53 protein-coding genes, 2 rRNA genes, 2 pseudogenes, 1 riboswitch and 1 other annotated feature are annotated in these 57,671 nt (G+C 41.4%); of the genes and pseudogenes, 7 read left to right on the top strand and 50 right to left on the bottom strand.

The window, feature by feature from the left end; translation table 11 throughout:
* Positions 1 to 81: 81 nt before the first annotated feature.
* The 4 genes and pseudogenes from NON16_RS17790 to NON16_RS17775 all read right to left on the bottom strand — a co-directional run bounded on the left by NON16_RS17790 (position 82) and on the right by NON16_RS17775 (position 1,761).
* A complete protein-coding gene (locus tag NON16_RS17790; protein ID WP_257350772.1) occupies positions 82 to 699 on the bottom strand; it encodes an FMN-binding negative transcriptional regulator in 618 nt (205 codons plus the stop codon).
* Between the two features lie 21 nt (positions 700 to 720).
* Positions 721 to 1,011: pseudogene (locus NON16_RS17785) on the bottom strand (GNAT family N-acetyltransferase); the annotation flags it as partial.
* Positions 1,012 to 1,124: 113 nt separating this feature from the next.
* Positions 1,125 to 1,250 (bottom strand): hypothetical protein, encoded by a 126-nt coding sequence (locus tag NON16_RS17780; protein ID WP_257350770.1) that lies wholly within the window; start codon positions 1,248 to 1,250, stop codon positions 1,125 to 1,127.
* A 31-nt stretch (positions 1,251 to 1,281) separates the two neighbouring features.
* Entirely contained in the window at positions 1,282 to 1,761 is a 480-nt protein-coding gene (locus NON16_RS17775) for a GNAT family N-acetyltransferase (RefSeq protein WP_257350769.1), read from the bottom strand.
* A 221-nt stretch (positions 1,762 to 1,982) separates the two neighbouring features.
* Between NON16_RS17775 and NON16_RS17770 the strand changes: the two genes are divergently transcribed.
* The 3 genes from NON16_RS17770 to NON16_RS17760 are packed head-to-tail and all read left to right on the top strand — an operon-like array spanning position 1,983 to position 2,719.
* Complete coding sequence (locus NON16_RS17770) at positions 1,983 to 2,219, top strand: hypothetical protein (RefSeq protein ID WP_257350768.1); 237 nt, start codon at positions 1,983 to 1,985, stop codon at positions 2,217 to 2,219.
* A gap of 12 nt (positions 2,220 to 2,231) precedes the next feature.
* Positions 2,232 to 2,498 carry a hypothetical protein gene (locus NON16_RS17765; RefSeq protein WP_257350767.1) on the top strand — a complete coding sequence of 89 codons (267 nt, stop codon included), beginning with the start codon at positions 2,232 to 2,234 and terminating at the stop codon, positions 2,496 to 2,498.
* Positions 2,499 to 2,551: 53 nt separating this feature from the next.
* Positions 2,552 to 2,719: a hypothetical protein gene (locus NON16_RS17760; RefSeq protein ID WP_257350766.1), complete on the top strand. Its 168-nt coding sequence runs from the start codon at positions 2,552 to 2,554 to the stop codon at positions 2,717 to 2,719.
* 636 nt (positions 2,720 to 3,355) lie between these two features.
* Here the strand turns inward: NON16_RS17760 and NON16_RS17755 are convergent.
* From NON16_RS17755 to pcrB, 27 genes and pseudogenes are all read right to left on the bottom strand, one after another.
* Entirely contained in the window at positions 3,356 to 4,165 is an 810-nt protein-coding gene (locus NON16_RS17755) for a hypothetical protein (protein WP_257350765.1), read from the bottom strand.
* A gap of 49 nt (positions 4,166 to 4,214) precedes the next feature.
* Entirely contained in the window at positions 4,215 to 4,592 is a 378-nt protein-coding gene (locus NON16_RS17750) for a hypothetical protein (protein ID WP_257350764.1), read from the bottom strand.
* Positions 4,593 to 4,791: 199 nt separating this feature from the next.
* On the bottom strand, positions 4,792 to 5,124 hold the full coding sequence (locus tag NON16_RS17745; RefSeq protein WP_257350763.1) for a hypothetical protein: 333 nt from the start codon (positions 5,122 to 5,124) through the stop codon (positions 4,792 to 4,794).
* Positions 5,125 to 5,177: 53 nt separating this feature from the next.
* On the bottom strand, positions 5,178 to 6,785 hold the full coding sequence (locus tag NON16_RS17740) for a ribonuclease YeeF family protein (protein ID WP_257350762.1): 1,608 nt from the start codon (positions 6,783 to 6,785) through the stop codon (positions 5,178 to 5,180).
* A gap of 15 nt (positions 6,786 to 6,800) precedes the next feature.
* Complete coding sequence (locus NON16_RS17735) at positions 6,801 to 7,115, bottom strand: YwqI/YxiC family protein (protein WP_257350761.1); 315 nt, start codon at positions 7,113 to 7,115, stop codon at positions 6,801 to 6,803.
* A complete protein-coding gene (locus NON16_RS17730; protein ID WP_257350760.1) occupies positions 7,081 to 7,446 on the bottom strand; it encodes a DUF5082 domain-containing protein in 366 nt (121 codons plus the stop codon). The genes NON16_RS17735 and NON16_RS17730 overlap by 35 nt, the downstream gene beginning before the upstream one ends.
* A gap of 885 nt (positions 7,447 to 8,331) precedes the next feature.
* Positions 8,332 to 8,742: a DUF5367 domain-containing protein gene (locus NON16_RS17725; RefSeq protein WP_257350759.1), complete on the bottom strand. Its 411-nt coding sequence runs from the start codon at positions 8,740 to 8,742 to the stop codon at positions 8,332 to 8,334.
* A gap of 147 nt (positions 8,743 to 8,889) precedes the next feature.
* Positions 8,890 to 10,004 (bottom strand): annotated as a pseudogene (locus NON16_RS17720) (hypothetical protein).
* 48 nt (positions 10,005 to 10,052) lie between these two features.
* Positions 10,053 to 10,721, bottom strand: a complete 669-nt coding sequence (locus tag NON16_RS17715) for a DUF3995 domain-containing protein (RefSeq protein ID WP_257350757.1) — start codon at positions 10,719 to 10,721, stop codon at positions 10,053 to 10,055.
* A gap of 60 nt (positions 10,722 to 10,781) precedes the next feature.
* Complete coding sequence (locus tag NON16_RS17710) at positions 10,782 to 11,291, bottom strand: DUF3995 domain-containing protein (RefSeq protein ID WP_257350756.1); 510 nt, start codon at positions 11,289 to 11,291, stop codon at positions 10,782 to 10,784.
* A gap of 73 nt (positions 11,292 to 11,364) precedes the next feature.
* Positions 11,365 to 12,684 carry a sensor histidine kinase gene (locus NON16_RS17705; protein ID WP_257350755.1) on the bottom strand — a complete coding sequence of 440 codons (1,320 nt, stop codon included), beginning with the start codon at positions 12,682 to 12,684 and terminating at the stop codon, positions 11,365 to 11,367.
* Positions 12,681 to 13,355 (bottom strand): response regulator transcription factor, encoded by a 675-nt coding sequence (locus tag NON16_RS17700; RefSeq protein WP_257350754.1) that lies wholly within the window; start codon positions 13,353 to 13,355, stop codon positions 12,681 to 12,683. The genes NON16_RS17705 and NON16_RS17700 overlap by 4 nt, the downstream gene beginning before the upstream one ends.
* 279 nt (positions 13,356 to 13,634) lie before the next feature.
* On the bottom strand, positions 13,635 to 15,068 hold the full coding sequence (gene proS, locus NON16_RS17695; RefSeq protein ID WP_257350753.1) for a proline--tRNA ligase: 1,434 nt from the start codon (positions 15,066 to 15,068) through the stop codon (positions 13,635 to 13,637).
* 497 nt (positions 15,069 to 15,565) lie between these two features.
* Positions 15,566 to 15,792 (bottom strand) — a binding site (T-box leader).
* 144 nt (positions 15,793 to 15,936) lie between these two features.
* A complete protein-coding gene (locus NON16_RS17690; RefSeq protein WP_257350752.1) occupies positions 15,937 to 16,500 on the bottom strand; it encodes a maltose acetyltransferase domain-containing protein in 564 nt (187 codons plus the stop codon).
* A 172-nt stretch (positions 16,501 to 16,672) separates the two neighbouring features.
* Positions 16,673 to 17,608, bottom strand: coding sequence for a diacylglycerol kinase (locus NON16_RS17685; protein ID WP_257350751.1), 936 nt, complete (start codon positions 17,606 to 17,608; stop codon positions 16,673 to 16,675).
* Positions 17,609 to 17,861: 253 nt separating this feature from the next.
* Entirely contained in the window at positions 17,862 to 19,295 is a 1,434-nt protein-coding gene (gene gatB / locus NON16_RS17680; RefSeq protein ID WP_257350750.1) for an Asp-tRNA(Asn)/Glu-tRNA(Gln) amidotransferase subunit GatB, read from the bottom strand.
* 15 nt (positions 19,296 to 19,310) lie between these two features.
* Positions 19,311 to 20,768, bottom strand: a complete 1,458-nt coding sequence (gene gatA / locus NON16_RS17675; RefSeq protein WP_257350749.1) for an Asp-tRNA(Asn)/Glu-tRNA(Gln) amidotransferase subunit GatA — start codon at positions 20,766 to 20,768, stop codon at positions 19,311 to 19,313.
* Between the two features lie 18 nt (positions 20,769 to 20,786).
* Entirely contained in the window at positions 20,787 to 21,077 is a 291-nt protein-coding gene (gene gatC / locus NON16_RS17670; protein WP_257350748.1) for an Asp-tRNA(Asn)/Glu-tRNA(Gln) amidotransferase subunit GatC, read from the bottom strand.
* A 294-nt stretch (positions 21,078 to 21,371) separates the two neighbouring features.
* Positions 21,372 to 22,850, bottom strand: a complete 1,479-nt coding sequence (putP, locus tag NON16_RS17665; protein ID WP_308216625.1) for a sodium/proline symporter PutP — start codon at positions 22,848 to 22,850, stop codon at positions 21,372 to 21,374.
* Positions 22,851 to 23,577: 727 nt separating this feature from the next.
* A complete protein-coding gene (gene pruA, locus NON16_RS17660) occupies positions 23,578 to 25,125 on the bottom strand; it encodes an L-glutamate gamma-semialdehyde dehydrogenase (RefSeq protein WP_257350747.1) in 1,548 nt (515 codons plus the stop codon).
* A 223-nt stretch (positions 25,126 to 25,348) separates the two neighbouring features.
* A complete protein-coding gene (locus NON16_RS17655; protein ID WP_257350746.1) occupies positions 25,349 to 25,810 on the bottom strand; it encodes a DUF2269 domain-containing protein in 462 nt (153 codons plus the stop codon).
* Between the two features lie 21 nt (positions 25,811 to 25,831).
* A complete protein-coding gene (locus NON16_RS17650; RefSeq protein WP_257350745.1) occupies positions 25,832 to 26,422 on the bottom strand; it encodes a TetR/AcrR family transcriptional regulator in 591 nt (196 codons plus the stop codon).
* A gap of 86 nt (positions 26,423 to 26,508) precedes the next feature.
* A complete protein-coding gene (locus NON16_RS17645) occupies positions 26,509 to 27,582 on the bottom strand; it encodes an NAD(P)H-dependent flavin oxidoreductase (RefSeq protein ID WP_257350744.1) in 1,074 nt (357 codons plus the stop codon).
* 394 nt (positions 27,583 to 27,976) lie between these two features.
* The gene (locus NON16_RS17640) at positions 27,977 to 29,170 is read right to left on the bottom strand and encodes a CamS family sex pheromone protein (RefSeq protein ID WP_257350743.1); all 1,194 of its coding nucleotides are present in this window, start codon (positions 29,168 to 29,170) and stop codon (positions 27,977 to 27,979) included.
* A gap of 19 nt (positions 29,171 to 29,189) precedes the next feature.
* Entirely contained in the window at positions 29,190 to 31,196 is a 2,007-nt protein-coding gene (gene ligA, locus NON16_RS17635; protein ID WP_257350742.1) for an NAD-dependent DNA ligase LigA, read from the bottom strand.
* Positions 31,197 to 31,223: 27 nt separating this feature from the next.
* The gene (gene pcrA, locus NON16_RS17630) at positions 31,224 to 33,455 is read right to left on the bottom strand and encodes a DNA helicase PcrA (protein ID WP_257350741.1); all 2,232 of its coding nucleotides are present in this window, start codon (positions 33,453 to 33,455) and stop codon (positions 31,224 to 31,226) included.
* Positions 33,456 to 33,677: 222 nt separating this feature from the next.
* Positions 33,678 to 34,364: a heptaprenylglyceryl phosphate synthase gene (pcrB, locus tag NON16_RS17625; RefSeq protein WP_257350740.1), complete on the bottom strand. Its 687-nt coding sequence runs from the start codon at positions 34,362 to 34,364 to the stop codon at positions 33,678 to 33,680.
* 619 nt (positions 34,365 to 34,983) lie between these two features.
* Between pcrB and NON16_RS17620 the strand changes: the two genes are divergently transcribed.
* Positions 34,984 to 36,732 (top strand): methyl-accepting chemotaxis protein, encoded by a 1,749-nt coding sequence (locus tag NON16_RS17620; protein WP_257350739.1) that lies wholly within the window; start codon positions 34,984 to 34,986, stop codon positions 36,730 to 36,732.
* Positions 36,733 to 37,092: 360 nt separating this feature from the next.
* On the opposite strand, the gene NON16_RS17615 is transcribed toward NON16_RS17620, so the two are convergent.
* The 3 genes from NON16_RS17615 to NON16_RS17605 all read right to left on the bottom strand — a co-directional run bounded on the left by NON16_RS17615 (position 37,093) and on the right by NON16_RS17605 (position 40,490).
* Positions 37,093 to 37,389 (bottom strand): YerC/YecD family TrpR-related protein, encoded by a 297-nt coding sequence (locus NON16_RS17615; protein ID WP_257350738.1) that lies wholly within the window; start codon positions 37,387 to 37,389, stop codon positions 37,093 to 37,095.
* Between the two features lie 19 nt (positions 37,390 to 37,408).
* A complete protein-coding gene (locus tag NON16_RS17610; RefSeq protein WP_257350737.1) occupies positions 37,409 to 38,476 on the bottom strand; it encodes a DUF3048 domain-containing protein in 1,068 nt (355 codons plus the stop codon).
* Between the two features lie 289 nt (positions 38,477 to 38,765).
* Positions 38,766 to 40,490, bottom strand: coding sequence for an adenine deaminase C-terminal domain-containing protein (locus tag NON16_RS17605; RefSeq protein ID WP_257350736.1), 1,725 nt, complete (start codon positions 40,488 to 40,490; stop codon positions 38,766 to 38,768).
* A 203-nt stretch (positions 40,491 to 40,693) separates the two neighbouring features.
* On the opposite strand from NON16_RS17605, the gene NON16_RS17600 reads away from it, so the two are divergent.
* Together NON16_RS17600 and NON16_RS25715 are read left to right on the top strand one after the other, a co-directional pair.
* Positions 40,694 to 40,954, top strand: coding sequence for a YgaP family membrane protein (locus NON16_RS17600; protein WP_257350735.1), 261 nt, complete (start codon positions 40,694 to 40,696; stop codon positions 40,952 to 40,954).
* A 537-nt stretch (positions 40,955 to 41,491) separates the two neighbouring features.
* A complete protein-coding gene (locus tag NON16_RS25715; RefSeq protein WP_372508837.1) occupies positions 41,492 to 41,602 on the top strand; it encodes an EYxxD motif small membrane protein in 111 nt (36 codons plus the stop codon).
* Here NON16_RS25715 and purD read toward each other — a convergent pair.
* The 14 genes from purD to NON16_RS17530 form a co-directional block, all read right to left on the bottom strand.
* The gene (gene purD, locus NON16_RS17595; RefSeq protein WP_257350734.1) at positions 41,580 to 42,848 is read right to left on the bottom strand and encodes a phosphoribosylamine--glycine ligase; all 1,269 of its coding nucleotides are present in this window, start codon (positions 42,846 to 42,848) and stop codon (positions 41,580 to 41,582) included. The two genes, NON16_RS25715 and purD, sit on opposite strands and share 23 nt — an antisense overlap.
* Positions 42,849 to 42,864: 16 nt before the next feature.
* On the bottom strand, positions 42,865 to 44,400 hold the full coding sequence (purH, locus tag NON16_RS17590; protein WP_257350733.1) for a bifunctional phosphoribosylaminoimidazolecarboxamide formyltransferase/IMP cyclohydrolase: 1,536 nt from the start codon (positions 44,398 to 44,400) through the stop codon (positions 42,865 to 42,867).
* Between the two features lie 18 nt (positions 44,401 to 44,418).
* Positions 44,419 to 45,003, bottom strand: coding sequence for a phosphoribosylglycinamide formyltransferase (gene purN, locus NON16_RS17585; RefSeq protein WP_257350732.1), 585 nt, complete (start codon positions 45,001 to 45,003; stop codon positions 44,419 to 44,421).
* Positions 45,000 to 46,040, bottom strand: a complete 1,041-nt coding sequence (gene purM / locus NON16_RS17580) for a phosphoribosylformylglycinamidine cyclo-ligase (protein ID WP_257350731.1) — start codon at positions 46,038 to 46,040, stop codon at positions 45,000 to 45,002. The genes purN and purM overlap by 4 nt, the downstream gene beginning before the upstream one ends.
* 86 nt (positions 46,041 to 46,126) lie before the next feature.
* Positions 46,127 to 47,551 (bottom strand): amidophosphoribosyltransferase, encoded by a 1,425-nt coding sequence (gene purF, locus NON16_RS17575; RefSeq protein ID WP_257350730.1) that lies wholly within the window; start codon positions 47,549 to 47,551, stop codon positions 46,127 to 46,129.
* Complete coding sequence (gene purL, locus NON16_RS17570; RefSeq protein ID WP_257350729.1) at positions 47,527 to 49,755, bottom strand: phosphoribosylformylglycinamidine synthase subunit PurL; 2,229 nt, start codon at positions 49,753 to 49,755, stop codon at positions 47,527 to 47,529. Before purL ends, purF begins: the two co-directional genes overlap by 25 nt.
* Positions 49,739 to 50,422, bottom strand: coding sequence for a phosphoribosylformylglycinamidine synthase subunit PurQ (purQ, locus tag NON16_RS17565; RefSeq protein ID WP_257350728.1), 684 nt, complete (start codon positions 50,420 to 50,422; stop codon positions 49,739 to 49,741). Before purQ ends, purL begins: the two co-directional genes overlap by 17 nt.
* On the bottom strand, positions 50,419 to 50,673 hold the full coding sequence (purS, locus tag NON16_RS17560) for a phosphoribosylformylglycinamidine synthase subunit PurS (protein ID WP_257350727.1): 255 nt from the start codon (positions 50,671 to 50,673) through the stop codon (positions 50,419 to 50,421). The genes purQ and purS overlap by 4 nt, the downstream gene beginning before the upstream one ends.
* 75 nt (positions 50,674 to 50,748) lie before the next feature.
* Positions 50,749 to 51,462: a phosphoribosylaminoimidazolesuccinocarboxamide synthase gene (purC, locus tag NON16_RS17555; protein ID WP_257350726.1), complete on the bottom strand. Its 714-nt coding sequence runs from the start codon at positions 51,460 to 51,462 to the stop codon at positions 50,749 to 50,751.
* Between the two features lie 30 nt (positions 51,463 to 51,492).
* Positions 51,493 to 52,788, bottom strand: a complete 1,296-nt coding sequence (gene purB / locus NON16_RS17550) for an adenylosuccinate lyase (protein ID WP_257350725.1) — start codon at positions 52,786 to 52,788, stop codon at positions 51,493 to 51,495.
* On the bottom strand, positions 52,785 to 53,936 hold the full coding sequence (purK, locus tag NON16_RS17545; protein ID WP_257350724.1) for a 5-(carboxyamino)imidazole ribonucleotide synthase: 1,152 nt from the start codon (positions 53,934 to 53,936) through the stop codon (positions 52,785 to 52,787). Before purK ends, purB begins: the two co-directional genes overlap by 4 nt.
* A complete protein-coding gene (purE, locus tag NON16_RS17540; protein ID WP_257350723.1) occupies positions 53,933 to 54,421 on the bottom strand; it encodes a 5-(carboxyamino)imidazole ribonucleotide mutase in 489 nt (162 codons plus the stop codon). Before purE ends, purK begins: the two co-directional genes overlap by 4 nt.
* 295 nt (positions 54,422 to 54,716) lie before the next feature.
* Positions 54,717 to 54,819, bottom strand: a riboswitch (purine riboswitch).
* 76 nt (positions 54,820 to 54,895) lie between these two features.
* The gene (locus tag NON16_RS17535; RefSeq protein ID WP_257350722.1) at positions 54,896 to 55,096 is read right to left on the bottom strand and encodes an NETI motif-containing protein; all 201 of its coding nucleotides are present in this window, start codon (positions 55,094 to 55,096) and stop codon (positions 54,896 to 54,898) included.
* A 6-nt stretch (positions 55,097 to 55,102) separates the two neighbouring features.
* Complete coding sequence (locus tag NON16_RS17530; RefSeq protein ID WP_257350801.1) at positions 55,103 to 55,630, bottom strand: DUF2179 domain-containing protein; 528 nt, start codon at positions 55,628 to 55,630, stop codon at positions 55,103 to 55,105.
* 288 nt (positions 55,631 to 55,918) lie between these two features.
* On the opposite strand from NON16_RS17530, the gene NON16_RS17525 reads away from it, so the two are divergent.
* On the top strand, positions 55,919 to 56,392 hold the full coding sequence (locus NON16_RS17525; protein ID WP_257350721.1) for a hypothetical protein: 474 nt from the start codon (positions 55,919 to 55,921) through the stop codon (positions 56,390 to 56,392).
* Positions 56,393 to 57,285: 893 nt separating this feature from the next.
* Here NON16_RS17525 and rrf read toward each other — a convergent pair.
* Both rrf and NON16_RS17515 read right to left on the bottom strand, forming a co-directional pair.
* Positions 57,286 to 57,399 (bottom strand): 5S ribosomal RNA (rrf, locus tag NON16_RS17520).
* A gap of 82 nt (positions 57,400 to 57,481) precedes the next feature.
* Positions 57,482 to 57,671 (bottom strand): 23S ribosomal RNA (locus NON16_RS17515); the annotation flags it as partial.

Here is a 57,671-nt window from a genome sequence, read left to right as displayed (position 1 = left end):
TCATTCTTTAAAGATCAAGGACTTAAACGCCTTATACAAACGTTTGTTTAAATTCCTTATCTCTATGCTCTGTTTAAATGATCATGGCATTTTCCGTACGTTTTCTTTCATCAATTGTGCAATTTGTTTCGTGTTATCACTCTGGATTTGCTCAAGTTGTTGGATCACACGTTCTTGTCTCTCAACTGGATGGTTTTGACTTAGCTTTTGCTTTCCTTCCAACCGGCTAATTTTCATTTTTATACCGACAATTCCTTTGCTCGACCCTTCGATATAAGCAGGATCTACCTCATTTAACTTGTAGGGACTGTCTGGACTTTCGTATTTTTGCACCATGACACGTAACGAGTCCATTAGTTCTTTCTCACTCTGGACAATTTCAACCTGCCCATATACATGAACGGCTGTATAATTCCATGTCGGTACAGCTCTATTGGTTTCATACCAGGACGGAGAGATGTAGCTATGTGGACCTTGAAAGATTGCAAGAACCTCTTGCCCCTCAATATCTTTCCACTGAGTATTGGGTCTAGCAAAATGGCCGCGCAACACACCTTCTCCTCGATCCAATGTCAACGGTAAATGAGTCGCATAAGGACTTCCTTCGTGTTGAGAACAGATTGTAGCAAAACCGTGTTGCTCAATCATGTCATAAATTTCTGCTTTCTCATTCATTTCAAAGTGTTTTGGAATATACATGTTGTCCCTCCTCCAAAAAATCTAAAAACATGCCATAGCACTGCTCCAAACATTAAAACCAACCCCATATACTGAGTAATTGAATGTTAGGTTAGGTCCGATATTTAGTGCAACTGCGTCAGATGGGTAGTTGGCATCTGTGCAATCCCAATAAGGAACTAAACCTCTTCCTTTACACTCTTGCAAGTATGCATGTGCCACTTTGCGAGCTCGGTGTTCGTTCAACGTTCCAATACCGATTTTAGAAATGATGTCCGCCGTGAAACTTGTGTAACAAAGACTTACAATTTCATGATCGCAGACCATACAATACCCGAACCCATTTTAAAAAAAGTCTTCAGGCTCAGACCAAAGTTCCAATAAAGTGGAATGTAAAAAGTCAATATTCGTTATTGTAGTAGAATGATAGAGTTTATCCGTTATTTTTACAAGTTTATATTTTTACACCCTGGATTATTTCCTTCAACGATTGCCATAACTTCAAATTGTCCTGATTTATTCACGATACCCTTACAATTATGAAACTCACTTTTATTTAGTTCAACAATCATTTAAATCTCCACCTGTACTGCGTTATTATACTTAATAACTAGTAAACCCTTGAATGACCGTACTTTCTTCTTTTCGTTCAGTAAATGTGCCTTTAGTATATTCGTTTATCGCTTTTCTCCAAAAGATCTGAGCCGGCTCATTTTTTGCAATTTGGAAAACCTCCCATATCCCTTTATGTAGATCGAACAGTTGATGTGCAACTAATTTTCCGAGACCCGAAAACCTGTACTTTTTCATCACAAAAAATTCGGCAATTGAATAATAGGCTTTTTCTTCCGATTCAATTCGCCTAACCAATGCAAAACCAGCATGCTTCCCATTATATTCAATCAAATAAGGGAATCGGCTTTCTTCATTCCAATAATTTTCTAGATAAGGATAATCTCCAAATCGCCCATCCTCTTCTACATGTGCCTCTACATACTCTGAAAAATCATAAAAATAAAATTGCATTAGATTTTTGAATATGTCTTTATCTTCTAACGTTGCTTTTTTAACTAGAAAATCCATTTGAAAACTCCTTTTAATAAATTTCAATAACAAGCTTAGTTCACCATGTTTGTGATGGATCCCTGTATTCACGCACATGAACCTTGAAATCATTCATTTTTCATGTAAAACCCCCTTTTATCTCTTTTTACTAATTTCACATTTCGACGGAATCTCCTTTAATTCTATCTCGATATTTTTAGAAAAAGGTATATAATGGTAGGAAAGGAGGCGGGAAACCTGTGGGATTTTACTGGGTAGGATGGATCTTTTGGGCATCCGTTTTGATCTCATTTTTCCTTTTGTTCTTCTCAGTAATGGTCCGCTCACCGTTTTGGCTTGCAATAAGCACAGCGGCTTTGGTTCCTTCCGGGCTTTATTTCGCCGGATCTCCTGTTCTCTGGTGGATTACGTTTGTACCTCTTCTTCATTTCGTACTAGCCTACTTGCTAAAGCGATGTATGCAAAAAATTGCTTAGGAGGATTTCGAATTGACCGATGTTGTATTGCTAACGATTTTAAGCTTTACTTGGATTATTTTTGGAACCATCGTCATTTATTATCGTAAACAGATTGGCTGGTATGTAGCACCGTACCTTATCTTTCAATTGGGGATTTCGCTGTTTGTAATCAGTATCGTTTTTATCAGAGTCTGGACCGGGATAGGCTATGGAATAATGGGTACATTTATCGTCGGAATAGCCCTGTTTTTATTCGTAATCGTTGGGGTTTACTACCATTCAAAGTACCGCGTTTAAAGAACTTGACTAGCTCCAAGCCTTAGCAGGCGAGTATAAGGGGATGGGTGAATATGAAACGAATTCTTCTTCTGATTGTACTCTTTGTGGGCGGAGGAATAATCTTCAGCTCTATTCAAAACACATCCCCTCCTGAACCGACTGTTAAAGCTGGGGAACACGAATCCCTCCTTACGAAAGCACCTCATGTTGGAGCGGAGTATGCAAAGACTTCCTTGTAGCGATATCTAAACCAGTTCCTTTTTCGAACACCTTAACACTTTGTCTTTTATTGGTGATACAGCTGCTGCTCCATCTACTAAAAGTAATGATAAAATTAGTTCTTCGGCCGTAAATACATAAGAAGTTTGTTCTAATTCCTTTCAAATCAAAATTTTTATTCTGTTTTTCTGTTCACATTTTATCTGTAATCGTGCTAAATAAGTAAAAGAAAACAATAACCAATATAATTAACAAGATAAAATAACACACTATTAGAACCCTTGAAATCGCCCAATTAAATCTATTATAGATATTAGATGCAACGTATTGAGTAGGTCCAAATAAAGGATAGGTTAGAGTAATTAAAAAACCCAAATCATGAACTGCCCACTTATAAAAACCATTTCCAACTGTATAACCTATAAAATATAAAATACTAAATAATAAGTTTATAGTACTAAAGAAAGCTAGAACAAAAAATAAAACAGCAATAATCTCCATTGCACTAAAACATCCTTTCTGGATTATTCCAAGCTCTCTCACTTTCTCTTTATAAAAAATATGTTGTTTAATAGGTCGTAAATCATGCAGAAAAAGAATCTCACCCTCTCAGGGAAGATTCCTGATTTTAACACTATCCTCCTAAAAAGTTACTATTACTGCACCTGAACTTGATAAGCTGCCAGATCACTTACACCAGTTAGAATTACCTCCCATTCTTCAAGATCAGCCAAGTGAATATGCACAGGTTTATCCTGATCTTCTGTATATTCCGAAATCCATACGCCTCGTTTAGAAGGTAAAAAGAAAAGAATATTCTCCAAGTACATTTCCTCTTCTAAAGTCACAATATTGAAATTAGAAATGTTAAACAGGGTCCAATCAAATGTTTGTAAATCATCCAAAAGCATCGAATAGCTCTCTTCTTCCACGTCGGTAAATTCTGAAATACGACGAACCTTGTCTACTTTTTTCGGGTTACTTAGCATGTCAAATGCCTTATCAGTTAAGGAAAAGCTTTGTTCTCCCCCAAAATCCTCATAAGAAATTCCATAATAGTCTCTGATGATCTCTTTTATTTTAGAAGAAGTGATTATCGCAAACTCATGAATAATATCCCGATCAATCAAGTGAAATAACCATTCATCCCCATCAAAGTGATGAAGCATTAACACTGACTTCTGAGGGACATTTGAACAACGTATCATACGTTTGGAGCTTACATAGTTTTCAATAAACCTAGTTGTCTCAGCATTTAGAGGCGACTCTTCTCTCGCCTCCCTCTCTTGATCCCAAATCCGTTTCATTATTAGCTGGTTAGCAGTGGTTTCCATGATTGCTATCCATTCTTTTTCCGATTTTTCACCAAGTGATGCCTCTGCAATTCCCTTTGCTACACCTTGATGTCCAGTTACACTAACCATTAACGCCAGTTCCTCTGTCGTACAAGTTAATAAATGTTCCATATTATCCCCCCTTAAAAATTGTCCAACATGTATAAAAAATTTACCCCTATCAAGAGATCCCTTTTAAAATACTATCAATGATGGTGAAAATAATAATTGATAAAATACCTTGTAATAATACTAGAATCAAATATAAGAATTTTCTCACAAACCAGTTGTATTTTAAAAGTCTTTTATAGATGTAACAGCCACTACCGACCATACTGAACATGATAATGTTTTGTATTTTTTGTGGTTTGGTACACGGTTTTTCATATATACCCCAGGTGTAATATTCGTATTGTACCCTTCCTAATACTAATAATGGTAAAGCAGTGGCAAACTGAGTACCTAAAAATGCAGCTAACGAGATTCTTATAACTTCAATATAATCTATATATACGATAGGCATTGATCTCCCCGCTAACCCGATTGTAGTTATATTCATTCTAGAAGTCCTTTCGAAATCCCAAAAGTGATACTGTAAACAAACATTCCCATGATGCATTCAAATAACAAAAATCAAAAGTAATTTACGAAGTATTATTGATAAACGGCCTTTACCGCTAATGCTAATAGAAGCAAAAACTTTCTTACCAACAAATTGTACTTCATAAGCCTTAAGTTTATATAATACACAGAACCATCTAACCTAAAAGTCCATTTAAAAATCTATAAAACAAATAAACTGTTATTGATAATATTCCTTGCAGTAAAAGTGCTATTAACATAAAAAATTTTCTAGTAATCCAATTATACTTTTGAAATCTATTATAAAAATAATATCCAGAACCAAGGAACATGTTCATTATAAAGTTCATAACCTTTTGAAACTTAGTTTCTGGATTTTCATAAACTCCCCATTTATAGTAATCAACTATTACCCATTCAGCAGCAAAGAACAACAATACTGAACTCCACTGGAAACATATAAAGCAAATAATTATTATTTTTATAATGTAAATAATCTCATCTACCATACCGAAGCTCCTTCATTATCAAAAGACTTTGGGAACCATTGTTAGAGTTATATTCAATTAAACCAACCACTGATAGATTCTTTAAGGTCATTTGTTAAATCTTCAGCTTTTTCCCCTACATCACTAGTAAAATCTTTCACCTTATTACCAACATCTTCTGCTACTTCTCCAATTTCATTTAATGTTTCCCCAAATTCTTCTCCAACTTTTTCTCCTAAGTCTTTTATTCCATCTCCGTATGTAGAACTTAGTAGACCTCCAGCCAGACCCCCTACGGCCCCCCCAATAATCATTCCTGGTGGACCTGCAAAACTTCCTAAAAGTATACCAACTCTTGTTCCGGTACCGATTGCAAACATATCAGTTGCAAATCCAGCGCTGGCTCTACCCGCTTTCTCCCAACCTGATTTTCCTCTATTTTCAGCAGACGTAAATTCACCGGCATTTGCCAACCCTGTTACAACTAACCCCAATACAGGAACACTTTTCCCAATTGCACTAAATCCACGTACACTTGTAGCTTTTCCTAATACATCTTTCGTTCCTGTTGTCATTCTCGAATAAACATGTTTAGAAAATTCCCTACCAGACATACGGCTGATGTCCTTCGGATAACCTGCTACATTTTTGTATAGATGCGCCGGACTTTCATAAGACCTTACAATGTGTTGAGTCCCTCTCATAATCGGGTTTTTTGGAGTCTTTGATCTAGAAAAGTCTAATAACCTTTTGGCCATCTTGGAATTGTGTTTACCTTTACTCGTCCAAGAAGGATGTGTTTTTACAGAAAATTCGTAGTTTCCCTTTAACAAATTCCAAAGGGTGGGTTTACCTCCAAAATAGTGTACTTTTAGCTTTCTTGCCATAAGTAAAGCTGAACCAGTTGTCATTGTTTGGTATGCAAGTAACAAGTTGTCTCCCCAACTCATCTTTTTGTTAATATAATCAAATGGTGTGAGAAACATATTAGCAAACCAGCTATTTTCTTTAGTGGTTAGATCTTTTTCTAACTTAGAATAACTCGGCTTATCCTGAAGTTGTTCAATACTATAATTCTCTATACTCAGCTTTCCACTTTCAAACATCCCCTGTACCTCATTAATATAGCTTTTCATGAGGTTTATGTCATGTTCCACAGTGTCTAGTTCTTTGGTCTGGTTTGTGTCGTATTTAACTAGTTCTTCTATTGAGTTGTCTATTTCTCTGTTTGCCTGCTGAACATGTGTGTGGAACTGGTTATCATTTAGCCTTGGCACATAAACGATATCATTAACCGAAGCCATAGAGGAGTTAGCTTCATCAACTAGACCAGCTGTAGTTGTATTAATTTTATTCAGCCCATCCGAAAGTTCACCCTCAAGAAAACTCTGTCGGATAAAGCCATTCGAATCTGATTCCAATTCTGTGGTCGCTTTTTTAATGTTGTTTAATACTCGTTCATAGTTTTGTAGAGCAAAGAAACGATAGGATAATAGAGGTACGTGCCAATCCTGATAAAAGTTTCGTACCGCAGTACCGCCTTTACCCTTAAATGAATCGTTAAGTCCTGTAAAATCTTCAATCGTATGTTCGAGCTCTTTTAGCTCAGTCATTTGTGATTTAAGCTTATTAAGTAAATCATCAATTCCATTATGTAAAGTCTGAACATCAAGTGTTTTCATAAAAGCTAATCCCCCCTAACGTGCTTTGATTGAAGATGATAGGTTTTCATCTGTCTCTTTTAGTGTTTGAAGTGTCGTTCTTACTATTTCATTATTCATTTTCAGAATGCTTTTATATTCTTCACCTTGTTCCTCCAGTAATTGATTAAGCTGATTTAATTTTTCAACGACATTTAAAACATTTCCGCTCGCCATATTTTTTGGTAATGAATGTTCAAGAGCCTGAGACGTATTCTCCATTTTAGCTATTGTACTTTCAACATCTCCATATCGAACTTTCATTTCTTCATGCAAATCAATCAGCCCTTTCTTCTCTCTCTTCTCTTTCAATACGTGCTTTTTCTGAGGCGATACTTCTATGTAAGGATTCAATTTGTCCTCTAATCTCTTGGATCTTATTCTCAATCGTATTTAGTGCTGTATCTAGCTGTACTTGTGAAATATCTTTGTACGCATAAGTAACGTCTTCACGAACTTGAAGGAATTTATTTGCCAAGTTACCTTTCCAGGTTGTTGAAGTAAGCTCCGGATCTTTAGTTAGGCTTCGTTTTTGGATAAATTCACTTTGTAGGTTTTCTAATTCTGCTTCACAGTTGTTTAACCGTTCCAGCTGTTCTCTTTTTTCTCTAACTTCTGACTGTAAATAGGTTAAGTAGGACATTCTAGTCAGCCCCTTTATATTTTCTAACTTTTGAATGATGATAAAAGTCATGCCTAATTTCCATGGTATCAAATGGAAATAGACAGAAAAATAGGTTAAAAGTCACGTTTCCAATTTGTAGTAAGAAAGTCGAGTGAATGAAAAAACAGCAATGAATTCAATTCACCGCTGTTAGTGTTTGGATTTTTGAAAGTTGGATAGCCGTCATTTTATACTATATAACCCAATTGAAGATCTCATATATTAACACCGATATAATTATTTGAGCAATTAAAGCTAAAACCATCAATAACTTACGGAGGAACCAATTGTATTTTTCTAGCCTGCTATAAATGTATGGACCTGAACCAATCATAAAATACATTATAAAGTTTACAACCTTCTGATAAGTTGTATCTGGTTTTTCATATACTGCCCACTCAAAATAATCCATCATTAATCTCCCGGTGAGTAAAATCAGGAAACCATATGTGGCCTGTAATGTGAAAAACCACAACAAAAATAATAAGGTGTTTTCTCCCCAAATATAATTCATAAAATCCCCTTAACTTATTTGTACTTCAGTAAGCTTGGATCTTTTTTAATATACGCGTCTCGAAGATTAAAGTAACGTTTACTTTGCATTGCTTTTACAAGCATCATCATTGGCACAGTTATAATACATACAGCTAATGAGTACCAAACTAATAAATGAAAGTAAAATATATGAAACAGATAATAGTAATAGCACAGAAAATATTAACATCACCATTACATTAAAATACATCAATTGATTGATTCTGTACTTTTCCTTTTTGGACTCTGTTTCCTTTTTTATTTGGGTTAAATACTTTAATTCCGATATTGACACTGTATAAAGATCTAAAATCCAATTCTTTATTCGATTCATTTGTTTTTCCCCTGCTTTAAGATTACTAAAATGTTTTTATATGTGTTTCTTTCTTGAAAAAGGCCTGTGAATATGATTAGTGAATAGGTCCAGAGCAGCCAGGAGCCGAAATATCGGTCTGTTTCAGGATCCAGATTGACGAAGAGGTCTAAGAAGTAAATCAACACAATTGCATCGATCAGCATGCCTGGCAAGGCTATCAATACAGCTACCTTTAACCGTTCATGACCTTCTATCCTTTTATACCGGTAGATTGGTAAGGTCAAAACTAGTATTAATGGGATTACTAAAATGTAGGAAGCTAGCATCATCAATTGGTTTTCTGGTAAAAAGAAAAAATGTCCGGCAAACCTAAAAATAGCTGAAGCGCCTAACCAAATTAAAAATCCCCATAATAGAAAGAACATTCCCATCACCTCTTCGCTTATATGAGTTCCTCTGATAAAATGGTAAACTACTTTATCCCTTACACCCGCCTCCAATTACTACCAAATACTGTTTCCACAATAGTACGATAATCCCTTGTTACAATCCTGTGTCTATTAAGAAATAAACTAGCTCTGACCACAATGTTTACAAACCCCACGTCTCCGATAGTAATACGCCAGTGTGGCACCAAATAACGCAGCACCACAGAGTGGCCATATAAATTCAGGAGCAGATAGTCCCCAATGTTCCATACCCTGATCGCCTGATCGAATCCTCCACTCAAATATATTCGGATGTACATAACTCCAGCGGATGTCACCATGATAGAAACGAGAGTAGCAGGGACCATCGCGACTGCCAGAGGCACCTGTTTACCAGCAACGAACGGAATCCATCGAGGGAAAACCTCTCCCCATTTCTGAACAAGCCCAAGAGTGAGAATTGCACCTCCAACTGCTACAGTACCTAGAGATGCTCCAAGTAACCAAAATCCAGGGTTTTCGCGTTCAAAGGAATCAAGTAATTCCTTCGTGGTTCCCAGTGGGATACCTAAAGCAAATGCCCATCTCGTTATGGAGTAACAAATCGGAACAATCACGGCGGTGTACGTAACCCATTTCCCCCAACGTTTCGCTGAAGCCTGGGTAGTCCAGCTAGAAGGACTGTCGTTTCGCCCACAATATCCACATGCATGCTTAACTCGACGTTGGTAAACTAATGCTGTTGTAACCCATAAAAATACCCCGACCAAACTGAAATACTGGTTCACGATCGTTCCATACATGAGGTCCTCGAAAAAGCTAGCTCCTTGCGGAAAGTCAAATGGCACACCAACAAGAAAGACAAGCGCGTATGCCGCAGTACCAAGCACGCGGTAGTCAATGACCCCAAATAAGAGAACTATAACTAAGATACAAACGAAAGCTTGTAATAGGCTTCGGATCACACCCTTACCCCAACCCCGCATCATGAAATAGGCTACAATTACTCCGAATAGTCCAAATCCGGCTAAGATCGGTGCACCCATTTCTTGCTGTAAACCGCCTAGGCTAGAGTACTCGGGATGTGGATCCCCTTCGCCAATCGGAAAGCCTTTACCCCCAAGCGTCCAATACAGTCCGAGTAGCATGTACATCAACGACCAGATACCAGCCCCGTAACCAACCCACTTTGGCCATATAGACAACCACGAAAACGTTTTTTTGGAGATTTGCTTATTTTCCAGATGCTCTAAATTCATGACAGTACAACTCCTTCAAAAAAGTTTAAGAATAATGAAGCTGATTTATCATATTTTCCCGAAGTCGAATATAATCGCGAGAACAAAAAGCGTAGTCAGTAGTAAAACGGAAATCATATATAGAATGGTCCCTCTTCTGGAAGTAGAATGGGAAACACTAGCGGATTGCGCATAATGAGCAGCTGTTAATCCTGCCAAAATACCCATTATGATAAACCATGGCTCATAAATGAAAAGATCCCATAAAGCTAGACTTTGAACATCGAGTACATGCCAGCCAGGAAATTTGATTGTAATGATCCCTGCCAATAAAAAGGCCTTTGTAATCATACCGCTGACACCGTGTGCAATTAAAAAAGCAGTACAGATAAGAGTGGGGATTAGTATAATTAGCCTGTGGATCTTTCTACCTCCCATTATCGGCACCCATTCCGGAACAACCCTACTCCATGGCTTGACGAGCGTAATCAAAATGGTTCCACAAATCATGATGATGACCCCAGAGATGTAACTTGCAGTGTAAAACCCTGAAGGATCTTTAAATTCGCCTGCCAGACCAATTTGTCCACCTGCAGCTTGATAAAATCGAGCGAAAACCGCATACACGAACGCCCAGATACAACCTACGTATGCAGGCCATACCGATGTCTTTGTAAAACGTTCAAAGGAACTAAATTTTGTCTTAGTAGTAGCTACCTCAATGTTAAGATCATTCACTTTTACATACCTCCTGTTTTATTATGCTCAAAACTTCACAATCCCGCCGCTAGTAAATCATCACACTTTCAAACTATCCCTTGAAGTAACATAAGTTTGCTGCTGAAGCTTTCTTGCATGATGTGCGGCAATACCTAGTGAAATGCCCCATACAAGAAAGAGTCCATACCAAACGTAACCCCATGCAGCCATTGGACTTGAATCTTGGACAACAAATGCTGGAGCGGCGACGACACGCCCGATCGCGAGTTGAAATTGAAGGACAAAATAGCTAAAGCCCCATACTGAAAGTCCGATGGAACCGATCCAAGCGGGAACAATCAACAACCATCTTGGAATTCGGTTACCCCAAGACTTTGAAAAAGCAAGCGCAAACATCGCTGCGAAAACAGAGAGACCTCCCATTCCCCAAAAACCGATCGCACGAGACCAGAAGTCATTTGGAGCTGTATCGAAGTCTCCTGGAAAAGCGAGCGGCACTCCAAGACCCCACCAAAAGTGCGGAAGGGCATACAATAATGCTGTTACGCAGGCTGTATATCCAGCCCATTTCATTCGTTTAATTTCCATAATAAATCACCTCGATACCATTGTACTCAGCAAATGGAAAATCGAGGTGACCTGAAGTTTAAATCTAGTTTAATTATTGGCTTAAATAATGGAGTGTCCCGTTTGAAGAACTGGATACGTCCCATTCTATGTCCATTTCTTTCGTCATGAGAGATACGATTGACAGTCCGATGCCTGCCCCTTTCGCTTCTGAACTGTACTCCATCCCTCGTCCTTTATCTTTTATTAAAAGGTACAGCATTCCATCTCGTTCAGCGGTTTCAATGCCTACATATTGACCAGATTTGGCATGTCTGATCACGTTTTGAAATAGGTTTTCGAATATACAACGTAGCCATAACGGATCGACCTTCCAGTTTAACGTTTGATCCCGCAATTCTACTTCCACATGAAAGCCTTCCTTTTCAAAAACAGGGTACCATTCGGCTACAGCATTACGTAATTCCTCAATAACATCGACGGTTTTCGTCTCAAACGGGTACTTTCCAGCTGAAAGTAATGTATAGGTAAGTAGGTTTTCGAGTAATTTTCCGACATTATTGAGTTTATTGATGATGATTTGCATTGATGATGCTGCTCTTGGTGATGAAGGGTTACTCTGAACCGTATAAGCATGCTGCTGAATGACGGTTAATGGTGTACGTAAATCGTGGGATATATTGGCGATCAATTGTTTTCGAAGGCGCTCTTCCTCCTGCTCCCTTTCTTTACTGTCTCTCAATTGAGTAACCATCCTGTTAAAGGCCTTTTCCAGTTGTCCGATTTCATCGCTGTTATTAATGTCAACCTCGTCAGGAATACCATTTGCCCCAGTTTCAGACATCGCGGTTTGAAGCTGAATAAGTCTTTTACGAATACTTAAAAAGAACAACAAAGAAACCACCACCAACGACACTCCAACAACGACAATAATGATTATAAGAGATTGACTATAAGGCTCAATCGCTAGCGATGTATTGGATATCGGTAGCTGAAAAACGATAAATCCTTGTATGCCATCTATCCCAATCGGAGCTGTCAACGTGTATATACCATGTTCCTTTTTATTTTCCATATAGTTGACTAGGCTGAGGTGAGTCCATTGATCGGGTACATCCTCAAGCTTCTTTTCGATAAAATGGGTTTCTCCAGCTTCGTCGACCCAAAAGAGTTGTGCTTCTGGATAACGGTCTTGTATAGTACCGAGCTGTCCATTAATTGTGCTCTCGTCAGCTCCATTTAGTTGTTCAGCAGCGTCCTTCCACATTTCTTCTAAATCCTGTGTCTCATGTAATGAATCTTGTTTAAACACAAGGTCAGGTAAATAATAGATTGCTGGTAAAATAGGCCACATCAACAAAGATGCTACCACAATCAACAAATACTTGGTGACAAGAGACCTTCGAATATTCATTCCTTCAACCTGTATCCAATTCCGCGAACCGTCTCGATAATTTGTGGACTACTGGCATCAAGCTCGATTTTTTCACGCAAATGTCGGATGTGTACCATAAGCGTTTTGTCTCCTTTAATGTAGGGATCCTCCCATACTGCTTCATAGATTTGTGTTTGGGTCAAAATTTGATTCGGGTGATCCAAGAGATACATAAAGATATGGAACTGCTTACCGGTCAGGGTAACTTCCGTATTCGTTTTTGAATTCAGTATACGGTTCGCTTTCCGGTCTATACTCAAATGCCCTAGCTGTAAAAGCTCTGGTGAAACAGCGCCTGATCGCCTCAATAGAACTTGAATCCTGGCTTCGAGCTCATCAGGGTGATACGGCTTCGTCATATAGTCATCTGCAAACGAAAGTCCCTGAAGCTTATCTTCAATTGACGTTCTTGCCGTCAGCATCATGATTGGCTTTTCAGGGTACTTTTGCTTAAGTCTTTGACCGATTGTATAACCGTCTAAACCCGGGAGCATGATGTCTAAAATGACAATGTCCGCCCCCTCCATATGTTCGAGTGCGTTATGTCCAGAATTGATCCAAATGACCTTATACCCCCGTTCCGTCATAAACTCGCTCACCCATGAACCGATTTCTGGATCATCTTCAATATGTAAAATAGTTAGGTCCATTCCCATCATTCACCCCTATGAATATGTAAGATATAACCGTATTTTACCATGAGCCCCATTAACTGTGACTTATTATTTTTTGAAAAGCTTTCCATTTGCTATAAAAAAAGCGGAAGTACCATGGTTAGCCACGAAGGTCACTTGAAGGGCACTCAGGAAGCGTGTTACCACAAATTGAAACGACCTCGAGCACCCGGGCGCTGGAACTAGAAACGTTCTTTCACTAAAAAAAAGAAGCCGCTCCCAAGTTAGGACACAGCTCCCTTTTAAGTTGTAACTTTAATACGCTTTTCCCCAGTAAACCATGTGCCGGGCCTTTTCACCGCAGTATACACATTTGTCGGACAGTCCTTCTTGTTCAAATGGCATACATCGTGACGTTGCACTCGTTTCTTCCTTGATCTTTTCCTCACATTCGTTCTTACCGCACCACATTGCTTTGATGAAGCCTGGCTTGTTTGTGAGCGTGTCTGTGAATTCCTCCATTGTGATGGCGATTGACGTTTTATCTTCGCGGAGTTGTTTCGCCTTGTTATAAAGGTTAGCTTGGATTTCCTCGAGCAGCTCGCTAATTTTTGCTTCGAGCTCATCAAGCGGGATGAAGAGCTTTTCACCTGTATCTCTTCGTGCAAGAACGACTTGACCTTTTTCAATATCCTTTGGACCGACTTCAAGTCGGAGTGGTATCCCTTTCATTTCATACTCGTTGAACTTCCAGCCAGGCTTTTTATCACTTGCATCAATATCGACACGCACCGTGCTCGTAAGTTTTTCTTTTAAGTCATAAGCAAAATCCAGAACTCCTTCTTTATGCTGTGCGATCGGGACGATCATCAATTGAGTTGGTGCCACTCTTGGCGGAATGACGAGTCCTCGGTTGTCTCCATGGACCATAATCATCGCGCCAATGATTCGTGTTGTGAAACCCCACGACGTTTGGTGAACGTACTGAAGCTCACCATCTTTATCGCTGTATTGAATCCCGAATGAGCGAGCGAATCCGTCACCAAGATGGTGGGAAGTACCTGATTGAAGTGCCTTTCCATCGTGCATCAAGCTTTCAATCGTATACGTAAAATTCGCGCCAGCAAATTTTTCTTTTTCCGTCTTCTGACCTTTAATGACTGGGATCGCGAGAAGGTCTTCACACAGATTCGCGTATACGTTAATCATTTTCGTCGTTTCTTCATGCGCGTCTTCACTCGTAGCATGGCACGTATGACCTTCCTGCCAAAGGAACTCAAGTGTACGCAGGAACGGACGGGTCGTTTTTTCCCACCGTACGACATTTGACCACTGGTTATAAAGCTTCGGTAGGTCTCGATATGAGTGGATGATATTCTTATAATGCTCGCAAAAAAGAACTTCGGAAGTCGGGCGCACGCAAAGGCGTTCCTGCAGTTGTTCGTCACCGCCATGGGTAACCCAGGCTACCTCAGGCGCGAACCCTTCGACGTGATCCTTTTCTTTTTGAAGCAGACTTTCCGGTATGAACAGCGGCATATAAATGTTTTCGTGCCCAGTTTCTTTGATGCTGCGGTCGAGAGCACTCTTGATATTTTCCCATAATGCGTAGCCATATGGGCGAATGATCATTGAACCTCGAACACTCGAATAGTCGATGAGGTCTGCTTTTTTGACCACGTCCGTGTACCATTGGGCAAAATCATCCTCCATTGCAGTTACATCTTTAACAAACTCCTTTTTTGACATTGTTAGTCACCTCTTGTTTTTATTATAGAGCTATTGAGTCGTGGTTTGGCTGAATAAACTTCAAGTTTGGCTGAAAACCGGGAACCTCGGCTGAATAAATCTCAGTTTGGCTGAAATGCGGAAAACTTAGCTGAATAAACCTGAGTTTGGCCGAAAACCGAGAAACTCGGATGAATAAATCAAAGTTCGGCTGATAAAATTCATTTAGGTGAACAAAACGGACGGAAATCCGTTTTGACTAGAGCATTTATTGAACTTTTTATGACTACACCCGACTACACAACTAAAAGCCGATAGATTTTTTGTAAAAAGGGAGATTTACGTCTGTAAATCTTCATCTTGTAACTTTAAACCCATGCCGAACTTATATTTTGATTGCACTACCGTGGCGAAATGAAAGTCTATCCAAAGCAGCAATGAATCCCCCAATCTCTTATCCGTTTAGATTTAAGCCTATCTAACGTTATAATCGAACAGCAAAAAGACCCTAATCCCACGTAAGGGACCAAGGTCTTGGCGGTACCACCCTAATTTACAAAGCCAAATGGTGCTTTGTACTCTCATCTAGATAACGGTATCACCGCTGAATCTTCACATTTATAATGGATGATCTGATTCAGAACTCAGAGGCAGGTTCAAATGCTGTTCTTTAGAAGCCTCGCACCAATGGCTCCCTCTCTTTAAAAGACACGCGTACTTTACTAATCCTCTTCAACGAATGTATGTATTTTTTAAGTACTATACTTGATATTCACAATTTTTGTCAAGACACTTATACAAACATTATAGCCTCAATTAGAAAAATCCATAAGTTCACCTGCTCATTAGATTTCGCGATTGTTCGATATGTTTTAAAATTCGTATGCCGTTATGTTAGTTGCTTGATAATTTTCGCTGGGTTTCCGCCGACTACGACATTAGCAGGGACATCCTTTGTAACAACTGCACCTGATGCAATTACTACATCGTCTCCTATCCTAACTCCAGGGGTGATGACAGCTTTTCCACCAATCCAAACATTGTTGCCAATCACGACTGGTTTTCCGTATTCTCTTCCAGTATTTCGTTCGACCGCATTCAAGGGATGTGTCGCGGTGTAAATATGGACACCAGGCCCAAGCATGCAATTATCCCCGAATCGCACCTCGCACACATCCAAAATGACACAGTCAAAGTTCGCATAAAAGTTTTCACCGACATGGATGTTAAACCCATAATCACACTTGAAACTAGGCTCAATATTAACTACAGTGCCTGTGGAGCCAAGTAACTCTTTTAAAAGTTCCGTTCGACGCCCGTACTCAGTCTCAATTGTCTCATTGAACAACCGCGTCAATTGTCTCGCAAGCTCGCGGTCTTTCGTCAATTCCTCATCCCAAGCAACGTACAATTCCCCGTTCAGCATTTTTTCCTTTTCGGATCGTTGTGACATTAGGCTTCACTCCTTTAGTTTTTGATAAATTACAACTGGACTATACCTTCTGATCTTTTTAAAAAAACTGACCCCTTCCGTTCCTTTCCCCAAAAAATATGGGGCCGCAGAACGCTTGGGTCAGTTTAAATTGATAACTTTAAATTAATTAATCTCTTACAACTTTTAAATCTCAATCAAGTTCGTCATGCTCTTCCAATTGAGGTATGTTTTCAAATCGTTCTCTCGGTACAAGCATTTGGAAGTGGTGCCGTAAGTTCAAGAACTCTCCAGGTAACAACCCTCCGAATTCCCCATCAAGATTCAACTGCATTTTTTCATCTGTATGGATTTTGATATGGCGTGCTTTCTCATAGATGATGTGTGAATCTCTGATGTGATCTCCTTTAAGTGCAAGGGTTGCTATCCGGATAAACTCAGCTAGGTTTGCTTTCTTTAAAATCACAAGGTCAAAGTATCCATCATTGAACTCTGATAAGGGTGCGAGTTTTTCAAATCCACCGATAGAGTTCGTATTTGCTACTAAAAACAGCATGATTTCGCCTTCGAACACTTTATCATCGTACTCGATCTTAACGTTTGTCGGGCGAATGGACGGAAGCATTTCCATCCCTTTCAAATAGTAGGCAAGTTGCCCAATCATCGTTTTCATCTGGCTAGGGACCTGATAGGTAAGCTCTGTTAGCTTTCCACCGCCTGCAATGTTGACGAAGTACTTATCATTGACACGCCCGATATCGACCGGGATTTCAATGCCTGCACATAAGACCTCGACCGCTTTCTCAATTGTACGCGGAACACCAAGTGCACGAGCAAAATCGTTCGTAGTGCCAGCTGGAATAATTCCAAACTTTGGACGTCTCGGCTGCTCCGCCATTCCATTTATGACTTCGTAAATAGTTCCATCCCCACCTGCTGCAATGACAAGGTCAAATTCACGTTCCACCGCTAAGCGAGCGGCCCTAGTTGCGTCACCCTCATCAGGGCATGTTGCATGCGTCGATGTTTCGTAACCGGCTTGTTCCAGCTTTCCTAAAATATATGGTAATTGTCGTTTGACTTGTTCACGACCTGATGTCGGATTGTAGATTAATCGTGCTCGTTTCATGGGATCACCTGTTTTTCACATTTCAGATTCATAAATCAGATTCATAAAGAGTATGTTCAAAAAGACATCGCTTTCTGAACTCATACTTCTATTACTACTACTGTATTCCAGTCCATCTTATTATAGTGACCTTCTTTGTAAAATGCAAAGTTGAAAAATCCATTCTGATGAGCTAGACATCACATCTATGCAGCAATTTTTTATACTTACTCATGAAAAAAGCCCCCTTAAAGGGCCTTTTTCTATCTTCTATCTATCTTTTTTCCATTTCTTCTATGATAAGTTTGTTGACCATAGGTGGGTTCGCTTTTCCTCTAGTCGCCTTCATTACCTGGCCGACGAGGAATCCAAGTGCGCGATCCTTACCATTCTTAAAATCAACAATTGACTGTTCGTTTTCATCAAGGATCCCTGAGACAATCCCACGAAGTTCACCTTCATCGGAAATTTGCACGAGTCCTTTTTCCTTAACGATGACTTCTGGATCACCGCCTTTTTCGATCAACTCTTTAAAGACCTTCTTCGCAATCTTAGACGAAATCGTACCTTTCTCAATAAGCTCGATCATTTTCGCGAGCCCTTCTGGAGTGAGAGCGACTTCATCAATCTCTTTGTATTCTGCATTCAAATAAGCAGATACTTCGCCCATCATCCAGTTCGAAGCAGCCTTCGCATCCGCACCGTTCGCGAGCACTTCTTCAAAGTAATCGGACATTTTCTTCGACTGCGTGAGTACGATTGCATCGTATGCAGGGAGTCCAAGCTCATCCATGTAACGCTTCTTCCGAGCATCCGGAAGCTCTGGGATCTCTGACTTCACCCGCTCAATCCATGCCTCATCAATCGAAAGTCCGACAAGGTCTGGCTCCGGGAAGTAACGATAGTCGTCCGATCCTTCCTTGACACGCATCAAGATCGTCTTCTTCGACGTTTCATCGAATCGGCGTGTCTCTTGTAAAATTTCCCCGCCCGTCAGCAGTTCTTTTTCCTGACGAACTTCTTCGAATGCAAGTCCTTTTTGCACATTCGCAAATGAGTTCAGGTTCTTCAGTTCGGCCTTTGTTCCGAATTTTTCCTGACCGACTGGACGTAGTGAGATGTTCGCGTCACAACGCAAAGAACCTTCCTCCATTTTACAGTCCGAAACGTCCGTATATTGTAAAATCGCTTTCAGCTTTTCAAGGTATGCATAAGCTTCCTCAGGCGTTCTCAAGTCCGGCTCTGAAACGATTTCAACGAGCGGTGTTCCTTGTCGATTCAAGTCTACCAATGAGTGAGATCCATCCTCTGCGTGCATCGATTTGCCTGCATCCTCTTCCATATGAAGACGGGTAATTCCGATTCGTTTTTTTTCGCCTTCGACTTCGATTTCGATCCAGCCGTTTTCACCGATTGGCTTGTCGAACTGAGAAATTTGGTACGCTTTCGGGTTGTCCGGGTAAAAATAATTCTTACGATCAAACTTCGTTTCGCGAGTGATTTCACAATTTAGTGCCATTGCAGCGCGCATCGCAAAGTCAACAGCTTGCTTGTTCACAACCGGCAAAACACCAGGATGGCCGAGACAGATCGGACAAACGTGTGTGTTTGGTGGTGCACCGAAATCGGTTGAACAGCTACAAAAAATCTTTGAGTTCGTTTTCAATTCTGCGTGGACCTCAAGTCCTATAATCGTTTCAAAATGCATAGTCTGTCTCCCCCCTTACAATCCTGGTTTGTTTTGATGATGGTCAGTTGCTTGCTCGTAGGCATGAGCTACGCGATAAATCGTACTTTCATCAAATGCTTTACCGATAATTTGCAATCCAACAGGTAGTCCATTCGAAAGGCCACACGGAATAGAAATCGCTGGTACACCTGCTAAATTGACTGGTATTGTTAAAATATCGTTCGCATACATGGTCAGCGGGTCATCCACCTTGGCACCAATTTTAAAAGCAGGTGTCGGTGTCGTTGGCCCAAGAATGACATCATATTTTTCAAACACCTTGTCAAAGTCGTTTTTAATCAATGTTCGTACACGTTGGGCTTTTTTATAATAAGCATCGTAAAACCCTGAGCTTAATGCGAATGTTCCGAGCATAATCCGGCGTTTCACTTCTTCACCAAAGCCTTCGCTACGTGTTTTGTTGTATAGCTCAGTCAAGTTAGCTGGGTTTTCAGAGCGTACCCCATATCGAACACCGTCAAAACGGGCAAGGTTCGAGGAGGCTTCAGATGACGCCAGCAAGTAGTAGGTTGCCACACCGTATTTAGAGTGTGGTAAGGATACTTCTTCCCATTCTGCACCCATTCCTTCTAACACCTTGAGCGCTTCCATCACTCTGTTCTTAACGTCTTCATCGACACCCTCGCCAATATATTCCTTTGGCACAGCAATCTTAAGGCCCTTCACATCGCCCGTAAGTGCTGCAGTGTAGTCGTTCTTCGTAACATCCGCTGACGTCGAGTCCATTTTGTCATACCCAGCAATGGATTGTAGTAGAAATGCGTTATCTTCTACCGTATTGGTAATCGGCCCAATTTGATCAAGTGACGAAGCAAATGCGACGAGTCCGAAACGGGATACACGTCCATATGTAGGCTTTAATCCAACTACACCACAGAATGCCGCTGGTTGACGAATCGATCCACCTGTATCTGATCCTAATGAGAAAAAGACTTCCCCTGCTGCGACAGATGCTGCTGATCCACCGCTTGAGCCACCTGGTACGTACTCGGTGTTCCACGGGTTACGTGTTTGGAAAAATCCAGAGTTTTCATTTGATGATCCCATCGCAAACTCGTCCATGTTCAATTTCCCAACTGTTATCGTTTCTGCTTCATTTAGCTTTTCAACGACTGTTGCATCATAAACTGGGTCAAAGTTTGCGAGTAGTTGGCTTCCGCAAGTCGTGCGCAGGTTTTTCGTTGAGATGTTGTCTTTTACGCCAATCGGAAGCCCGAAAAGCAGTCCGCGTGCTTCATCCGTACCCATTTTATCATCGAGAAGCTTGGCTTGTTTTGTGGCAGCCTCTTCATTCAATGTTAAAAATGCCTTCACCTTGTCATCAACTTCATGAATTCTTGTGAATGATGCATCAACAAGTTCACTGACCTTCAGCTCTTTTTTATGTAAAAGCTCATGTACTTCTGAGATCTTTTTATCAAATAACGACATCGTATTCCTTCTCCCTCCCTACTCTAAAACAGCCGGAACCTTGATAAGTCCGTTTTGTTGATCTGGTGCGTTCTTAAGCGCTTCGTCACGTGTGAACCAGTCCTTCACGTTGTCTTCTCGCAAGACATTTTTCAAATCAAGAACGTGAGTAGTCGGTTCGACATCGTCTGTATTCAATTCATTTAATTGCTCTGCATATCCAATAATATCGTCAAGTTGCTTCGTAAACATTTCCGCCTCTTCCTCCGTTACGGCAAGACGAGCAAGCTTAGCAACGTGTTTCACTTCTTCCTTTTCAATTCGGGACACGCGTTCCACCTCCATAAAATCGTACGTATAGCAATATACTGATGATACCAAAAAGAACCCGGTAGAATCAACATTCAGGCGACTTAGATAGATGATTGGATAAAATGAGTCAGCTGCAAGTTAGTTTTTACGCCTAAAAACTAAAACGATAAAGAAAACTTGGCCGCCAAGCCTTAGCGCTGGCGATCGCCTTAGTTGCGCTTATACTATAGAAAGTATTTTTATACTTTCTTAACGTGAGAAAAAGACTGGCCCAAAGGATAAACCTTCAAGTCAGTCTTTTGAATTTTATGTTTAAGCTCTGATTTCCTGCGCTACTGCATCAAACTCATCCTGAATTTCTTTTGATGGTTCCTTGCTCATCAAACTAACGACGATAACTGCAATAAACGCGAAGACAAACCCAGGAAGTATTTCATATAGACTAAATGGAATTATCCCCACAGTTGTAAGAACCTTCCACAGAACAACCGTAGCTGCCCCGACGATAATACCAGCTAATGCGCCGTTTCGAGTCATACGCTTCCAGAATAAAGCCAGAATGGTGACTGGACCAAATGCGGCACCGAACCCAGCCCAAGCGTAACTAACAAGCTCAAGAACTTTACTGTCCGGATTGTAACCAAGAAAGATTGCAATAATTGAAATACCTAATACTGCAAAACGTCCTACAAGCATTTCTTCTTTCGGTCCTGCATCTTTTCTTAAGATTTGGCTATAGAAGTCCTGTGCAAGTGCACTGGATGATACTAGTAATTGTGAGTCCACCGTACTCATGATAGCTGACAAAATAGCTGCAAGTAGGAATCCAGCTACCCATGGATCAAATAGTACTTGTGAAAACTGAATGAATACTGTTTCCGGGTTGCCTAATGGAGCATCCGCGAAATACGCGATACCTGAAAACCCGATGAAAATTGCACCGAATAAAGAAACAATCATCCATGTCATTCCGATAAATCGCGCCTTAGGAATCTCTCTTGTTGATTTAATTCCCATAAAGCGGACGACGATATGAGGTTGGCCGAAATAACCAAGACCCCAAGCCAGCAAGGAAACAATTCCCAGTATGGTAGTTCCTGTCAAAGCATCTAAGTAACTGATATCAATATTACCGACCTTTTGTAATGTTCCGTCCCAACCACCAAGTACCATAATTGAACGAACTGGAACAATGATCAGAGCACAGAACATTAAAATGCCTTGTACGAAGTCTGTCCAACTTGCTGCTAAAAATCCTCCCATGAACGTATAAGAAACGATTACGGCAGCACCAACCCATAAGGCTAGCTGATAATCCATGTTAAAGGATGACTCAAGCAAGATCGCTCCGCCAACAAGACCTGATGACGTATAGAATGTGAAAAACACGAGTATTACGAGTGCCGAAATGACACGTAAAACTTTTGATTTGTCACGGAAACGATTTTCAAAGAAATCTGGAACAGTGATCGAATCATTTGATTTCTCTGTATAAACTCTTAGTGGTTTCGCTATAAATTGCCAGTTTAAGTAGGCTCCGGTTGCAAGTCCTACCGCGAGCCAGATTGAATTCATCCCGCTTGCATAAATCGCACCTGGTAAACCGAGCAAGAGCCAACCACTCATATCAGAAGCGCCTGCACTTAATGCAGCCACACCACCGCCTAGACGTCTTCCTCCTAGAACGTAATCAGAAAGGTTACTTGTCATTTTTGCTGCAATGTAACCGATCAATAGCATAGCTACTAGATAAATAATAATTGAAGTTAATGTAGGTATATTAATATCCATAATTTAAGTTTGTTTTCTCCCCTCTTTAATCCAAGATATGATTGTTAGTAAGATAATTAATGGCATCGGGACTAGTAACCAAAACCATGTTGCACTTGATAAAGCGTACTCTTCCACATAAACACCCCCTGCTTGTTTATATACAACCAATATGCATTACCCGAATCGGGCAAATATTTACGCATATCCGCACTTGTTGACACCATTAAACATAATAACATAAAATAATAGTTAGAACATTATGATAATTATATTACCTGAAGTACTCTGTATATTTATTCGATTATTAAGTCTATATAGGTCTTATGTTTTATATATTGTAATATCTATTCATGAAAATTTATGAACATTAATATAAGGTTTATTTTTCCAATCGCCATCAAATAACTGAAAATTTTTTTGTATTTTCCCCTTTAATTACTATTCTCATCCAAATTCGCTGAAAAAACTGTGTGAAGAAAATTCAGCTCATTTGGCATGTGTTTTTTTGTAGATCCAAGACAAGTTTTAAGGAGAATTGATTGTTGCGGGTACATTTAACCATTACGAGCATTAGTTCAACCATCGACGAGATCCTTCCGAATGAGATGTTCCCTTAATTTAAAAAAGCCCAATCGGTTTTAACCTATTTAAAGTCGTTTGTTGTTGAAACTTGAGACGGCTATAGACCGTGTTAAAAAACCCACCTCTCGCTATATGCGAAAGATGGGTTCCGTTTGGATATCTCTTATAACTCTTCTGAAGTTGTTTTTGGTTGCATGTGTTGTACAAGGTAGTCTGGTCCGCCTGCTTTGGAGTCAGTTCCGGACATGTTGAATCCTCCGAATGGGTGGTATCCAACAATTGCACCTGTACATCCACGGTTGAAGTAAAGGTTACCGACTTGGTAATCTTCTTTCGCACGTGTAATGTGATCGCGGTTCTTTGTAAGAAGTGCACCAGTTAGACCGTATTCTGTGTTGTTTGCAATTTCGAGCATGTGATCAAAGTCACGAGCCTTACTTACCGCAACAACTGGTCCAAAAATCTCTTCTTGCATGATACGAGCTTGCGGATCAAGATCTGCAAACATCGTTGGTTGGATGAAGAAACCTTTGGAGTCATCTCCTTCTCCACCTGCAACTAGGCGTCCTTCTTCTTTACCGATTTTGATATATTTCATGATTTTCTCATAAGCACCTGCATCGATAACAGGACCCATGTACGTATTGTGGTCAGTCGGTTCACCAACATTTAGCTCTTTCGTAATCTTAACTGCTTTTTCAAGAACCTCATCGTAAACGTCCTGATGGATAACGGCACGAGATCCAGCAGAACATTTTTGTCCAGCGAATCCGTAAGCAGAGAATACGATGGATTGAGCAGCCACATCTAAGTCAGCGTCTTTGTCTACAAGGACTGTATCCTTCCCGCCCATTTCAACAATGACACGCTTCAACCACTTCTGGCCATCTTGAATTTTTGCAGCACGTTCCCAGATACGTGTACCAACGTCACGAGATCCTGTGAAGCTGATGAAACGAGTGCGTGGGTGGTCGACAAGATAGTCCCCAACTTCTGCACCACTACCTGGAAGAAAGTTCATGACGCCTGCAGGTACACCAGCTTGAAGCATTACATCTGCAAACCATGCAGCGATGATAGGTGTTGAACTAGCTGGCTTCAAAATAACGGTATTTCCTGAAACGATTGGAGCAACTGTAGTTCCTGCCATAATCGCAAACGGGAAGTTCCAAGGTGAAATCGTAATTCCTACACCAAGTGGAATATATTTATATTGGTTGTGCTCATTAGAACGGCTTTGAATAGCCTTACCTTCTTTAATTTCAATCATTTGACGACCATAATACTCAAGGAAGTCAATTGCTTCAGCAGTATCTGCATCTGCTTCCTTCCATGGTTTACCGGCTTCTTTTACCATTAAAGCCGAGAATTCATGCTTACGGCGGCGAATTTCTGCAGCAGCGCGGAATAAAATGTTAGCACGTTCTACTGGATCAACCTTGCGCCAGGTGTCAAAAGCCTTATCCGCAGCTTGCATCGCCTTTTCAGCGAGTTCTTGATTCGCTTTGGAAACACGACCGATGACCTCTTTTTTGTTCGCTGGATTAATCGAAACGATCTTATCTTCGGTGGAAACGTACTCACCGTTGATGATCAGGTCATAGTCTTTACCTAATTCTTTCTCAACTTTTTTCAAAGCTTCTTCAAAAGCTTCACGATTTTCCTTAACGGAAAAATCGGTAAATGGCTCGTGTTTGTATGGTACTACCATAAGATGAACCCTCCTAATTCCCAATAGAGTAGTGTTGAAAACGCATACATGCATTTCCAAGTCACCCTCATTCTACATGAAGATTTCACCGCTTTCAATCATTCTGCAATAGTCAGAATATTGAATAGAAAACAGCTGTGTAAAGGTTGATTTTATGCCCTTTTTTACGATAATTTGCACTTAATTTTTCACTATCAATTAACGTTTATGCATGTAAATTGGTTCACATTGGCTTCATTATCATCAAATATAAAATAACAATCGGTAATAACGTAGCTGCAATGCCAAATACAGCCCAATACAAAGATGCTTCCTTGTACCCGTTTGTTATACTCCCTTGATTTAGGGATTGCTGAGACTCTGAAATCATTTTTTTCTGGATTGGGAGGAGAATCGCTAACCATATGATCCCTGTCACGCTAAACAGGGTAATTGACAGGGTCAGCCAGCTCCATTGTCCGTCCATATATCCACCTGTATGTGCCATCATTAATCCGGAAAAAAGAATAAAAAGAATTCCCGGTAACGTGAATACAAAATCTGCGACCATTACCCCTTTACTAACCCTACTAATATGGGCGATATCACCGGATCGATCAGCATTCACTTTCCAAAACGCTGCAGTAATAATGTTCCCTAAAAACAAAATAACACCAATTAGATGCAATAATAAATAGATGTCCATCTAACAACCTCCTAAAAGTACTTATTTGTCCTCATTTACCTTCAACGTTTGGAACATTAACTCATAGAAGTCATCAATTGAATACTCGCCTGTTGATTGTGGTGATAACATATGGAGAACCCGAATTCCGTAAGATACCGTAAGAAACATGGCTGCTGTCTTGTTAACATTCAACTGTTTAGTAATAACACCACTGTCCTGCCCCGATCGTATCCATTTACTAGCTGTTTCAAGCGAATATTCGTACAGTTCATTAAGGATTCCTTGAATAGCTGCGTTTTCTCTCTTGCTCAGTAAATACGCGAAGATTGCATTCGTCACATTGTTTTCATTAAGCAAAGTCTTAGTTCCGCTTGCAATTGCTTCTAACGGACTTTTCAATTCAGGCTTATCATTCTCTGCAATGGCATGCTGGAATTTCTCGTTAACGCTAATAATTTTTGATTTTAAAATTAACCCAAATAATTCATCCTTACTGTCCACGTAATGATAAATAGCACCCTTCGATAAACCGGATTGTTCCATGATGACCTTTAATGTTGTTTGTTGGCACCCTAATTTGCTTATAAGGTCTTCTGTGGTTGAGACTAATAATTGATAACTTTTATTCATCTTATTCTCCTTTCAGACCGACCGTCGGTTTTCTACAATATTATAGTATACCGACTGGCGGTTTGTAAACATAAACCTCGAACTTTTTAACGAAATAAATTCGAGGCTGTTTCATTGACTTCCGTTAGTAACTTTTTCATAAAGTTCGCTACGGTCAGGTTTTCGCTGAGTCGTGTTCCTTGTCCAGACCATAGCGACATAAATTCCGCATTTCCAGCTTCCTTCGCTCTTTGGCGAATCGAATTTGTTAGATAATTCTGCACTGGATATTCTGGAACATTCGTCTCATGATCCTTCATCATTTCTGTGAAACGATTTTGAAAACCCCTCGCCGGTTTCCCTGAAAAGCTCCGGGTTATGATCGTCTCCGTTTCTTTACGCTCTAAAGTCGCTTTTTTATGAAGTGGATTTCCCCCGCTTTCCTGACACGTTAAGAACGCAGATCCCATTTGAACGCCACGAGCACCGAGTGCCATTGAGGCAACAATTCCACGGCCATCCATAATTCCGCCCGCAGCGATAACTGGAATATGAACGTGATCAACTACTTGCGGAACAAGAGCCATCGTTCCAATCATCCCTTCATCAAATGATTGCTCAAACGTCCCACGGTGCCCTCCTGCTTCGAATCCTTGAACAACAACTGCATCCATTCCAGCCTTGTCGTTTAAAATCGCCTCATCTACCGTTGTCGCAGTTCCGATCAACAAAACGTCTTGATGTTTCAATCTATGGATCGTTTGTTCGTTTGGTATTCCGAAAGTAAAGCTCATTATTTCGACCTTTTCCTTTAAAAGAACTTCAATCTGTTCCTCCATTTTTGGAAGATGCCCGAGAACTAGTTCTTCAGCGGTATCAAGTTCTTGTTGAATTGGCTTCAGAATCCTTCTTGCTTCATTCACCTCTTCATTTGTTAATATCGGCTCTTCTTCATTAATGAAAAGATTAACCGCGAAAGGCTTGTCTGTTCGTTTCTTTGTCTCCTGAATTAGTTCTCGAAGTTGCTCGGGTTTCATGTAACCTGCACCGATCATTCCAAGGCCACCAGCGTTACTAACCTCAGAAACAAGTGCCGCTGTGGTAACTCCCCCAGCCATTCCTGCCTGAATGATCGGATACTCAATTCCTAGCATCTTAGTTAAGGTATTGGCATATAACATTTAACTTCACCTCTCCTTATAGACCTTATGTTAGCTCTATCATACAAAATGAATATAGTATTTTACCAACAGGAGGTTTCAGCCCCAAAATTCAGAAAATCGTAAGCACCCTGGATAGCTCCGAAGGTCACTGGAAGGCCACTGAGGAGGCTGTCGCCTTCGGAAGGGGGCTGAAGTGATCCAAGTGTTTGGGTGCAGAGCTAGACATTGCATTTTTAAGGCAAAATTTTTTACGTTCTAAACGTAAAGAAAACTTGGTAAAGCCAAGCCTTTGGCGCCGGCTGAGCTTTAGTTGCGCTTATACTATAGAAAGTATTTTTATACTTTCTTAACGTGTAAAAAAGGAAGCGCCTCACCACTGAGTGAGCCACCTCCTATGTTGTATATCTTGTTGTCAGTAGATGTGCACCATGGAATCGTCTTTTGTCGGGTCTGTGACGATTAGGCTTTCAATTTTATCCGTTGAGGATTTGATATTTACTTCGACGGACTCATCTGGATAATATTGTTTGACAAGGTAATTCACGTATTGAGTGAAGGAGATAACCTCTGACTTCCCTTTAAACTGCATCGGTATTTCAATCGTCATTTTTGCAATCTCATCATTACGGTATAACGCTTTACCAATGACACCGATGTAATTTGGAAAGTATTCTTTGATTTCAGCTTCGAACTGTGTGAAAGCACTGAAATCCTCTCGATGGTCTTCCTCGGCTTGTTCCGATGGGAAGAAGTAATAGTCTTCTTTGACTTTTTCCCATTCAACGGAAGTTTCACCGCCATTAACAACGGTTTTCGCAAAATAGTTTCCAGGTACAACTGCACCATGTTCTTCTTCCATAAACAATCCGACGACAATTGGGACATTTTTCAGTTCAGGGTGCTGCCGCAAGCGATTCACAACCTCTTGCCCCGTCTTATAAGCATATTGCTTCACTTTACTAGCATCAAGCTTTTCTTCGCCTCTATAGATTAGACCCTTGTCATCTGTAACACTGTAATAAAACGTAGAGTTAAAAGAGAGAGCGATCGAGACCCCGCCGAGCTTGACACTATCATCCCCGCTGTCCTTTAAGTAATTCTGCTCGAGAATGTAGGAGAGCATCTTCGGATTGTTTTTCAGCATTTCTTTCTTCTTATCCACACTTGCTTTCTTATAAGCTTCTTCATCGATCCCTGGACTTAGTCCTTTTTGTAGAAAAGCAGATTTTGACTTTGACTCTTTTTCACTCGAGCGACTAAGCCAGTTTCGAATCGTATCCTCTGTTAGGTACTGGCCTTCTTGAAAATAATAATCATTAATCGCAAACGTATCCTCTGAAAGCCGCATAAGACCTGTTTCCAGTTCATCAATATCAAGTCGGTTATCGACACCGTAGCTTATTTCACCACGAGCAGCTCCTGGCTCATAATTTTTCAACGATTTATAGTAATCCTCTTGAGAATCGACGTTTGGAATTGGAATTGCCTTTTCATTCTTATTATCGTCTTCCTTCACAACCTCGTCCTTTTTAAGATTGTCGAATGGAAGGCATCCGGACAATAGGATCAGCGATGAACAAACAATTGCTAATAGCTTTTTATACATCCCCTTAACCGCACACTCCTTAGTTATTTAGCTCTGTAATAAAGTCTTCTTCGGTCCAAATTTCGATTCCAAGCTTTTCAGCTTTTGTAAGCTTGGAGCCCGCATCCTCACCCGCGATTAATAGGTTAGTACTCTTACTAACGCTCCCTGTTACTTTACCACCGAGCCGTTCGATTTCGGCTTTTGCATCATTACGAGATAACTGCTGCAATTTACCGGTTAAAACGATTGTCTTACCATTAAAAGGAGAATCAACATCTTCCACTTCACTGCGTTTGATCCCTTTGTACTCCATATTAACACCGACTTGGCGAAGGTGCTCTATTAATTGGTCCACTTCAGGTTTTTCAAAATAAAGAACGACAGAATCCGCCATCTTTTCACCGATTTCATGGATTGCAGTTAAATCCTCTAGTGTTGCATTTTGTAATCGTTCCATCGTTTCAAAGTGTTCAGCAAGTGTTTTCGCCGCCTTTGCACCTACATGTCGAATGCCGAGTCCAAAAAGAAGGCGCTCTAACGAATTCACTTTCGAGGTTTCGATCGCATGTAACAGATTATCTGTGGATTTTTCACCCATTCGTTCAAGCTTCAACAGTTCATCCCTTTGCAGTTCGAACAAATTCGCTACATCTTGAATTAAATTTTCGTTAAAAAGCTGCGTAATTACTTTTTCGCCAAGGCCATCAATATTCATAGCGTTTCTCGATACGAAGTGAATCAATCCTTCACGAATTTGCGCAGGGCATTTCGGATTAATACAACGTAACGCCACTTCGTCTTCAATCCGGACAAGCTCACTATCGCACTCTGGACAATTTTCAGGCATGTTAAAATCCTGCTCGTCCCCGGTCCGTCTATCTTCAATCACATTGACGACTTCCGGTATAATGTCTCCGGCCTTTTTAATAACAACATAATCCCCGATCTTGATGTCTTTTTCCCGAATCAAGTCTTCATTATGTAGGGAGGCACGTTTCACCGTTGTACCTGCTACCTGAACAGCTTTTAAATGAGCGGTCGGTGTTACCACTCCCGTTCGACCCACACTCAACTCGATTCCTTCAAGCTGAGTAATCACTTCTTCTGCTGGAAACTTGTAAGCAATTGCCCAACGTGGACTTTTCACCGTCGTTCCGAGCTCATCCTGCTGGTCTAATGAATCGACCTTGATAACAATTCCGTCTATTTCATAGTTAAGGTCTGAGCGTCTTTCCACCCATCCATTCACGTACTCTATGACCTCATCAATTGAGGTACATCGCCTCCACTCGGGATTTGCTTTAAATCCGAGTTCACTCATATAGCTGAGGCTTTCACTATGGGAACCAATGTTTTTGCCTTCATACAAACCCGCTCCATAAACAAAAATATCAAGGTTCCGTTTGGCAGCAATTTTCGGGTCTAACTGTCGAAGAGATCCTGCCGCTGCGTTACGAGGATTGGCAAACGGTTCGAGGTCCTCTTGCTCACGTGTTTGATTCAATTTTTCAAACGAGGCTTTTGGCATAAACGCTTCACCGCGAACCTCGAGGGTTATGTTTTGATTCAATTGTAGAGGAATAGAACGGATCGTTTTTAAATTATTCGTAATGTCTTCTCCGGTAGTACCGTCCCCCCGGGTTGCACCACGAACAAAACGACCTTCCTCATATAAAAGGGAAACCGCCAGACCATCAATTTTCAACTCACAGACGTAATGAATGTCACCCCCGACACCCTGACGGACACGACGATCAAAATCTCTTAGGTCCTGCTCATTGAATGCGTTACCGAGACTAAGCATTGGTGCTCGGTGCTGAACCTTTTCAAAGCCTTCAATAGGTTCTCCACCAATACGCTGAGTAGGAGAATCATCGGTTCTTAAATCCGGATGTTCCTGTTCTAATTTAATGAGCTCATGAAGCTTTTGATCGTACTCCGCATCAGGAACAGACGGTTTGTCGAGCACATGATATTCATAGTTATACTGGTTTAATAACGTCTTTAAGTCTTCAATTTGGGTCTTTACGTGGGCCTCGCTCATTCAACTTTACCTCTCTTCACTCACGTTTTACGACTTTTCAATCGGGGCAAACTTAGCTAGTAATCGTTTGATACCTGTTGGTTGAGGGAAAGCGATATCAAGCTCTAACGATTCACCTTCGCCTTTTGTGCTAACAACGGTTCCGATACCCCATTTACCGTGCTTCGCCTTATCTCCAACACGCCAATCCAGTCCTTCACCACCCGATTTGACAGGGGCAATTCGGTGGGACGAACGACGCTGTTGTGCATTGTTCGGTTTGTTGCTCGATGTCATCCAAGGAACCGCTTTTTGTTCTTCTTCATTTAACGATTCAACCAGCTCTGCAGGGATTTCATTAATGAAACGTGAAGGCGCATTGCTAGTTGTTTTACCGTATAGTGTGCGCATTCTAGCGTTGGTTAAGTATAGTTCTTCCTCTGCTCGGGTAATTCCAACATAAGCAAGTCGGCGTTCTTCCTCCATTTCATCCTCTTCAAAAAGGGAGCGGCTATGCGGGAATATTCCTTCTTCCAGCCCCATAAGAAAGACGACTGGAAACTCGAGTCCTTTGGCAGAGTGAAGGGTCATTAAGACAACACCGTCTTTTTTTTGTTCCTTCTCATTGTTATCTTCGTCCATTTTATCTATATCAGCAACGAGTGCCAGGTCTGTTAAAAAGGCGATCAGACTCTTATCTTCGTTACGCTTTTCAAATTCCTGTGTTACCGATAAAAATTCATCAAGGTTTTCAAGACGGCTTTGTGCTTCGATGGTCTTTTCATTTTTCAGCATATCCTTGTAACCCGTCTTCTCAAGAACTTCTTCGGTCAACTCTGTTACAGAAAGGTATTCCTGCATTTTTGACCAGTTCATCAATTGGTTTCTAAAATCTGAAAGAGCATTTACAAATCGCGCACTTAATCCAATCTGTTCAATTTCACCGAGAGCATCCATCATTGAAAGGTCATGGTCTGCTGCATATTGGACAATTTTATCCACAGTTGAAGCACCAATTCCACGCCTTGGAACATTAATAATTCGAATCAAGCTAATATCATCATCAGGGTTTGCAATTAAGCGGAGATAAGCCAAAATATCCTTGATCTCTTTTCGGTCATAGAACTTCGTACCCCCAACGATGGTGTACGTAATATTGGATTTGACAAGTGCTTCCTCCATCACACGGGACTGGGCGTTCGTTCGGTAGAGAATGGCTACATCAGTCGGCTTCCGAGTACCATCTTGCATCATTTCTTTGATCTTACCGACAACAAAATAGCTCTCGGAATGTTCGGTATCACCCGAATAATAATGAATGTTCTGTCCGTCGATATTTTCTGTCCATAGATTCTTCGGCTTCCGTCCGGCGTTGTTATGAATAACCTCGTTCGCTGCTTGTAAAATTCGCTTTGTGGAGCGATAGTTTTGTTCAAGTAAAATGACTTCTGCATCCGAATAATCTTTTTCAAATGATAAAATATTTGCGATATCGGCACCACGCCATTTATAGATCGATTGATCGGAGTCCCCTACTACACAAAGATTTCGGAACCGGTCGGCTAATAGATTAACAAGAACGTACTGTGCTCGGTTCGTATCCTGGTACTCATCGACATGAATGTATTGAAATTTACGCTGATAATATTCAAGCACTTCAGGTACACGTTCAAATAAACGAATGGTAGACATAATTAGGTCGTCAAAGTCAAGGGCATGGTTTTTGCGAAGCTGTTTCTCATAAGCCTCGTAAACATCCCCAGCCACTTCTTCATATACGCCGGCCGTTGTCTTTTGAAATTGGGAAGCTGTTTTCAATTCGTTTTTAGCTGAGCTAATTGTCCCAAGAATGCTCCTTGGATCGAACTTTTTCGAATCAAGATTGAGGTCTTTCAATGCTCGCTTTATGACCGATAATTGGTCAGTTGAATCAAGTATAGTAAAGTTCCGGTTAATTCCAATCCTATCTGCATCCCGCCGTAAAATCCGTACGCACATCGAGTGGAAGGTTGAAATCCAAATATTTTCCGCTACTGGACCTGTAATTGCCGCAACTCTCGATTGCATTTCTCTTGATGCTTTATTCGTAAACGTGATTGCAAGGATGTTCCATGGCGCCACACCCTTTTCCACGAGTAAATAGGCAATGCGGTGCGTCAAAACACGTGTCTTTCCACTACCAGCACCGGCCATAATTAATAGAGGTCCGTCTGTATGCTTGACGGCCTTTCTCTGTTCTGGATTCAATCCGGTCAATAATCGTTCTACAATTTGTTGCATGTTTCCACCACCTAAACAAACATATGTTCTTATTTTCAGTTTATCCTAAATTATAAGAAAAGCGCAAGCACCCTGTTCAGCACCGAAGGTCATTGGAAGGTCAACGAGGAGGCTGTCGCCGCCGCAGTGGACCTGAAGTGATCCGAGGGGTTGGGTGCTGAAACTAGACAGTACATCTATGAAGCAAACTTTTTTACTTTCTTAACGTGTAAAAAACACAATCTAGCCTTTTACAACGCGAACCGTACGTAACGCTGCATTAAGATCCTCATAGATTACGTTCCCTACAACGATTGTATTTGCAAATTGTGCCATCTCACGGGCTTGATTATCATCTTTAATTCCGCCACCGTAAAAGAACTGGGTCTTATCTAAAACGGTACTAATGTCTTTAACGAGTTCAACGTCTCCATATGTACCACTGTATTCCAAATAAAAAACCGGAAGCCGGAACATCCGCTCTGACATTCGGGCATAGGCCAGAATATCCTCATTTTCAAGGTTTGTATCTGCTTCTGAAAGCTTAGCCGCTTTCGAATCCTTGTTCACAATACAATAGCCTTCTGCCACAAGCTCATTCCAATTGATAAGATCCCCGTATTCTTTAATTGCTTCACGATGAAGTCCAACGATCCAATCAGGATTCGTGCTGTTTAAGACACTGGGTACAAAATAATAATCAAATCCCGGTGTGATCGATTCAATGTTCGATACCTCGAGTACACACGGAACGGTATGCTTTCGAATTCTCGAAAGCAGATCAATTGTATTTTCAAGCGTCACACCATCACTGCCGCCAACAATTACAGCATCTGTACCTGATTCACAAACAGCATCAAGCATTTCAGGTGTGATCTCTTTATTTGGGTCAAGCTTGAATACGTGCTTCCATTCTCTATATTCAAACATTGTCGATCCTCCTAATTTACACTTCCTTTAGGATTATAACAGAAATAGCAGACGGTAAAAACAACACACGATGAACAAAGCTAGAAATTGCGATGGTACTTTGTGGAGATAGGGAATTTTCTGTATAGAGGCGTACAGTAGGGCGAGTAGAAGAATCGCATTTTCCACATAATGTATAATCGCTCATATACTTTGATTATCGTTCATAAAAATGAGATTTCAAATGGCCCTTGTAGAGCAGAGTCAGGAAAATGCGGATTTACAATGTTAAGGAAATCCATATTAGAAAAGCGCAAGCGCCCTGCTTAGCCACGAAGGTCACTGGAAGACCGACGAGGAGGCTGCTGCCGCCGCAGGAGGCCTGAAGTGATCCAAGTGGTTGGGCGCTGAAGCTGGACATTACATCCATGCCGCAAACTTTTATACTTTCTTTACTTGTTAAAAAAACTACATTTGACCTGTTATCCTGGTGTCCTGAATCTTTTACTTGAATGATTCTCAGTACAGATGAATTCCAGATTTTCCGACGAATTATTCTCATTACGGATAAAGGCACTTAATCTTTTATCAACATACCCGATATATACTTTATATTTCAAATCATATAGGGGGAATAACCTTGAAAAAAAGGGGCAAATCTTTAAGAAAAACATTATCTATATTTTTATTAGCATTATTAGGTCTAATTTTTATCATGTATAGCGGATATTTATATTTCAATACTATTTCTTCTGCTGAGAAGACTATACAAGAGACAAGTATTTTACATGCAAGTAGGGTTGCAGAGAGCTTTAATAAAGAAGAATATAAAGTTTTCTTAGATAATCCGGAATCTAATGATGATTATTGGAAACTCCGGAACGCTCTTGATGATTATAGAGAAAAAATTGGAGCTCTATACTTATACACTCTACTCGTAGATGAAGAAAAGAACGTAAAGATAATGATTGATGGGCAACCAAAAAGTTCTGATTTGGCAAGCGATATTGGAGAGATTACGACATCAACTACCCTTGATGATGTAACACCTGTTTTAAATGGAGGAACTAGCAGCACAAAAATTGTACATGATCCTGAATACGGTAGTTACTTATCCGCTTTCGCCCCACTTAAAGATAAAGATGGAAAAGTGATAGGGATAATCGGCATTGACATTGATGCTTCTGATGTGAATTCTATTTCTAACCAGGTACTTAAAAACTCCTTACCTATTTTCCTAATTATTTCTCTAGTTTCGCTAGGTATTGTGTTAGTTTTACTAAATATCTTCTTAAAAAAGAAACTTGATCCATTAACCAAATTAAGCGAAGTCGCATCTTTAATTTCTGAAGGAGATATCAAATCAGCAAAGATTGCTGCTTCTGAACTACATTTAAAATCTAAAGATGAAATTAGTCAGCTCGGACATGTAATGCAGAATATGACTGAAACACTTGAAACAATGGTGGGTAAAATCCAATCCCTATCTATACAAGTTAATGAACAAAGCAATCGCTTAAATCAAACTTCATTAGAGGTTAATGAAGGCTCTAATCAAATTGCTACAACTATGGAAGAAATGGCTTCTGGAGCTGAAACACAAGCAACGAGTACAACAACCATGCTAGAGAAAATGAATGAGTTCTCCGAGTTAATCCAAACAACCAATGAACATGGCCGCCAAATTAAGGATTCCTCTCTTTTGATCTCTGATCGAACAGAAGTTGGCTCTAGACTCATGGATAACTCAAAGCAAGGAATGGAAAAGATTTTTGAAACAGTTGAGCAAGCTGTAACGAGAATGGATGAGTTAGAAAAGAATACAAACAAAGTAACCGATCTAGTAACGTTTATTAGCGATATAGCGGAGCAAACCAATCTCCTAGCCTTAAATGCAGCAATCGAAGCAGCTCGAGCTGGAGAACATGGAAGAGGTTTCGCAGTTGTTGCTGATGAGGTAAGAAAGTTGGCTGAACAGGTATCCAATTCTGTAAGAAAGATTAATGGTATTGTAAGTAAAGTTAAAAATAGTTCAAAAGAGATGGTTACCATGTTAAACAATAGTTTAACCATTACCTCTGAAGGTAGAACTAAATTAAATGAGACAGGTGTAACTTTTAGTGAAATTTCAGAGACTATCTTCTCAATGAATACCCTTATTGATAAAATGTCCTTCCAGCTTGAAAATGTCTTAAATAGACAAGATAGTATAAAGAGCGATATTGAAGAAATAGCGGCTGTTTCAGAAGAGAACTCTGCTGGAATAGAGGAAGTTTCTGCTTCAACTCAACAAATGAGTGCCGCTACAGATGAGATCAATGGTCAATCAAAAGAACTAATGGAATTATCAAATGAGTTGAAACAACTCAATGAACAATTTAAAGTGTAATTAAAATTTGCCCGAGACAAGTTTCTCGGGTCTTTTAATGTTTTTTATTGATTCCTGAGTGCAGGTCTTAGCAGATAATTGCTGATGTGTCATTTGATATAAGCTCTTTTCAAAAGTATCAGTGGCAGAGTCAATCATTCGCTTTAAGCTCCTAATAGAAGGAGGTTCAACTTTCCATTTACGAAAGAGACTGTTCCTGGTAAACAAAAAAAGCCTAGTTTCTCTAACAGTTCTCACATCGAAGTTAAGATAAATGTAAATTCCCTGACGCTACCCCTTATAGAAGTTGTTTAAAAAATTCCGGTAAAAAACGCCCTACAGCCATGTTTTGGCTGCGGGCGTCGACTTCACTCAAGAAGGTTATAATTTTTCATGAACACGATTTAGCGTCAATTCGTATGCATCATTACCGTAATTCAGACAACGTTTTACTCGGGAAATCGTTGCTGTACTCGCTCCAGTTTCGTCTTCAATTTTATGATACGTATACCCTTCACGCAGCATACGAGCAACTTCTAGACGTTGGGCAAGGGATTGGATTTCATTAATTGTCGCTAGATCATCAAAGAATCGATAGCATTCCTCGCGATCCTTTAATGATAATATGGCATCAAATAATTGATCTAGTGTTTTCCCTCTAAGCTTATCAATTTGCATTCTATTCCTCCTCCATACCTTATTTCCAGTTTACATCCTTATCCATGTCTGGTGCTGGAACTAAGTTTATCCAGATTTGACCGGGTGCAAACGCCACAACTTTCCCATCGACTTTAGGGATAATTCGTCCGTTCTTATTCACCCAGCTTACTTGTTGAACTTTCCCCTGCTGGAATAACAAAGCACTTCCTCCACTCTGCAGGTCGATCTGGCGACGGCCAACGCTATCAATAACACGATGGTGCGCTTCAACGACCATCACATTGGCTAATTCTATTGGTGTTTCTGTTTCACGATCTACTGTTTGCTCGCTATCTGAAAAGCGGATATAGGTTCCTTTCTCAGGTTGATACTTATATTCTACCTTATAATAATCGCCATAAGAAATCGAAAGCGTTTTCGCTGGATCTCCTTCAATTGATTTTACCTCTTCTTTTGTTAAAAAAGGGAGGGAAGGAATTTCTTGTTTGAGTTCATATTTCTGCTTTTTTGATTCTTTTAAAATATTGTCAAAGGTAATGTATGAATTGTGTGGTGCCTTTCGAAATGAAACACGTTTAAAGAGGGTTCCGTCATAATAAAGTCCATTTAATGAATCAATATTTCCTCCCAAAAGCATTTCCTTTGCTGATGGACTCCAGCCATGATGAACATAAATCGCATCAAAGCCGTTGCTTAAACGTACATAATAATCTCGAGCGCTTCGAACTGGACCAACCTTTTCAGGCTTTTGACTTTGGAACAAAGCAAGAAACCTCGTAATCCGCCCTTCAGCAAGTACTTCATAAACCACATCCGCTTTATGTAAACCGGATTGAGGACGTGCCTTTGGTGAATTGTTTACCATGATTCCAACCACACGATTTATTACCGCCTCATTTGTATCTTTCCCAGTTAACGGGAAGGTGTAAGCAAACTCTGGCTCCTTATTTTCCTCTTTCGGCTGCTGCTCTTCTTTCTTCGTTTCTTTCTTTGGATCTTCTGTACCTTTCTTATCTGCGTTGGTTGAGGTCTCCTTTGTTTGACAGGCGGAAAGCATAAGAAATAGAGCTACGATAAACGTAACAAACAACCCTTGTTTCTTCATGTTAAACACCCCTATTTCCCCTTTAGTTGAACCTTTCTCTCTACATATATGTTTAAGTAGTCGACGAATATCACTAACACTAAATCCCGAACATCCTGATAGCCACGAGCGGTACTTGCATATAAGCTACGAGTTGTACCGAGAAAGCTTACATCCTGGAGTATACTTTTAAACGCAGGTACATGAGCCCTTAGTGACCTTTTAAATGTGCAAGTCCGGAAAAACCGAGTAACGCAGAAATTCGCCGTTTATCCTTTGGTGATCTTTTAAACTTCATCTCTTTTACAGTTTAACGCATTACGACAGGAAAGAGTACCTCATTTTTCATCACATCAACCATTCCACTCGGTGTGATCCGGATATACGGAAGATGTGTCGACGCGAAAAATAAAAGGCTGTAAATCGGATCGATAAAGGCATATCCTCTCTCTTTTAATGACACCACCAGTTGTGCTTGCTGTTCCATAATCACTTCCATTGATTCTAGTGAAGATCCACCGTTTAATGGTAATGGTATTTCACATACCACTTTCCCATTTTCAACGAGAACGATACCGCCTCTGAGCTCTTTCATTCGATTAAATGCTGTAATCATGTCTTGTTTTCGTTTTCCTATTAGTATAATGTCACCGCTGTTCGAGTATGAACTCACAAACCCTGAAACCCTTGTTGCAAACCCTTTTAACATTGTATTCAGTTGCCATGTCCCATTTTTATCTATAAGTGATAAAAAACATTCATCATGTTCGGTAGAGAGCTCACCTTCTGTTTGCTTTAACTCTGAACGATAAGGCTTTGTAATAACGGCGTTCACCATATTGATTCCGACTGGCGATGTAACGCGCAAGTCCTCTTTTGAAAGACTCCAGTCAAGGTGCAAGGGCTTCATATCATACTTCTCCCAGGCAAATGTTTCTTCTGAATCATCACCTATCCAGAGGCCTTTCGATAACACGCCTGTTGGGGTTGGGTCTAACGGGTCGTCAAGTACATTTAAGTTTGCAACTCTTCCCGGTGCGATCATTCCGTACAAATGATCCATTCCATAATGACGGGCAACATTATACGAAGCCATTCCATAAGCGTCCTCAACTGGGACCCCTTTTTCAATCGCAATCCGAATCATTGCATCGGTCACACCCTCTTTGTAAAAGGTTGGAGTAGAACCATCCGATGTCATTAGCACGCGGTCAAAGTTTTTAACACCAAGATCCAGCATTTCCTCAATTATTTCTGGAAGGTCCGGTCGTATTGATGAATATCGAAGCGAAGTTGTGTACCCGAGTGTCATTCTCGTAACAGCCTCTTCACCTGTCATTGCCTCATGGTCACAATCAATTCCGAGCACGGACATTTTCGTTAAGGTCCGTTCCGACGCTCCCGGTAAGTGTCCTTCCACCTTTAACCCTCTTCGCTTTGTCTCCTGCATCCAATGGAGCGTTTGATCATCGCCTTTCAACACAGCCGGCCAGTTTGTTAATTCACCACCCTGAATTACATACGGATGATCAAGGAACGAGTTGAACATTTCTTTTGAAAATACTTCAGATTCGTTTTGTAATTTAGTCTGGGAATCGTAACGGCACCACCAAAAAAAGCTGTAAGGCAATGTATTGATGTCTGTCATAAAAGAAAGTGCTTTTTCAGTAGGGAGTGGCAATAGCATTAAATTGTCATTTACAAATGTCGTCGTTCCCCTCTTTGCTGAATAATGAGCAAAGGTCTGGGGATTATAAAGTTGAAATGGATGGGCATGAGGTTCGATGTAACCTGGGACGACGAATTTATTCTCGCATTCCACGACCTTACAACCATCTTGGTTCTTAGGCATCTTACTTCCCACATAAACGATGCGATCCTCATAGATCCATATGTTCATCTTCAACCATTGTTTTAAGACATGATTCAAATATGTAGCATTTTGCAGGACAAGTGTAGGTGCTACTTCACCTTGAATGACCTGCAAATGAGTACGTAGCTGTTGCTTTGTCCAATGTATAATATTTTGTGTCATCATTTCACCCCGGATTATGTAAAGGTGCAATCATCCGTGGTAACCAGAAGTCAGTCCTTTCGACGTTTGGGCCACACGATGTGAACCAGTGTAGCGTTTAAGGTGTTACCCTTCATTTACCAGATGCACTTTACAGTCTTTTTGTATCATATTACCATAATCCGTCTAATACCTACAGGAATCAAGGAAAGGAGAAGATTAAATTGAAACCTAATATTGGAACCTTAAACGCATTGATTCGGATTACACTCGGACTTACGTTGGTCGCTTGTTCGGCGGCTCGACTCGGTCGAAAACCCCACAGACAAAGTTATATTTTCATGGTCCTTTGTGGTGCAATGAAAGTCGGTGAAGGGATTACTAAATACTGTCCGGTGACCGATTTATATGAGCGGGGTCAAAAGTTAAATGAGATGGACTTAACTTCCTTAACGAAGAAAGGGTCACCGATCAACCCATCTTAAGAAAAGCGCAAGCGCGCTGCTTAGCCACGAAGGTCACTGGAAGACCGACGAGGAGGCTGTTGCCGCCGCAGNTAAGAAAAGCGCAAGCGCGCTGCTTAGCCACGAAGGTCACTGGAAGACCGACGAGGAGGCTGTTGCCGCCGCAGGAGGCCTGAAGTGATCCAAGTGGTTGGGCGCTGAAGCTGGACATTACATCCATGCCGCAAACTTTTATACTTTCTTTACTCTTAAGAAAAGCGTAAACGCTCTGTTCAGGTACGACAAGCGCTGGAGATTCTGCAGCACAACACGCTTTTTGTGTTTGTGGAAGAATCGAACCGATCTCGAGTACCTGGGCGCTGGATCTAGACATTGCATCTGTGTAGCAAAATTTAATACTTTTTTATCTTTTAAGAGAAGCAGAAGCGACCTCGAGTACCTGGACGCTGAAGCAGCAAAAAAAAGGGTGACCTCTAGGTGTAGGTTCATTCAAAAATGAACACATTCTACCCTTAAGGTCAACCCGTGAAAAATACACTAACTTGTAGGTGATTCTTAATGAACATATTTATGGAATATGCGACACATACGTTGTTTGTACTTGCGATGATTATTGGAAGTATCGTTGCACTTTATTATTTTATGGTTAAGAAGAAAGCGCCGAAATAGCACGGTGACCGATATCATTTCGGTAAAAGCTGCCCTCACAGCTCACTTTAGACATCTCATCGTAAACGGTACGTTCAGCCTCTTCAAGTGACTTTCCTTTTGAAGCGACGAGAAGGATTCTGCCGCCATCTGACAGTAATTGGCCATCCTTTTCTTTAACTCCAGCGTGGATGACGAGTGTTTCTGAAGAGAGCTTACTTAACCCTTCGATTGCCACACCCTTTTGATAGGTCCCTGGATATCCTCCTGATGCTAATACGACTCCCACATAGCAAGTGTCAGCCCATTCAAGCTTAACTGACTCTTCATTTAACAAGCCTGTCATGACCTCAAACAAATCATTTTTAAGACGCGGTAAAACGACTTGTGTTTCTGGATCACCAAAGCGTGCATTGAATTCAATCACTTTAGGACCTTGATCCGTTAACATTAAGCCAGCATACAAAATTCCTGTAAATGGTGTGCCTTCTTTTACAAGCGCATCTGCCATTGGCTGCAAGACGGTGTCAATCGCGTTATCCACTGCTTCATTCGAAATATGAGGAACAGGAGAGTAAGCACCCATTCCACCCGTATTCGGCCCCATATCTCCATCATGTGCCCGTTTATGGTCTTGAGAAATCACCATAGGTAAGACGGTTGTGCCATGAACAAATGCCATCAGCGAAAATTCTTCCCCTTGTAAAAATTCTTCGATGACGACCTTCGTACTCGCTTCACCAAACTTAGATTCGACCATCATGCTCTCTAGGGCAGCCTCCGCTTCATCCATTGTCATCGCAACAACGACGCCTTTTCCTGCTGCAAGTCCGTCTGCTTTAATTACAATGGGTGCTCCTTTTTGACGCACATATTTCGTTGCCTCTTCGTAATCGGTAAATGTGGCGGATTCTGCGGTTGGAAGATCGTATTTATGCATTAATTCGTTTGCGTACGATTTACTACCTTCAATGAGAGCTGCAGCTCGATTCGGTCCGAAAACACGCAGCCCTTCTTCTTGAAAACGATCAACAAGCCCATCAAGCAATGGTTGTTCAGGTCCAACAACCGTTAAGTCGATTTGTTCTTTTTTCGCAAAATCAATTAGTTGATCTTGTGCAGACTCTTCAATTGGCACACAGGTTGCAACGTCCTTCATTCCAGCGTTTCCTGGCGCAACATAAACGGTCGTTACTTTTTTACTTTGAGCCATTTTCCATGCAATTGCATGCTCACGTCCACCTTTTCCGATAATGAGAACGTTCATTGTAAAATCCCCCCGCTTAATGTTTGAAATGACGTATGCCCGTTAAGACCATTGCGATTCCGTATTCGTCCGCTTTATCAATCGATTCCTGATCACGAATGGACCCACCAGGTTGTATGATTGCCGTTACCCCTGCCTTTGCAGCCGCTTCAACTGTATCATTCATTGGGAAAAATGCATCAGAAGCGAGTGCAGAACCTTCAATATTTTCTCCTGCCTGTTCAATAGCGATTTTCGCAGCACCGACGCGGTTCATTTGTCCAGCGCCAATTCCAGTCGTGCGGTTATCTTTCGCAAGCACAATCGCGTTAGACTTTACATGCTTAACGATTTTCCAAGCAAGCGTTAAGTCGGCCCATTCTTTGTCCGTAGGCTCGCGTTTTGTTGCTACCTTTAATTCGGATTGTTCGAGCCCATGACGGTCCTCTTGCTGAACAAGTGCGCCACCAGAAACTGTGCGTACTCGGTTGGATACCTGATCAGAATTTGAATCGACTGGAACTTGAAGCAGTCGCAGGTTCTTCTTCTCTTTTAAAATCGTTAACGCTTCCTCTGTGTAGGCTGGAGCAATAATGATTTCAAGGAAGATCTCCCTCATCTTTTGTGCTGTCTCAGCATCGATTTGCTTGTTTGTTGCTACGATTCCTCCAAAGATTGATACTGGATCAGCTTCGTATGCCTGATCATATGCTTCCGTTAATTTCGTTCCAACTCCTACGCCGCATGGATTCGTGTGCTTTACTGCTACGACAGCTGGTTCTTCAAATTCTCGGATCATCTCTAACGCAGCATCTGCATCGTTAATATTATTATATGATAGCTCTTTTCCGTGTAATTGAATCGCTTTTGCAATCGATGAAGATGCGCCGATCGGTTCCTCATAAAAAGCTGCCTGTTGATGAGGATTTTCCCCATAACGAAGGGCTTGCTTTTTCTCATAGGTCACCGTATACGTTTCAGGATATTCCTCTCCTGAAGCGTCCGTTAAGTATTGTGCGATTAGTGCGTCGTAGGCTGCTGTATGACGGAAAACCTTTGCAGCTAGGCGTTTACGTGTTTCAATTTCTACCGCACCATTTAGCTTTAATTCACCGAGAATCAAACCGTAGTCTGCCGGGTCCGTTGCAACGGTTACATATTGATGGTTCTTAGCAGCAGCGCGCAGCATGCTTGGACCGCCAATATCAATGTTTTCAATGGCTTCTTCATAGCTGACGTTTGATCGAGAAATCGTTTCTTTAAATGGATACAGGTTTACGACGACTAGGTCAATTGGTTGGATGCCATACTCTGTAAGCGTCTTTTGATGTTCTTCGTTGTCTCGAATCGCAAGCAACCCACCATGGATCATCGGGTGTAATGTTTTCACACGCCCATCCATAACCTCCGGAAAGCCGGTCACTTCGGAAATACCGATTACGCTTAGTCCTGCTTCCTCTATCGCCTTTTTCGTTCCACCTGTTGATACGATTTCGACCCCTTGTTGAGTAAGACCCTCGACAAACGGTATCAACCCTTCTTTGTTCGAGACACTGATGAGTGCACGCTTCATGCTCTGCCTAGCCCCTTTCTATTTGTTGTTCATTAATTCGGAATGTAATAGGTCCTGAATAACCTTTGGATAGAGCTCATGTTCAACTTTATGGATTCGTTGTTCTAGATCTGCCTTTGTATCATCAATATTGACCCCGATAGAAACTTGCTCAATAATCGGTCCAGTATCCATGCCCCTGTCGACATAATGAACTGTGACTCCCGTTTCATTTACCGCTGCTTCTAGTGCTTGTCCAATCGCATCCTTCCCCGGAAAAGCCGGTAATAGCGAAGGATGGATATTGATGATTTTCTCTTCATATTCAGAAAGCAGTGTTTCTCCGATCAATCTCATGTACCCAGCCAATACAACGAGTTCAGCCTCTGCCTGCTTCAGCTCTTCGATAATAAGTGATTCAAAGGCAGTCTTACTCGGGAATTCCTTCGGATAGAATACAAAGGTCGGGATGTTGTTTCGTTCAGCACGTTCGATTACAGCTGCTTTAGGTCGGTCGCATACGAGAAGTGTCACGTTCGCTTTTAAGTGTCCGCTTTCAATTGAATCTAAGATTGCCTGAAAATTGGTCCCTGAACCCGAGGCAAAGACGGCGATGTTTTTCATTCAGTTGCCCCTCCACCAAACGTGATTCCTTCTCCTTCTTTTACTCGACCGATCAAGTAAGCTTTTTCTCCGCTTTTTTCAAGAGAACGAATGATTTCAGTAGCCTGTTCATTTTTAACCGCTAGAACCATTCCGATACCCATATTAAATGTGCCAAGCATATCATTCTTAGACAGGTTGCCTGCCTCTTCTATGATTGAGAAAATTGCAGGAATTGGCCACGAGCCGAAATCGACCTCTGCCGCAAGACCTTCTGGAAGCATACGCGGAATATTTTCGATGAAACCGCCGCCTGTAACATGGGCAATTCCGGATATTTGGTGTGATTTTAAAACGTCAAGAACTGGCTTCACATAGATTTTTGTCGGTGTCAGAAGCTCTTCACCTAATGTTTTATCGAGCTGATCAAACGTTTGATTTAAACCGTAGTCCGCTTGTTCGAAAAGCACTTTTCGAACTAATGAGTAACCGTTGCTATGAATACCACTTGATGCGATCCCGACCAAAGCATCGCCTTTTTGAACATTATCCGGGTTGATCAGCTTCGATTTCTCTGCAATTCCTACAGTAAAACCGGCAAGATCGTAATCCGATTCGTCGTACATGCCAGGCATTTCAGCTGTTTCGCCACCGATCAGTGCAGCTCCAGATTGTTTACATCCATCTGTGATTCCTTTTACGATCTGTTCTACTTTTTCAGGATCAAGCTTTCCACATGCAATATAATCTAGAAAGTAAAGAGGCTCAGCCCCTTGGGCTACGATGTCGTTTACGCACATGGCAACCGCGTCGATACCGATCGTATCATGCTTATCCATCTGAATCGCGAGCATCAGCTTCGTCCCAACCCCATCGGTTCCAGAAACGAGGACAGGCTCTTTCATGTTCAGCTTTGACAGGTCGAACATCCCGCCGAATGCACCAATTCCTCCGAGAACTTCTGGGCGCATCGTTTCCTTCACGTGCTTTTTCATACGGTTGACAGCTTCGTACCCCGCCTCAACATCGACTCCTGCACTTTTGTATGCTTGTGCCATTCGAACGCCTCCTTGATAAGAAATGAAAAAAGCTACTTTGATTAGAGTTTTATTGAAAATAGTAGATTTACGGACGTAAATCTTCCCTATTTATAAACGAGCTCTTTCTCGTGTGGTAAAACAGTATCTGGATAGATTTCCGTTGGGTATTTTCCTGTGAAACATCCGAGGCATTGTCCGCAATTTTGCTCATGCGGGTTTCTGCCGATTGATCCCATCATACCGTCAACGCTCAAATACTCAAGTGAATCAGCGCCAATAATTTCGCGAATTTCCTCCACGGATCGATTTGAAGCGATCAATTCATCCTTAGAGGAAATATCAATTCCGTAATAACACGGATGAGCGATTGGCGGCGAACTAATTCGAACGTGAACCTCTTTCGCACCAGCATCCCGTAGCATTTGCACGATTCGTCGACTTGTCGTTCCACGTACAATCGAATCATCGACCATCACGACACGTTTGCCCTCAACAATGCCTCGCACTGGTGAAAGCTTCATCTTTACTCCCTGCTCACGTAAAGCTTGAGAAGGCTGAATGAACGTCCGCCCGACATAGCGATTTTTGATTAAACCAAGTTCATACGGAATTCCTGCTGCTTCCGCATATCCGATCGCTGCCGAAATACTCGAGTCAGGTACCCCGGTTACGACGTCGGCCTCAACAAATGCTTCATCTGCAAGTCGTTTCCCAAGATTTTTACGAGCTGCATGGATGTTAATTTCATCAATACTACTATCCGGTCTTGAAAAGTAAATGTATTCCATACTGCACATCGCACGATTCGTAGAGGTAGTGAATGAATCACTTTCAATTCCAGAATCGTCGATGATTAATAGTTCACCTGGTTGAACATCACGAACGAATTCCGCACCGATCACATCGAATGCACATGTCTCTGATGCCACTACGTAGGCATCGCCAATTTTACCAATAGAAAGTGGTCGCATTCCATTAGGATCGAGTGCCGCCATGATCCCTTTTTCCGTCATAATTACAAACGCATAAGCACCTTTGATCATTGTCAGCGCATTTTTCACCTGATCCCGAAGATCGATAAACCCACTACGCTTAATAAGATGAGCAAGGACCTCTGTATCAGATGTCGTTTGAAAAATACTTCCTTGTGCCTCAAGTTGATGCTTCAGTCCGTTAGCATTGACAAGGTTTCCATTATGAGCGAGTGCTAAAGCTCCTCGCTGGGATTGGAACACAAGTGGTTGAATATTGGCATATTCTGAGCCGCCAGCTGTTGAATAGCGAACATGACCGATTGCTGAATTTCCAGAAAGTGTCGACAGTTCTCCTTGGTTGAACACTTCCGTTACGAGACCTTTTGATTTATGAAAACGAACCTGTTCTCCATCTGTAACCGCGATTCCAGCACCTTCTTGCCCACGATGCTGAAGACTGTGCAGCCCATAATAAGTGAGCTGAGCAGCCTCGGGATGTCCCCAGACTGCAAATACGCCACATTCTTCGTTTAAACCTTTGATGTCAGCAAGCATGGAATAGCTCCTTTCCAAGCTGTCTCTAACTCCTTGAGTGAAGCTGAAACAAGCTCTTTCCCTTCAGAGGTTTCGATTCGTAAAACAGATCGATCCAGTACGACACCGATCGCCGTTGCATCTTTTACTAAACGCTCGAATTCTTCAACGTTTTCTGGATTCACAGTTACAAGAAAACGCGACTGAGATTCACTAAACAAAGCTGCCAGCTCATCACCTGATACAGTAAAAGAAGCACCTAGCTCTGTATCGATCATGCTTTCCGCTGCGGCAACTGCTAATCCGCCTTCAGCAATGTCATGAGCGGATTGAACAATACCCGCTTGAATCGCACTTAAAAGCTGAGATTGGTACGCGAGTTCTTTCTCCAAATCAAGCTCTGGAGCCTTACCTGAAATCGAGCCTTCCAGTAGCTTTTGTAATTCACTTCCGGAGAATTCCGGCTTTGTTTCACCAATCATATAAATGACGTCTCCGGCTTCTTTATACGATTGAGTCGTCACATGGTCGAGATCATGAACAAGACCAACCATTCCAACTACCGGTGTTGGATAGACAGCGACTCCATTTGTTTCATTATAAAGGGAAACGTTTCCACCTATAACAGGTGTTGAAAGCTTACGGCATGCATCGCTCATTCCTTCAACTGCTTTCTCAAGCTGCCAGAAGATTTCTGGTTTCTCAGGGTTCCCAAAGTTCAAGCAATCGGTGATCGCAAGAGGTTCGCCTCCAGAACAAACGATGTTACGTGCAGCTTCTGCAACCGCAATTTTTCCACCGACTTCAGGGTCGAGATATAAATAGCGAGAGTTACAGTCAGTTGTCATCGCTAGCGCTTTACGCGTTCCACGAAGTCGAACGACAGCAGCATCCGATCCAGGAGAGACGACCGTGCTCGTTTTTACCATATGATCATACTGATCGAACACCCACGACTTACTTGCAATTGTAGGCTGGGCAAGCAATTGTAATAATGTGTCCTTGTAATCCATTACACTCGGAACATAGGAAGCTTGTTTCTGAAATTCTTCGTAATAAGCCGGTACCGCGCTTGGCTTATTGTAAACCGGTGCTTCCTCTGCTAAAGCATCAACAGGTACACTTGCTACTACTTCATCTTTGTGTGTAAGACGCAACTCTTTCTCTTCGATAACGTGACCGATCGCAACCGCTTCAAGACCCCACTTTTCAACGATCGCCTCGATTTCGTTTTCTCGTCCCTTTTCCACAACAATAAGCATCCGTTCCTGTGATTCAGAAAGCATCATTTCATATGGCGTCATGTTCGTTTCACGTTGTGGCACGAGATCAAGGTTCATCTCGATTCCGGTACCTGATTTACTTGCCATCTCACTTGAAGAAGACGTTAAGCCAGCCGCACCCATATCTTGAATACCAACAAGTGCGTCACATTGAATAAGTTCAAGGCATGCTTCAAGTAAAAGCTTTTCCATGAACGGGTCACCGACTTGGACTGCTGGACGCTTTTCATCAGACGCATCATTCAGTTCTTCAGATGCAAATGTGGCGCCATGTATTCCATCGCGACCAGTACGAGCGCCGACATACATGACCGAGTTCCCAATTCCTTTTGCCTGACCCTTTTGAATATCCTTATGGTCGATGATACCGACACACATTGCATTAACAAGCGGGTTGCCTTCGTATGAAGCATCAAATTGAACTTCACCGCCAACTGTTGGAATCCCGATACAGTTTCCATAGCCTGCAATTCCTGCAACAACCTCTTCGAACAAGTACTTTACACGATCCGATGAAAGTTCACCAAAACGCAGCGAGTTAAGGAGCGCAATAGGACGCGCACCCATGGAAAACACGTCACGGATGATTCCGCCAACACCCGTTGCAGCCCCTTGATAAGGCTCGATTGCAGACGGATGGTTATGACTTTCGATTTTAAAAACAACCGCTTGATCGTCACCGATATCCACGATTCCAGCACCTTCACCAGGTCCTTGTAGAACACGTGGTCCATCAACTGGGAACTTGCGTAGCACTGGCTTAGAGTTCTTATAGCTGCAATGCTCTGACCACATTACTGAAAATAAACCCGTTTCCGTATAGTTTGGAAGACGGCCGAGGATTGATTCGACCATAACGAATTCTTCATCACTCAAGCCCATTTCCTGATACAGCTTTTGTTCCTTGATGATTTGTTCTGTAGGTTCATGAGGATACGACATGTGCTTCCCTCCAGCTTTTGACGATCGATTTGAATAGTTTAAGTCCATCAGCACTTCCAAGTAATGTATCAACAGCACGTTCAGGGTGTGGCATCATCCCAAGTACGTTGCCTCTCTCATTTGTAATACCTGCGATTTGGTGCCGTGATCCATTAATGTTTTCCTTATATCTGAATGCGATTTGATTGTTTTCTAGTAATTTCTCATACGTAGCTTCATCACAATAATAGTTTCCTTCACCGTGCGCGACAGGTACTGAGATTACTTCGCCCTTGTCATACTCGTTTGTAAACATTGAATCATTGTGTTCAACAACAAGGTCTACATGACGGCAGATGAATTTCAGCCTTTCGTTCCGCTGCATTGCGCCCGGTAACAATCCTGCCTCTAGTAAAATTTGAAAACCATTACACACCCCTAAAATCGGCTTCCCTTGTTTGTTCGCTTCATAGATGGAGTTCATAATGTTAGAAAAACGAGCGATCGAACCGCCGCGCAAGTAATCTCCATAAGAGAATCCACCAGGGATGAGAATACCGTCGAACTGACTTAAATCAGAATCATCGTGCCAGACGTATTCGACCTCTTCCCCAAGTTCATCCTTGATTGCATGGTACATATCTAAGTCACAGTTTGACCCTGGAAAAACGAGGACTGCAAATTTCACTGGGAGACGACCTCCTCGATTTCATACGTATAATCTTCAATGACTGTGTTCGCCAACAGCTTTTCACATATTTCACGGATTTGTTGATTGATATCTCCGTCTTCTTTTTTAATCGTCAACTGAATGTACTTCCCGATCCGAACATCCTCAACTGATTGATAAGATAGACGGTGGAGTGAGTCCTTAACCGCTCCTCCTTGTGGATCCAATACGCTTTCCTTTAATGTGACAAACACTTTAACGTTATACATAATCGATATATCCTCCCCGAAATGATTGTTTTATCGTTGTGATCTGATGCCTTCGAATTATTTACAAAACGCTTGTCAACGAACTAGCGTCAATCGTTCCAAAAGCTTTGTATACGTTTCTGTCAAGCTACCAAGATCTCTTCGAAACACGTCTTTATCCAGCTTTTGCTTCGTTTCAGAATCCCATAGCCGGCACGTGTCCGGTGAAATTTCATCGGCCAGTAGTACATGACCGTTCGCATCAATTCCAAACTCAAGCTTAAAGTCAATGAGGTCAATGTTTAGGCTTTTAAAATACGGCGCAAGAACCTCGTTTACTGCAAGCCCTTTTTGTCGTAGTAATGCTAGTTCTGTCTCCTCAACGAGTCCGAGAATTCGGATATGATCCTTTGTTAATAGAGGATCACCGAGGTCATCATTTTTATAGTAAAACTCAACGATTGTCTCTGGAAGCACTGTTCCTTCTTCCATCCCGAGGCGTTTGGCGAGTGAGCCTGCCGCTACGTTTCGAACAACCACTTCAAGCGGAATGATCTGAACATTTTTCACTAGCTGCTCGGTTTCAGAAAGCTTTTTGATAAAGTGAGACTCGACGCCCTTTTCGCGTAGCATTTCAAACAATAGAGATGAAATGACGTTGTTCAGCTTACCTTTGCCTTCAATCCTTGATTTCTTCTCACCATTGAATGCTGTTGCTTCGTCCTTATATTCGATCCAAACGACTTCAGAATCAGACGTTTCATAGATAAATTTTGCTTTCCCCTCATACAGCAGTGCTCGTTTCTCCATTCGTGTTCCTCCTCTAGGTTTTTAGAGTGATTATGCTAATCCGACACGTTTAAAAATGCTGTCGACTTCCTTCATGTGATGGTTATAATCGAAGCAATCATTGATTTCGTCTGGCGTTAACATTTCTGTAATGCGCGTTTCTGCTTCAACCAATTCTCTAAACTGAATGCCCTTTTCCCATGCTTCCATCGTTTTTGGTTGAACGAGATCATACGCTTCTTCACGACTCAATCCTTTATCAACAAGGGAGAGCAAGACACGCTGGGAATAAATCAATCCGTATGTTCGCTCCATGTTGCGCTTCATATTATCCGGATATACCGTTAAATTTTTCACGATATTTGAGAAACGGTTCAGCATGTAATTAAGAAGGCTTGTGCTATCTGGAATGATAATTCGCTCTGCTGACGAGTGTGAAATATCACGCTCATGCCAGAGGGAAACGTTCTCCATAGATGTCACCATATGGCCGCGAATCACTCTTGCAAGTCCTGTCATGTTCTCAGAACCAATTGGGTTGCGCTTATGCGGCATAGCTGACGACCCTTTTTGACCTTTTGCGAAAAACTCTTCTACTTCACGTGTTTCACTCTTCTGAAGCCCGCGAATTTCCGTTGCGAATTTCTCAATTGACGTCGCAATTAATGCAAGCGTTGAAATGTAGTGTGCGTGACGATCACGTTGCAACGTTTGTGTTGAGATTGGCGCTCGGTTTAATCCAAGCTTTTCACAAACATATTCCTCAATAAAAGGTGGAATGTTGGCAAACGTTCCGACAGCTCCTGAAAGCTTTCCGTAGCGGATTCCTTCTGAAGCCTGTTTAAATCGTTCTAGATTGCGCTTCATTTCCTCGTACCATAGTGCTAATTTTAAACCGAACGTCGTAGGCTCTGCATGCACACCATGTGTACGTCCCATCATGATCGTATATTTATGTTCCTGTGCTTTTTCCTTTAAAACATTAACAAATCGTTCAATATCTTGAAGTAAAATATCATTTGCCTGATTGATTAAGTGGGATAGTGCCGTATCAACAACATCTGTTGACGTAAGTCCGTAATGAACCCACTTTCGTTCTTCACCTAACGTTTCCGAAACCGCGCGAGTGAAAGCCACAACATCATGACGAGTTTGTTCCTCGATTTCATGGATTCGATTGATATCAAAGGATGCCTTCTCCCGAAGCTTTACAACGTCTTCTTTCGGGATATCCCCAAGCTCCGCCCAAGCTTCACAAGCTAGAATCTCAACTTCTAACCATGATTTGAATTTATTTTCCTCGGTCCAAATTTCTCGCATTTCAGGTCGTGTATAACGTTCAATCATTTGACTTCCTCCAAGTTATGTTTTTGTAAGTTTAGAGCAATTGTTTCGGCATTTTCAACTGCATCATTCAGTGAATCATCTATTATCGTAAAATGCCCCATCTTCCGCTTTTCTTTCGCTTCTTCCTTTTCATAAAGATGGAGATGAACATTATCAAAAAGGGGTGCAACATTTAGAATGTGATGTGCTTCTTCACCAAGCAGGTTAACCATTACGCTCGGCTTTACTAACGTCGGCTTTCCTAGCTTCCACCCACAAATGGCACGAATATGCTGCTGGAATTGTGAGAACACACAACCCTCAATTGTATAATGCCCTGAGTTATGCGGCCTTGGTGCAAGCTCATTAATATAAATGTCCATATCCTCTGTTAAAAACATTTCAACTGCAAGCGTTCCGACAAGATTCAAGCCCTCGGCAATTTGAATCGCCATGAACTTTGCTTTTTCTAGACTCTCTTCCGTAATTCGTGCCGGTACGATTGATTCATATAAAATGTTATCGCGGTGAATGTTCTCTGCAACAGGGAATGTTTCGATATCGCCGTAGACATTACGGGCCACGATAACCGAGATTTCTTTTATAAAAGAGATCTTCTTCTCTAAAACACATGGAACCTCGTCTTCGATCAATTTATGAGCCATTTCGATATGTTCAGGTGTATCAAGAATGACTTGTCCCTTCCCGTCGTATCCACCCCTAGTGGTTTTTAAAATCGACGGATAACCAATCTTTTCGAGTGCAGCGTTAAGCTGTGTTTCGTTTGATACAAGTTCATAGGGTGCTACTTTCACCCCAATTGATTCAAGTGTCGCTTTCTCTTCGGCACGGTCTTGTGTGACTTTTAAAAGATTACTTCCTTGGGGTAAGTGGTGATTTTTCTCAAGCCAGTTCGCTGTCTCGAGATCTACATTTTCAAACTCGTAGGTGATTACGTCACTTACTTCAGCAAGCTTATCCCGTGCTTCTTCACTTGCATAATCACCGACAATTTCAATATCTGCTATCAATCCACATGGTGAGCCTTTTGTTGGATCAACGGAAGCAACTTTGAAACCCATTTCCTTTGCAGCAATCGCCATCATCCGCCCAAGCTGTCCGCCACCTAAGATTCCAATTGTCTGAGGGGGTACGATTGGCTTTGTCATTGTAAGTCACCACTGCTTTCCATTACCTTTAGTCGAATTGCTTCCTGGCGTTTTTGTAAAGCTGCAGCAACCTCTTCCATTTGCGTCCCAAGAATTTGTGCTGCAAGTAATCCTGCGTTCGTTGCTCCTGCTTTACCAATCGCAACAGTTGCAACAGGTACTCCACCAGGCATTTGCACGATCGATAATAGTGAGTCAAGTCCGTTGAGCGCTCTCGATTGAACGGGTACACCGATCACAGGCAATGTCGTCTTCGCAGCAACCATTCCAGGTAAATGAGCTGCCCCGCCTGCACCGGCAACGATCACTTTTAATCCTTTATCTCTAGCCTGTTCTGCATATTCGAACATTAGATCCGGTGTTCGATGCGCGGATACAACTTGCTTTTCATATGGGACTTCAAGCTCATCCAGCACATCACACGTATGTTTCATCGTCTCCCAATCCGATGTACTTCCCATAATTACGCCTACTAACGGTTCCATCTCTCCACCAAACCTTTCTTGATCAGAATACATCTTCAAAGTACAAGTTCAAAAAGTCGACTAAATTCACCGTTTACCAACGAGCCGTACATGCATCAACGCTCTACAAGTTGTACTGAGGAAGTTTACCTCCTCATGTACACTTTTAATCGGCAGATACATGGGCTGTCGGTGACTTTTTGAACCTTTTTATCCATAGAAAAAGCCCAGAATTATATATATACTTCTCTATGGCCATGAGAAAGCATAATAAATCCTGGGCATCGCTCAAATGATTCTTTTATATCTAATGAGCTTACCGTTCGCTTTCCCTCATAGTCCGACAATTTTACGGGTGTCGGGTAGAAACTTATGGGCCATATTCCCAAGATTATATGAGGATTGCTGTTTCTCTTCTATTGTAACAACGGAAAAACAGCTGTGTCAACGAAAAATCGAACGTTATTTTATATTTTTGTATGAAATGTTCGGATTTTACTGTAATTTACCTTCAAAAACGACTCGTTGTCGTAAATGTTCTACCTCTTTCTTGCCGTTTCGCTTAATTTCTTGAAAGACAGGTTCTTCCATTCTTCGTACAGGCATATACCCTTCCCGGTTCATCCGCTCAAGGCAATCGGCAATCTGTTCATTTTCCAACATTTCGAACTTCTTTTTCTTCGGTTTCTTATCCATTTGACCTTACCTCCGTATAGCTTTGACCCAGAACCCGCCATGAAAAGCCTTTGGTTCATGAGAGATAATAAACGCTTTCGGATCAAGGGCTTTCACACTATTATATAGGTCATGCTCTGATTTTCTAGAGGTTAAAATTTCCATCATTAATCGTTGTCCTTCTCGACCGTCTGCTAGCCAGTTCGTAACACCATATCCACGATTACGCAATGAATTTGGAATGTCCGAATCGAACTCCTTCGTTATAACGTTCACCGTAATATATCCTAATGCAAGTTTCTCCTCGATCTTCATGCCAACAATGACGCCTAGGCCATATCCGATCGCGTAAGCAATCAAATTCTGAATCTCATTTAAATTGTCAAGAACAATACCAAGTCCAACCACATAAACCACAACTTCGAATACACTTGTAATCGCAGCAAGATAACGCTGTCCTTTTAACGTTAAAATCATTCGGATCGTAAAGAATGAAACATACACAATGTTGATAATGAGGATGATCGCTATTAATGAAAAACTGTTTTCAAGCATCTCTGCCAACCCTCCAAGGCCGTTTTCATTGTACGAACGCATAAAAATCTTTCTATAGTATAAGCGTAACTAAGGTGAGCGCTTATGCTAGCCAAGCCTTCTTTATTGTATAATAGTAATCCCTAGCATAGCACGAATTAAAGCCAAAGAAAAAGAATAGAAATATTAAGAATTTTTTACATCATAGTGGACTGTCTCTTTGTCGGGAAGATCAGAAAAAATCCACCAAAAATTACCTGAACTTGTTATAATGCAATTATATAGTAGAAAGAACTATGGAGGTGCATAATGAAGTTTTCATTTATCACTATCATGTCATTATTGTTGTTTCTCATTCTGACTGCCTGCGGATCATCCGTACCATCTATCCCGGTTTCATTGGATGGTACTGGAGATCGAGATTCATCTTATGAAATAGTTACAGCCAACCAAGAAAACAAATGGATCATTAACAACGAAGGAAAAGAAATCGGGACAATTCAATATGTTGATAAGGGTTATTTTGATAATAAAATTTTCGGGAATTTTGAAGGTGGGCTTCATCAAGATGAAATCATGAGTGACTGGCATTATGAAAACACCCGCTTTGTGCTTGAACATGTTAAATCAATGGAAGTTCTCCAACGCTACTACTTCATCTATCCAACAAACGACAAACACTCCTATATACTAACATCCACCACACCCACAACTGGTAAGGAAGAAATTATGAAGCTTGCTCAATCTTTCAGGTATGAGGGAATTGCTGGGAAAATAAGGTAGAAACATTTGACTGCGGAGCTTGAGGACTTAATTCTCTATTACCTCTTCGACGGAAATATTACCTCATTAAAAGGATTTAGTGGAAACGAGTTAGCCCGTTTCCTCCTCTCACATTGATTCTCAGACTAGTAGTTCAGGGGCCAGCCAGGGCGATGGGTTGGCTTATCTTTCTTGGTCAGGAACCTTTTTTTGCTTTTACACAGGATTATTTTAAATAGATGGATGTTTTCAGCGTAAATATCCTGTTTGAGAATCATACAACTGCAGGGGAAAACCATATATCGGCCATGAATCGAATTATATCGGTCACGGCTTTTAGGAATGCAATTACTATAAGAGCTGATATGACAATCGTTTAGCCCACAATCGAATAAAAAAAGTGATTATTCATCCTTTTTGCCCTATTTTAAGTTCCTACGCGTACTTTTCACGCTAAAAATGAGATCGGTGGAAACGAGTGGGGCTCGTTTCTTCCTTTTCAAAGTGATTAGATCATGTTGTTATCCGATTTCCCCTGTTTGTTATCCGAAATGGGGAGTTTGTTATCCAAACACCCTTGTTTATTATCCAAAGGGGATTTTTTACACAAAAAAAGATGAAACGATTACTATTCGTTTCACCTCTTTGAGGCCCGGCGACGTCCTACTCTCACAGGGGGAAGCCCCCAATTACCATTGGCGCGCGAGCTTAACTTCCGTGTTCGGCCTTCGGACTGCGATGACCTTCAGATCTCGGCGTCATCAGCACTCGCGCCGGTCCTCGCGTATCTCATACGCTGCGGGCGTCACTCCCTTGTTTCCTTGACCTCTTCGTTCCTCCCAGCCCTCGCATGCTATGTCGTTTTTCTCCATAAAAAAAGATGAAACGATGGATCTTCGTTTCACCTTTTTGGTGCCCGGCGACGTCCTACTCTCACAGGGGGAAGCCCCCAATTACCATTGGCGCGCGAGCTTAACTTCCGTGTTCGGCATGGGAACGGGTGTGACCTCTTCGCCGTCGTCACCAGACATATGAAGTTGTGGAATCCCACATTCCTTCAAAACTAGATAACGGATTCTTGAATTTGTTCACATCGAAGATGTTAAAAATATGGTTAAGTCCTCGATCGATTAGTATCTGTCAGCTCCACGTGTTGCCACGCTTCCACACCAGACCTATCAACCTCATCATCTCTGAGGGATCTTACTCGCTTACGCGATGGGAAATCTCATCTTGAGGGGGGCTTCATGCTTAGATGCTTTCAGCACTTATCCCGTCCACACGTAGCTACCCAGCGATG

This window comes from Pseudalkalibacillus decolorationis (assembly GCF_024609785.1).
Taxonomy (GTDB): Bacteria; Bacillota; Bacilli; order Bacillales; family Fictibacillaceae; genus Pseudalkalibacillus; species Pseudalkalibacillus decolorationis.
This window is presented reverse-complemented; position numbering and strand designations above follow the sequence as displayed.

Excerpts from the sequence above, each read along its gene's own strand:
- purM (WP_257350731.1), bottom strand. The coding sequence starts at position 46,040 with ATGGCACAAGCATACAAAAGTGCAGGAGTCGATGTTGAGGCGGGGTAC.
- NON16_RS17780 (WP_257350770.1), bottom strand. The coding sequence starts at position 1,250 with ATGATTGTTGAACTAAATAAAAGTGAGTTTCATAATTGTAAGGGTATC.
- purD (WP_257350734.1), bottom strand. The coding sequence starts at position 42,848 with ATGAACGTTCTCATTATCGGAAAAGGTGGACGTGAGCATGCAATTGCA.
- purF (WP_257350730.1), bottom strand. The coding sequence starts at position 47,551 with ATGCTTGCTGACATCAAAGGTTTAAACGAAGAATGTGGCGTATTTGCA.
- NON16_RS17740 (WP_257350762.1), bottom strand. The coding sequence starts at position 6,785 with ATGAAAACACTTGATGTTCAGACTTTACATAATGGAATTGATGATTTA.
- NON16_RS17685 (WP_257350751.1), bottom strand. The coding sequence starts at position 17,608 with ATGAAACGAGCACGATTAATCTACAATCCGACATCAGGTCGTGAACAA.
- NON16_RS17760 (WP_257350766.1), top strand. The coding sequence starts at position 2,552 with ATGAAACGAATTCTTCTTCTGATTGTACTCTTTGTGGGCGGAGGAATA.
- purH (WP_257350733.1), bottom strand. The coding sequence starts at position 44,400 with ATGAAGCGTGCACTCATCAGTGTCTCGAACAAAGAAGGGTTGATACCG.
- NON16_RS17710 (WP_257350756.1), bottom strand. The coding sequence starts at position 11,291 with ATGGAAATTAAACGAATGAAATGGGCTGGATATACAGCCTGCGTAACA.
- gatA (WP_257350749.1), bottom strand. The coding sequence starts at position 20,768 with ATGTCGTTATTTGATAAAAAGATCTCAGAAGTACATGAGCTTTTACAT.
- NON16_RS17530 (WP_257350801.1), bottom strand. The coding sequence starts at position 55,630 with ATGCTTGAAAACAGTTTTTCATTAATAGCGATCATCCTCATTATCAAC.
- purC (WP_257350726.1), bottom strand. The coding sequence starts at position 51,462 with ATGGAGAAACGAGCACTGCTGTATGAGGGGAAAGCAAAATTTATCTAT.
- NON16_RS25715 (WP_372508837.1), top strand. The coding sequence starts at position 41,492 with ATGAACATATTTATGGAATATGCGACACATACGTTGTTTGTACTTGCG.
- NON16_RS17705 (WP_257350755.1), bottom strand. The coding sequence starts at position 12,684 with ATGAATATTCGAAGGTCTCTTGTCACCAAGTATTTGTTGATTGTGGTA.
- NON16_RS17615 (WP_257350738.1), bottom strand. The coding sequence starts at position 37,389 with ATGCAAATTGATAAGCTTAGAGGGAAAACACTAGATCAATTATTTGAT.
- purS (WP_257350727.1), bottom strand. The coding sequence starts at position 50,673 with ATGTATAACGTTAAAGTGTTTGTCACATTAAAGGAAAGCGTATTGGAT.
- NON16_RS17745 (WP_257350763.1), bottom strand. The coding sequence starts at position 5,124 with ATGGTAGATGAGATTATTTACATTATAAAAATAATAATTATTTGCTTT.
- purN (WP_257350732.1), bottom strand. The coding sequence starts at position 45,003 with ATGAAAAACATCGCCGTCTTTGCCTCGGGTTCAGGGACCAATTTTCAG.
- NON16_RS17645 (WP_257350744.1), bottom strand. The coding sequence starts at position 27,582 with ATGTTATATGCCAATACCTTAACTAAGATGCTAGGAATTGAGTATCCG.
- pcrB (WP_257350740.1), bottom strand. The coding sequence starts at position 34,364 with ATGTTTGAATATAGAGAATGGAAGCACGTATTCAAGCTTGACCCAAAT.
- NON16_RS17750 (WP_257350764.1), bottom strand. The coding sequence starts at position 4,592 with ATGAATATAACTACAATCGGGTTAGCGGGGAGATCAATGCCTATCGTA.
- NON16_RS17655 (WP_257350746.1), bottom strand. The coding sequence starts at position 25,810 with ATGGACATCTATTTATTATTGCATCTAATTGGTGTTATTTTGTTTTTA.
- NON16_RS17725 (WP_257350759.1), bottom strand. The coding sequence starts at position 8,742 with ATGTTCTTTCTATTATGGGGATTTTTAATTTGGTTAGGCGCTTCAGCT.
- NON16_RS17700 (WP_257350754.1), bottom strand. The coding sequence starts at position 13,355 with ATGGACCTAACTATTTTACATATTGAAGATGATCCAGAAATCGGTTCA.
- NON16_RS17730 (WP_257350760.1), bottom strand. The coding sequence starts at position 7,446 with ATGTCCTACTTAACCTATTTACAGTCAGAAGTTAGAGAAAAAAGAGAA.
- NON16_RS17535 (WP_257350722.1), bottom strand. The coding sequence starts at position 55,096 with ATGGATAAGAAACCGAAGAAAAAGAAGTTCGAAATGTTGGAAAATGAA.
- NON16_RS17605 (WP_257350736.1), bottom strand. The coding sequence starts at position 40,490 with ATGACACAAAATATTATACATTGGACAAAGCAACAGCTACGTACTCAT.
- NON16_RS17790 (WP_257350772.1), bottom strand. The coding sequence starts at position 699 with ATGTATATTCCAAAACACTTTGAAATGAATGAGAAAGCAGAAATTTAT.
- putP (WP_308216625.1), bottom strand. The coding sequence starts at position 22,850 with ATGGATATTAATATACCTACATTAACTTCAATTATTATTTATCTAGTA.
- pruA (WP_257350747.1), bottom strand. The coding sequence starts at position 25,125 with ATGGTAGTACCATACAAACACGAGCCATTTACCGATTTTTCCGTTAAG.
- NON16_RS17690 (WP_257350752.1), bottom strand. The coding sequence starts at position 16,500 with ATGTCACAACGATCCGAAAAGGAAAAAATGCTGAACGGGGAATTGTAC.
- NON16_RS17650 (WP_257350745.1), bottom strand. The coding sequence starts at position 26,422 with ATGAATAAAAGTTATCAATTATTAGTCTCAACCACAGAAGACCTTATA.
- purE (WP_257350723.1), bottom strand. The coding sequence starts at position 54,421 with ATGGAACCGTTAGTAGGCGTAATTATGGGAAGTACATCGGATTGGGAG.
- ligA (WP_257350742.1), bottom strand. The coding sequence starts at position 31,196 with ATGAGCGAGGCCCACGTAAAGACCCAAATTGAAGACTTAAAGACGTTA.
- purB (WP_257350725.1), bottom strand. The coding sequence starts at position 52,788 with ATGATTGAACGTTATACACGACCTGAAATGCGAGAAATTTGGACCGAG.
- gatB (WP_257350750.1), bottom strand. The coding sequence starts at position 19,295 with ATGCATTTTGAAACGATTATAGGACTTGAGGTCCACGCAGAATTGAAA.
- purL (WP_257350729.1), bottom strand. The coding sequence starts at position 49,755 with ATGTCGTATCCTCATGAACCTACAGAACAAATCATCAAGGAACAAAAG.
- NON16_RS17640 (WP_257350743.1), bottom strand. The coding sequence starts at position 29,170 with ATGTATAAAAAGCTATTAGCAATTGTTTGTTCATCGCTGATCCTATTG.
- purK (WP_257350724.1), bottom strand. The coding sequence starts at position 53,936 with ATGACAAAGCCAATCGTACCCCCTCAGACAATTGGAATCTTAGGTGGC.
- proS (WP_257350753.1), bottom strand. The coding sequence starts at position 15,068 with ATGTCAAAAAAGGAGTTTGTTAAAGATGTAACTGCAATGGAGGATGAT.
- NON16_RS17755 (WP_257350765.1), bottom strand. The coding sequence starts at position 4,165 with ATGGAACATTTATTAACTTGTACGACAGAGGAACTGGCGTTAATGGTT.
- pcrA (WP_257350741.1), bottom strand. The coding sequence starts at position 33,455 with ATGCAACAAATTGTAGAACGATTATTGACCGGATTGAATCCAGAACAG.
- NON16_RS17525 (WP_257350721.1), top strand. The coding sequence starts at position 55,919 with ATGAAGTTTTCATTTATCACTATCATGTCATTATTGTTGTTTCTCATT.
- NON16_RS17775 (WP_257350769.1), bottom strand. The coding sequence starts at position 1,761 with ATGGATTTTCTAGTTAAAAAAGCAACGTTAGAAGATAAAGACATATTC.
- NON16_RS17610 (WP_257350737.1), bottom strand. The coding sequence starts at position 38,476 with ATGAAGAAACAAGGGTTGTTTGTTACGTTTATCGTAGCTCTATTTCTT.